The organism is Xanthomonas sp. LF07-6, from assembly GCF_034105445.1.
Taxonomy (GTDB): domain Bacteria; phylum Pseudomonadota; class Gammaproteobacteria; order Xanthomonadales; family Xanthomonadaceae; genus Xanthomonas_A; species Xanthomonas_A sontii.
In genome coordinates this window covers 911,428-967,149 of record NZ_JAXGGI010000001.1, presented here as the reverse complement: position 1 = coordinate 967,149, position 55,722 = coordinate 911,428, and the positions used below count along the sequence as shown (strand labels likewise).

The 55,722-nt window shown below is 69.1% G+C and carries 55 protein-coding genes and 5 tRNA genes (2 of these 60 cut by a window edge); 37 read left to right on the top strand and 23 right to left on the bottom strand.

Annotated elements, in window-relative coordinates; genetic code table 11:
• Positions 1–1,044: the 5' portion of an alkyl hydroperoxide reductase subunit F gene (ahpF, locus tag SLW56_RS04175; protein ID WP_320694372.1), read on the bottom strand. 549 nt of this gene lie to the left of the window's left edge; only the first 1,044 of its 1,593 coding nucleotides appear in the window; it begins with the start codon at positions 1,042–1,044; its stop codon lies off the left edge, out of view.
• Between the two features lie 162 nt (positions 1,045–1,206).
• The gene (gene ahpC, locus SLW56_RS04170; protein ID WP_010341941.1) at positions 1,207–1,773 is read right to left on the bottom strand and encodes an alkyl hydroperoxide reductase subunit C; all 567 of its coding nucleotides are present in this window, start codon (positions 1,771–1,773) and stop codon (positions 1,207–1,209) included.
• Between the two features lie 240 nt (positions 1,774–2,013).
• Here ahpC and prmC point away from each other — a divergent pair, with 240 nt between their 5' ends.
• From prmC to pip, 5 genes are all read left to right on the top strand, one after another.
• Positions 2,014–2,847 (top strand): peptide chain release factor N(5)-glutamine methyltransferase, encoded by an 834-nt coding sequence (gene prmC / locus SLW56_RS04165; protein WP_267085620.1) that lies wholly within the window; start codon positions 2,014–2,016, stop codon positions 2,845–2,847.
• 43 nt (positions 2,848–2,890) lie between these two features.
• Entirely contained in the window at positions 2,891–3,634 is a 744-nt protein-coding gene (locus tag SLW56_RS04160; RefSeq protein ID WP_267123525.1) for a hypothetical protein, read from the top strand.
• Between the two features lie 344 nt (positions 3,635–3,978).
• A complete protein-coding gene (locus SLW56_RS04155) occupies positions 3,979–4,824 on the top strand; it encodes a hypothetical protein (protein ID WP_193312711.1) in 846 nt (281 codons plus the stop codon).
• Positions 4,821–7,181: a hypothetical protein gene (locus tag SLW56_RS04150; RefSeq protein ID WP_267085622.1), complete on the top strand. Its 2,361-nt coding sequence runs from the start codon at positions 4,821–4,823 to the stop codon at positions 7,179–7,181. Before SLW56_RS04155 ends, SLW56_RS04150 begins: the two co-directional genes overlap by 4 nt.
• A gap of 119 nt (positions 7,182–7,300) precedes the next feature.
• Positions 7,301–8,242, top strand: coding sequence for a prolyl aminopeptidase (gene pip, locus SLW56_RS04145; RefSeq protein WP_017909227.1), 942 nt, complete (start codon positions 7,301–7,303; stop codon positions 8,240–8,242).
• Positions 8,243–8,315: 73 nt separating this feature from the next.
• Here the strand turns inward: pip and SLW56_RS04140 are convergent, their stop codons facing one another.
• Complete coding sequence (locus SLW56_RS04140; RefSeq protein WP_320694371.1) at positions 8,316–9,206, bottom strand: transglutaminase family protein; 891 nt, start codon at positions 9,204–9,206, stop codon at positions 8,316–8,318.
• Between the two features lie 123 nt (positions 9,207–9,329).
• Between SLW56_RS04140 and SLW56_RS04135 the strand changes: the two genes are divergently transcribed.
• A complete protein-coding gene (locus SLW56_RS04135; RefSeq protein WP_320694370.1) occupies positions 9,330–10,277 on the top strand; it encodes a hypothetical protein in 948 nt (315 codons plus the stop codon).
• Positions 10,278–10,307: 30 nt separating this feature from the next.
• Here SLW56_RS04135 and SLW56_RS04130 read toward each other — a convergent pair whose 3' ends face one another.
• The 4 genes from SLW56_RS04130 to SLW56_RS04115 form a co-directional block, all read right to left on the bottom strand.
• On the bottom strand, positions 10,308–11,105 hold the full coding sequence (locus SLW56_RS04130; RefSeq protein WP_267121308.1) for an N-formylglutamate amidohydrolase: 798 nt from the start codon (positions 11,103–11,105) through the stop codon (positions 10,308–10,310).
• Positions 11,098–11,649, bottom strand: coding sequence for an NUDIX hydrolase (locus SLW56_RS04125; RefSeq protein WP_148829884.1), 552 nt, complete (start codon positions 11,647–11,649; stop codon positions 11,098–11,100). Before SLW56_RS04125 ends, SLW56_RS04130 begins: the two co-directional genes overlap by 8 nt.
• Before the next feature lie 239 nt (positions 11,650–11,888).
• Entirely contained in the window at positions 11,889–12,812 is a 924-nt protein-coding gene (locus SLW56_RS04120) for a 5'-3' exonuclease H3TH domain-containing protein (RefSeq protein ID WP_152237898.1), read from the bottom strand.
• Positions 12,809–13,384 (bottom strand): nitroreductase, encoded by a 576-nt coding sequence (locus SLW56_RS04115; protein ID WP_017911349.1) that lies wholly within the window; start codon positions 13,382–13,384, stop codon positions 12,809–12,811. Before SLW56_RS04115 ends, SLW56_RS04120 begins: the two co-directional genes overlap by 4 nt.
• A 155-nt stretch (positions 13,385–13,539) precedes the next feature.
• Between SLW56_RS04115 and SLW56_RS04110 the strand changes: the two genes are divergently transcribed.
• The 3 genes from SLW56_RS04110 to SLW56_RS04100 all read left to right on the top strand — a co-directional run bounded on the left by SLW56_RS04110 (position 13,540) and on the right by SLW56_RS04100 (position 19,932).
• Positions 13,540–15,771: a DUF1631 family protein gene (locus SLW56_RS04110; RefSeq protein ID WP_295841865.1), complete on the top strand. Its 2,232-nt coding sequence runs from the start codon at positions 13,540–13,542 to the stop codon at positions 15,769–15,771.
• A 223-nt stretch (positions 15,772–15,994) separates the two neighbouring features.
• A complete protein-coding gene (locus tag SLW56_RS04105) occupies positions 15,995–18,310 on the top strand; it encodes a DUF1631 domain-containing protein (RefSeq protein WP_267100038.1) in 2,316 nt (771 codons plus the stop codon).
• A 542-nt stretch (positions 18,311–18,852) separates the two neighbouring features.
• Positions 18,853–19,932, top strand: coding sequence for an NAD(P) transhydrogenase subunit alpha (locus SLW56_RS04100; RefSeq protein ID WP_320694369.1), 1,080 nt, complete (start codon positions 18,853–18,855; stop codon positions 19,930–19,932).
• A gap of 226 nt (positions 19,933–20,158) precedes the next feature.
• On the opposite strand, the gene SLW56_RS04095 is transcribed toward SLW56_RS04100, so the two are convergent.
• From SLW56_RS04095 to SLW56_RS04085, 3 genes are read right to left on the bottom strand one after another with little or no spacing between them, the layout of a single operon-like run.
• Complete coding sequence (locus tag SLW56_RS04095) at positions 20,159–20,659, bottom strand: DUF3106 domain-containing protein (RefSeq protein ID WP_026143493.1); 501 nt, start codon at positions 20,657–20,659, stop codon at positions 20,159–20,161.
• A 5-nt stretch (positions 20,660–20,664) separates the two neighbouring features.
• Positions 20,665–21,087: a hypothetical protein gene (locus tag SLW56_RS04090; RefSeq protein ID WP_284467730.1), complete on the bottom strand. Its 423-nt coding sequence runs from the start codon at positions 21,085–21,087 to the stop codon at positions 20,665–20,667.
• Positions 21,084–21,659 (bottom strand): RNA polymerase sigma factor, encoded by a 576-nt coding sequence (locus SLW56_RS04085; RefSeq protein WP_017909518.1) that lies wholly within the window; start codon positions 21,657–21,659, stop codon positions 21,084–21,086. Before SLW56_RS04085 ends, SLW56_RS04090 begins: the two co-directional genes overlap by 4 nt.
• A 164-nt stretch (positions 21,660–21,823) precedes the next feature.
• On the opposite strand from SLW56_RS04085, the gene SLW56_RS04080 reads away from it, so the two are divergent.
• Entirely contained in the window at positions 21,824–22,135 is a 312-nt protein-coding gene (locus SLW56_RS04080) for an NAD(P) transhydrogenase subunit alpha (protein ID WP_017909519.1), read from the top strand.
• Between the two features lie 131 nt (positions 22,136–22,266).
• A complete protein-coding gene (locus SLW56_RS04075) occupies positions 22,267–23,709 on the top strand; it encodes an NAD(P)(+) transhydrogenase (Re/Si-specific) subunit beta (RefSeq protein ID WP_087963684.1) in 1,443 nt (480 codons plus the stop codon).
• Positions 23,710–23,885: 176 nt separating this feature from the next.
• Here SLW56_RS04075 and SLW56_RS04070 read toward each other — a convergent pair whose 3' ends face one another.
• A complete protein-coding gene (locus SLW56_RS04070) occupies positions 23,886–24,305 on the bottom strand; it encodes a hypothetical protein (RefSeq protein ID WP_267121303.1) in 420 nt (139 codons plus the stop codon).
• 105 nt (positions 24,306–24,410) lie between these two features.
• Between SLW56_RS04070 and sufT the strand changes: the two genes are divergently transcribed.
• The 4 genes from sufT to SLW56_RS04050 all read left to right on the top strand — a co-directional run bounded on the left by sufT (position 24,411) and on the right by SLW56_RS04050 (position 30,595).
• Positions 24,411–24,962 carry a putative Fe-S cluster assembly protein SufT gene (sufT, locus tag SLW56_RS04065; protein WP_017909071.1) on the top strand — a complete coding sequence of 184 codons (552 nt, stop codon included), beginning with the start codon at positions 24,411–24,413 and terminating at the stop codon, positions 24,960–24,962.
• Between the two features lie 109 nt (positions 24,963–25,071).
• Entirely contained in the window at positions 25,072–26,172 is a 1,101-nt protein-coding gene (locus SLW56_RS04060) for a branched-chain amino acid aminotransferase (RefSeq protein ID WP_010341242.1), read from the top strand.
• Positions 26,173–26,750: 578 nt separating this feature from the next.
• Complete coding sequence (locus SLW56_RS04055; RefSeq protein ID WP_295860202.1) at positions 26,751–28,526, top strand: S8 family peptidase; 1,776 nt, start codon at positions 26,751–26,753, stop codon at positions 28,524–28,526.
• 377 nt (positions 28,527–28,903) lie between these two features.
• Entirely contained in the window at positions 28,904–30,595 is a 1,692-nt protein-coding gene (locus SLW56_RS04050) for a S8 family peptidase (RefSeq protein ID WP_295860178.1), read from the top strand.
• Positions 30,596–30,601: 6 nt separating this feature from the next.
• Here SLW56_RS04050 and ybaK read toward each other — a convergent pair whose 3' ends face one another.
• The 4 genes from ybaK to wrbA form a co-directional block, all read right to left on the bottom strand.
• Positions 30,602–31,075, bottom strand: coding sequence for a Cys-tRNA(Pro) deacylase (gene ybaK, locus SLW56_RS04045; RefSeq protein ID WP_295860175.1), 474 nt, complete (start codon positions 31,073–31,075; stop codon positions 30,602–30,604).
• A gap of 9 nt (positions 31,076–31,084) precedes the next feature.
• Positions 31,085–31,570, bottom strand: a complete 486-nt coding sequence (locus SLW56_RS04040) for an asparaginase domain-containing protein (RefSeq protein WP_017909075.1) — start codon at positions 31,568–31,570, stop codon at positions 31,085–31,087.
• A 79-nt stretch (positions 31,571–31,649) separates the two neighbouring features.
• Entirely contained in the window at positions 31,650–32,006 is a 357-nt protein-coding gene (locus SLW56_RS04035; RefSeq protein WP_043093047.1) for a DUF2069 domain-containing protein, read from the bottom strand.
• Complete coding sequence (gene wrbA, locus SLW56_RS04030; RefSeq protein ID WP_267086207.1) at positions 32,003–32,599, bottom strand: NAD(P)H:quinone oxidoreductase; 597 nt, start codon at positions 32,597–32,599, stop codon at positions 32,003–32,005. The genes SLW56_RS04035 and wrbA overlap by 4 nt, the downstream gene beginning before the upstream one ends.
• A 76-nt stretch (positions 32,600–32,675) precedes the next feature.
• Between wrbA and SLW56_RS04025 the strand changes: the two genes are divergently transcribed.
• Together SLW56_RS04025 and SLW56_RS04020 are read left to right on the top strand one after the other, a co-directional pair.
• A complete protein-coding gene (locus SLW56_RS04025) occupies positions 32,676–33,950 on the top strand; it encodes a YihY family inner membrane protein (RefSeq protein ID WP_043093046.1) in 1,275 nt (424 codons plus the stop codon).
• 44 nt (positions 33,951–33,994) lie between these two features.
• Complete coding sequence (locus SLW56_RS04020) at positions 33,995–34,594, top strand: TlpA disulfide reductase family protein (protein WP_320694404.1); 600 nt, start codon at positions 33,995–33,997, stop codon at positions 34,592–34,594.
• A gap of 316 nt (positions 34,595–34,910) precedes the next feature.
• Here the strand turns inward: SLW56_RS04020 and ppk2 are convergent, their stop codons facing one another.
• From ppk2 to hemA, 8 genes are all read right to left on the bottom strand, one after another.
• On the bottom strand, positions 34,911–35,699 hold the full coding sequence (gene ppk2, locus SLW56_RS04015) for a polyphosphate kinase 2 (RefSeq protein WP_152182232.1): 789 nt from the start codon (positions 35,697–35,699) through the stop codon (positions 34,911–34,913).
• On the bottom strand, positions 35,696–36,040 hold the full coding sequence (locus SLW56_RS04010) for a helix-turn-helix domain-containing protein (RefSeq protein ID WP_017911650.1): 345 nt from the start codon (positions 36,038–36,040) through the stop codon (positions 35,696–35,698). Before SLW56_RS04010 ends, ppk2 begins: the two co-directional genes overlap by 4 nt.
• 13 nt (positions 36,041–36,053) lie before the next feature.
• Entirely contained in the window at positions 36,054–36,572 is a 519-nt protein-coding gene (moaB, locus tag SLW56_RS04005) for a molybdenum cofactor biosynthesis protein B (protein WP_148828339.1), read from the bottom strand.
• Positions 36,573–36,787: 215 nt separating this feature from the next.
• Positions 36,788–37,420: a hypothetical protein gene (locus SLW56_RS04000; protein WP_320694368.1), complete on the bottom strand. Its 633-nt coding sequence runs from the start codon at positions 37,418–37,420 to the stop codon at positions 36,788–36,790.
• A 319-nt stretch (positions 37,421–37,739) separates the two neighbouring features.
• Positions 37,740–39,455 (bottom strand): tetratricopeptide repeat protein, encoded by a 1,716-nt coding sequence (locus SLW56_RS03995; protein WP_320694367.1) that lies wholly within the window; start codon positions 39,453–39,455, stop codon positions 37,740–37,742.
• Positions 39,456–39,495: 40 nt separating this feature from the next.
• Positions 39,496–39,948 (bottom strand): GNAT family N-acetyltransferase, encoded by a 453-nt coding sequence (locus SLW56_RS03990; RefSeq protein ID WP_320694366.1) that lies wholly within the window; start codon positions 39,946–39,948, stop codon positions 39,496–39,498.
• Entirely contained in the window at positions 39,945–41,030 is a 1,086-nt protein-coding gene (gene prfA / locus SLW56_RS03985) for a peptide chain release factor 1 (RefSeq protein ID WP_010341257.1), read from the bottom strand. Before prfA ends, SLW56_RS03990 begins: the two co-directional genes overlap by 4 nt.
• Entirely contained in the window at positions 41,008–42,291 is a 1,284-nt protein-coding gene (gene hemA, locus SLW56_RS03980) for a glutamyl-tRNA reductase (protein ID WP_152182229.1), read from the bottom strand. The genes prfA and hemA overlap by 23 nt, the downstream gene beginning before the upstream one ends.
• Positions 42,292–42,357: 66 nt before the next feature.
• On the opposite strand from hemA, the gene SLW56_RS03975 reads away from it, so the two are divergent.
• The 20 genes from SLW56_RS03975 to rpoB all read left to right on the top strand — a co-directional run.
• Positions 42,358–44,028: a tetratricopeptide repeat protein gene (locus tag SLW56_RS03975; RefSeq protein ID WP_320694365.1), complete on the top strand. Its 1,671-nt coding sequence runs from the start codon at positions 42,358–42,360 to the stop codon at positions 44,026–44,028.
• Positions 44,025–44,678 carry a lipoprotein insertase outer membrane protein LolB gene (lolB, locus tag SLW56_RS03970; protein WP_150411156.1) on the top strand — a complete coding sequence of 218 codons (654 nt, stop codon included), beginning with the start codon at positions 44,025–44,027 and terminating at the stop codon, positions 44,676–44,678. Before SLW56_RS03975 ends, lolB begins: the two co-directional genes overlap by 4 nt.
• Positions 44,675–45,538, top strand: a complete 864-nt coding sequence (ispE, locus tag SLW56_RS03965; RefSeq protein ID WP_267102486.1) for a 4-(cytidine 5'-diphospho)-2-C-methyl-D-erythritol kinase — start codon at positions 44,675–44,677, stop codon at positions 45,536–45,538. Before lolB ends, ispE begins: the two co-directional genes overlap by 4 nt.
• 13 nt (positions 45,539–45,551) lie before the next feature.
• Positions 45,552–45,628: transfer RNA gene (locus SLW56_RS03960), tRNA-Gln, on the top strand.
• 140 nt (positions 45,629–45,768) lie between these two features.
• Positions 45,769–46,728, top strand: a complete 960-nt coding sequence (locus SLW56_RS03955) for a ribose-phosphate diphosphokinase (protein WP_017911658.1) — start codon at positions 45,769–45,771, stop codon at positions 46,726–46,728.
• A gap of 168 nt (positions 46,729–46,896) precedes the next feature.
• A complete protein-coding gene (locus tag SLW56_RS03950) occupies positions 46,897–47,544 on the top strand; it encodes a 50S ribosomal protein L25/general stress protein Ctc (RefSeq protein WP_017907366.1) in 648 nt (215 codons plus the stop codon).
• A gap of 54 nt (positions 47,545–47,598) precedes the next feature.
• The gene (gene pth, locus SLW56_RS03945) at positions 47,599–48,180 is read left to right on the top strand and encodes an aminoacyl-tRNA hydrolase (protein ID WP_017907367.1); all 582 of its coding nucleotides are present in this window, start codon (positions 47,599–47,601) and stop codon (positions 48,178–48,180) included.
• Positions 48,181–48,259: 79 nt separating this feature from the next.
• The gene (ychF, locus tag SLW56_RS03940) at positions 48,260–49,351 is read left to right on the top strand and encodes a redox-regulated ATPase YchF (RefSeq protein ID WP_010341267.1); all 1,092 of its coding nucleotides are present in this window, start codon (positions 48,260–48,262) and stop codon (positions 49,349–49,351) included.
• Positions 49,352–49,510: 159 nt separating this feature from the next.
• Positions 49,511–49,596, top strand: a tRNA-Tyr gene (locus SLW56_RS03935).
• A 32-nt stretch (positions 49,597–49,628) separates the two neighbouring features.
• Positions 49,629–49,702 (top strand) — tRNA-Gly (locus tag SLW56_RS03930).
• A gap of 30 nt (positions 49,703–49,732) precedes the next feature.
• Positions 49,733–49,808, top strand: a tRNA-Thr gene (locus SLW56_RS03925).
• A 45-nt stretch (positions 49,809–49,853) separates the two neighbouring features.
• Positions 49,854–51,044 carry an elongation factor Tu gene (gene tuf, locus SLW56_RS03920; protein ID WP_043093035.1) on the top strand — a complete coding sequence of 397 codons (1,191 nt, stop codon included), beginning with the start codon at positions 49,854–49,856 and terminating at the stop codon, positions 51,042–51,044.
• A 165-nt stretch (positions 51,045–51,209) separates the two neighbouring features.
• Positions 51,210–51,285 (top strand) — tRNA-Trp (locus SLW56_RS03915).
• A gap of 50 nt (positions 51,286–51,335) precedes the next feature.
• The gene (gene secE / locus SLW56_RS03910) at positions 51,336–51,749 is read left to right on the top strand and encodes a preprotein translocase subunit SecE (protein WP_267121297.1); all 414 of its coding nucleotides are present in this window, start codon (positions 51,336–51,338) and stop codon (positions 51,747–51,749) included.
• A 13-nt stretch (positions 51,750–51,762) separates the two neighbouring features.
• Positions 51,763–52,320 (top strand): transcription termination/antitermination protein NusG, encoded by a 558-nt coding sequence (nusG, locus tag SLW56_RS03905; protein WP_010341344.1) that lies wholly within the window; start codon positions 51,763–51,765, stop codon positions 52,318–52,320.
• Between the two features lie 200 nt (positions 52,321–52,520).
• The gene (rplK, locus tag SLW56_RS03900) at positions 52,521–52,949 is read left to right on the top strand and encodes a 50S ribosomal protein L11 (protein WP_010341342.1); all 429 of its coding nucleotides are present in this window, start codon (positions 52,521–52,523) and stop codon (positions 52,947–52,949) included.
• Positions 52,950–52,952: 3 nt separating this feature from the next.
• Positions 52,953–53,651, top strand: a complete 699-nt coding sequence (gene rplA, locus SLW56_RS03895) for a 50S ribosomal protein L1 (protein WP_048490044.1) — start codon at positions 52,953–52,955, stop codon at positions 53,649–53,651.
• Between the two features lie 481 nt (positions 53,652–54,132).
• The gene (gene rplJ / locus SLW56_RS03890; protein ID WP_010341340.1) at positions 54,133–54,675 is read left to right on the top strand and encodes a 50S ribosomal protein L10; all 543 of its coding nucleotides are present in this window, start codon (positions 54,133–54,135) and stop codon (positions 54,673–54,675) included.
• 63 nt (positions 54,676–54,738) lie between these two features.
• On the top strand, positions 54,739–55,107 hold the full coding sequence (gene rplL / locus SLW56_RS03885; RefSeq protein WP_010341338.1) for a 50S ribosomal protein L7/L12: 369 nt from the start codon (positions 54,739–54,741) through the stop codon (positions 55,105–55,107).
• A gap of 303 nt (positions 55,108–55,410) precedes the next feature.
• On the top strand, positions 55,411–55,722 hold the start of the coding sequence (gene rpoB, locus SLW56_RS03880; RefSeq protein ID WP_017908393.1) for a DNA-directed RNA polymerase subunit beta. Its footprint extends 3,840 nt past the window's final position; the window shows 312 of its 4,152 coding nt (coding positions 1–312); the start codon lies at positions 55,411–55,413; the stop codon falls past the right edge of the window.

Here is a 55,722-nt window from a genome sequence, read left to right as displayed (position 1 = left end):
GTCGCAGTGCGGGCAATAGGCCACGCCCTTGTTGCGGTACTGGTCTTCGCCGGGCACGTTCATCTGCCGCCAGCGCGCGCCGGTGGACAGGATCACCGTGCGGCTCTTCAGCGAGGCGCCGTTGGCCAGCTTGACCTCGACCAGGCCGTCGGCACCGGCCGGCACCAGCTGTTCGGCGCGCTGCAGGTTCATGATGTCCACGTCGTACTGGCGCACGTGCTGCTCCAGCGCCGCGGCCATCTTCGGGCCTTCGGTCTCCTGCACGGAGATGAAGTTCTCGATCGCCATGGTGTCCAGCACCTGGCCGCCGAAGCGCTCGGCCGCCACGCCTGTGCGGATGCCCTTGCGCGCGGCGTAGATCGCCGCCGCCGCGCCGGCCGGACCGCCGCCGACCACCAGCACGTCGAACGGCGCCTTGGCCGCGATCGCCACCGCATCGCGCTTGGCCGCGCCGGTGTCGAGCCGGGCCACGATCTGCTCCAGGGTCATGCGGCCCTGATCGAAGACTTCGCCGTTGAGGTAGACGGTGGGCACCGACATGATCTGCCGCGCCTCGACCTCGTCCTGGAACAGCGCGCCGTCGATCGCCACGTGCTGGATGTTCGGATTCAGCACCGCGGCCAGGTTCAGCGCCTGCACCACGTCCGGGCAGTTCTGGCAGGACAGCGAGAAATAGGTTTCGAAGCGGTACTCGCCGGGCAGGTTGCGCACCTGCTCGATCAGTTCGGCGGTGGCCTTGGACGGATGGCCGCCGACCTGCAGCAGCGCCAGCACCAGCGAGGTGAACTCGTGGCCCATCGGCAGGCCGGCGAAGCGCAGGTGGATGTCCTGGCCGGGGCTGTTCAGCGCGAACGAGGGCGCGCGCTCGCCGCTGTCGCGGTGCACGTCCAGGGTGATCTTGTCCGACAGCAGCACCAGGTCCTCGAGCAGGTCGAGCATCTCGCGCGACTTGGCGCCATCGTCCACCGACGCGGTGACGTGGATGGGCCGGACGACCCGCTCCAGGTAAGCCTTCAACTGGGTTTTCAGATCGGCATCCAACATGGCGGACTCCTGACGTTGGGCAAAGCGCGGGGGAGGCGTGCTGCCGGAGCAGCGCGCTGCGAAGAGGGGAGGAGGGATGAACCGCAGCCGGCGCCGGCGCGCGATGCCGGCTGCGGTTCACCCCCACCCCCGCCGCGAGGCGGAGATGGGAGCGAGGGCGGCTTAGATCTTGCCGACCAAGTCCAGCGACGGCTTCAGGGTCTTCTCGCCTTCCTTCCACTTGGCCGGGCAGACCTCGCCCGGGTGCGAGGCGACGAACTGCGCGGCCTTGAGCTTGCGCAGGGTCTCGGTGACGTCGCGGGCGATCGCGTTGTCGTGGATCTCGAGGGTCTTGATCACGCCTTCCGGGTTGATCACGAAGGTGCCGCGCAGGGCCAGGCCTTCTTCCTCGATGTGCACGCCGAAGGCGCGGGTCAGCTGGTGGGTCGGGTCGCCGACCAGCGGGAACTGAGCCTTGCCCACGGCCGGGGAGGTCTCGTGCCACACCTTGTGCGAGAAATGGGTGTCGGTGGTGACGATGTAGACCTCGGCGCCGATCTTCTGGAACTCGGCGTAATGCTCGGCGGCGTCTTCCACTTCGGTCGGGCAGTTGAAGGTGAAGGCGGCCGGCATGAAGATCAGCACCGACCACTTGCCCTTCAGGTCCGCGTCGGTGACTTCGATGAATTCGCCATTGCGGTAGGCGTTGGCCTTGAACGGCTGGACCTGGGTGTTGATCAAAGACGACATGGAGTTTCCTCGTGGTTGCAATAGGGGTCGGGGGATGGAACGAGGCTCATGATAGGGGGCGCCGATAGATCCCTCAAATCGATTGATGGAATTGAATAGATAGGTTTCCTCTATCGATTCCCAAGCCTGGCTCTTTGCTGCACTGCCGCGCGAACAGCGCGTCAGCCGCCCAGGGCGCATGGGCGTCGGTCCGTTCTACCACGTTGGCTTTTCCGCGCTCGCTGCGTCATCGTGACAGCGATGAATGCGCCCACCCCTGAATCCCTGCTGCGCGACGCCTGCACCCAGGTCGAGCGCGGCGATGCTGAAGCCTTGCTGCTGCACGCCCTGCAACGCGACCGTGCGTGGCTGTTCGCGCACGCCCGCGATCCGTTGGCGGACGAGGTGGCGGATGGGTTTCAGGCGCTGCTCGCCCGGCGTGTACAGGGCGAGCCGGTGGCCTACCTGACCGGCCGGCGCGGCTTCTGGACCCTGGACCTGGCGGTCGGACCGGCCACGTTGATCCCGCGCGCGGACACCGAGCGGCTGGTGGAACTGGCGCTGGAGCGACTGGATCCGGCGCCGGGCCGGCGCATCGCCGACCTCGGCACCGGCAGCGGCGCGATCGCCCTGGCCCTGGCCAGCGAGCGCCCGCAGGCGCAGGTGACGGCCACCGACCTCAGTACAGCCGCCCTGGCGGTCGCGCAGGCCAATGCGCACGCGCACGGCCTGGGCAACGTCGCCTTCGTCCATGGTGCCTGGCTGGCGCCGCTGGCCGGCCAGCGCTTCGATCTGATCGCCAGCAACCCGCCGTACATCGCCGCCGGCGATCCGCACCTGCAGCAGGGCGACCTGCGCTACGAACCGGCCAGCGCGCTGGCGTCCGGCCCCGATGGGCTGGACGACCTGCGCCGGATCGTCGCCGATGCGCCGGCGCATCTGCTGCCCGGCGGCTGGCTGCTGCTGGAACACGGCTGGGACCAGGGCGCGGCGGTGCGCGCGCTGCTTGAGGCGGCCGGCTTCGCGGAGGTGGCGACGTATCAGGACCTGGAGGCGCGCGATCGGGTCACGCTGGGGCGCCAGCCGCTGGCCTGACCCGCCGGCGCCGGGGTATGGTGCGTGGGTAACGATGCCGGACATGGATGACCCGCAATGTTCACCCTCAGTCGCCTTTCGAATGCGATTACCGCCCACGCCCGCCGTGGCACAGACGGGTGCGCGGCATGCCGAGGGTGCGTGGATCCCTGCCGGCGTGACCGCTCGTCGCAGGCCCCGTCTCAGAATCCTGCGCGCACTCGCTGTCGCTGCCATCCTCGTGGCTGGCGCGGGCTGCTCCAACGGCATCGACGTCGGCAACGATGGCGCAACCGGGCATCTGAATCCGCACCCGGTCAAACGCTACGAGGTCATCGCCACGTCCCATGCGCCGGGGCCGTGGGATGCGTTCGAGGGCGCCTACATCGGATACGACGTCGTCAATAAGAAGTGCGTTCCGATGATCCCCTTCATTGGTCAACAGCAAGTCCCCAATACCGGACTCGACGTTCCGATGACCCGCGTAGACGACCATACGTGGAAGGGGTATTTCTACCGCGATGCGCTGCAGGATGAGGATTACTTCAAGCTTGGGGTGTGCCATTGGGACGTCACGAGCGTGAGCGCCAGTGCGATTGCTCAGGGCCTGAGGTTTGCGTGGAGCGGCTCTATGGAGAAGATTCTGCGCGAAGGTGGAGGGACCAGGTATTTCAAGAAGGTCGCGCATGGGGATAAGTCCCTGGTCCCTTACGGGGCACAGGATTTCGATCCTGCTGATCCTGAAGTGCTACAGCATCCGGACGCATATTTCTCTGTCACCCTCGCTGTCAGGGAGGCCCAGCCGTGAAGGGGATTGATCAAGCGGTTGCCGATGCGGCCAACGACGCGTATGTGAATCGTCCTCGAAGCGATATCGCTGCAAGAAGCAGGTGCATTCAGGTGAGAGGCGCTACTGGGTTCTCGGCTTTTCCAGTGGCTCAGCTACAGGCTTCCAGTCAGTTATGTAACCAATACCTGGCGCTGCCGCATGCCGGTATCAGAGCCCGATGGCGATTCATCAGGAAAATCCGGGCCATGGATGTGGGTCAGGATCTCACTTGTACCCTTTGCGCGATGGGCAGTGGCGACATGGTTTCCAGCGAGTAAGATCGCAGTCGCAACTTGGAGTCTTGATAAAGGAGAGGTGGCGCGATGAGCGACGAAAAGAGCACGTACAGCGACAATCCCTATCGTCCACGCGCCCGCACGATGCGCGATGCGCAACTCCTGCGCGACATGGGCAGCATCAATGCGGACGTCTACGCCAGGCTCGGCGCGCTGCCGCGTGGCGGGGTGCCGATTGCGCCCTGGCGCAAGCCGAGACTGCCATTGCCACCAGACCCCACTGCCGCGCTGCCTGCGGCCTATCCCCCCGAGGACGATACGATGAAACTGCACCACCTGGCCGCTGCCGCCATCATGCCCCTGGCCGCGACCGCCGCCGGTTGTTCGAAAGGTATCGATGTTGGCAACGACGGTGCGACCGGGCATTTGAATCCGCATCCGGTCAAGCGCTACGAGGTCATCGCCACGTCAAATGCGCCGGGACCGTGGGATTCTTTCAAGGGTGCTTACATTGGATATGACGTCATCAATAAGAATTGTGTGCCGATGATGCCAGTTCTTGGCGAGCAGCATGTGCCTAACACCGGGCTCGATATTCCTATGGTCCAGGTGGATGACCACACATGGAAGGGATATTTTTATCGCGATGCCCTGCTGGATGAAGATTATTTCAATCTCGGGGTTTGCCACTGGGATGTGACAAGTGTGGGTGTTAGCGCGATTGGCAAGGGTGTGAAATTCGGTTGGGGAGGGTTGTTGGAAAAAATCTTGCGCGAGGGTGGTGGGAAAAGCTATTTCAAGAATAGTTCTTATGGGGATCCTGCTTTGGTTCCCTATGGTGCGCTAGAGTTCCAGTCTGACGATCCCGAGGTTCTTAAAGACCCTGATGCTTATTTCCCAGTGACGATCACTGTTAAGGAAGTCAAGTCATGAAAGTCATTGATCAAGCGTTAGCTGATGCAAGTAATGACTCGTATGCCAACCGATCACAGCGTGATGTGGGCGATAACAATAGATATGTTTCTCTAGATGGCCAGGATTATAAGATATTTGGCTATGCCAGTGATCCGGCTACCGGCTTTCACGCAACTGCGTATCAAAGCGTTGCGTCGCCTCACAATGTTATTGTCGCGTACCGAGGTACTGATCCTGGTCTATTTTCAGGTAAGAGTGTTTCGGAAAAAGCGGACCACGCGCTGACGACGCTGCAGGACATCGCCGTCGATGCAAAGATGGTGCGAGATACCGTCAACGCGCAGAAGTCTGCGGCCGACGCGTTTACAGCGCAGATGATCGCCAAAGCGGCTGCGCAGGGCATCCCGAAAACCCAGATATTCGCTGCCGGCCACTCCCTGGGCGGCGCATTGGCGGAACTCCAGGCCGCCAAATATGGCCTGCGCGGCGCCACCTACAACGGCTTCGGCGCGGCGGACATGATCGATGGCCCGCCGCAGCCGGGCTTCCAGCTCACCAACTACCGCATGGCCGGCGACGTGGTGAGCGCGGCCAGTCCGCATGTCGGCAAGGTGGTGTCGCTGGCCAGCGAAGAGGACATCCAGAGCCTGCGGGCCGGCCGCTACCTGGATGCGCCGCCCGGGTCGGCGCCGCCAAACGCGCTGATCGCGATGCGGCTGAGCGACCACGGCGGCCAGCAGCACTTCAGCAGCGACAGTCCGGACAATATCCTGCAACCCCAGCGCTTCCAGGAAGCGACGCAGCGCTACGCGGCGAACAAGGACGCCATCGACCGCTTCGGCAGCGATGTGTCCTTCGCACGCGCCGAACTGTCCGAGTCGCTGCGGCAGATGCGCGGGAACGACGGGCAGGGCCAACTGTCGCCGAATCTGCGGCGGCAACTCAACGAGTACCTCGTGCTCAACGCCGATCCCGCCATTCGCGACACCATCGCGCGTGGCGCGCCCGTGCGCGGGGTTGCCGACGGCCTGCAACACGGTGCCGATGCCGTGCGCGCCGGCGGTCGCTACGTGCAAGCGCTGGACGAACGTATCGCGATCGTGGCGCGGGAGGGCGGGCGCCTTACCGCGCCCTTCATCCCGGTTGCGCCGCTGGCTGGACATGTGGTGGGCGAAGCCGCCCGTCTGCACGGTCAAGGTGCGGATGCGGCGGCGCGGTGGGTGGGCGGCGGGCTGGAATCGGCCAAAGGCGCCGTGGAGCGAGGCGCGCATGCGGCTGCCGACGCCGTGGTGGAGCGGATCCATGATCCTCGCTTCCAGGCGGGCGTGGCCAACGTCGCCAATCACATCGTCGATGCCTACGATGGCGCGCGGGTCGCGGCGCAAACCGCCACGCAGACGTATCAGCTCGGCAAGCAGGCGGTCTCCGATGGGATCGACCGGGCCGAACGTGCGGTGGCGCAAACCTACGACGCAACCAAGCACGTGGTGACCGAAGGCGCCCAGCAGGTCGGTCGTGCGGCCACCCAGACCTACGACGCCGCGAAGCATGTGGTGACTGAAGGCGCGGAGCAGGTTGGGCGCGCGGCCACTCAAACCTACGGTGCGGCGAAGCACGTGGTCATAAACGGTGTGGAGCATGTCGAGCGCACTGTCACGCAGACCTACGACGCGTCCAAACACGTAGTGACCGAAGGCGTTGCGCAAGCTGGACGTGCGGCCACCAGTGCCTATGATGCGGCGAAGCAAGCGGCCGACAGCGCCGCGCGGGTTGGTACGCACGCGTACGAAGCCGCAAGACAGACCGCCACGCAGGGCATCGATGCCGCCAAGCACGCGGCGGGCAAGGCCTACGACACGCTGACCCATCCCGGGCAGTGGTTCCAGCGCAGCGCGCCGGCCGCCGCGCCCGCGCAGCCGCAGGCGCCAGCAGCGGCGCATCCGCATGGGGCGGCGGCGACGCCTGCCTCCGGAGCCCACATGGCACCGTCGGCCGCACAAACCTATGAGCGTGCGCAGACGCTGGGTGCGCTGTCTGCGTCCGATCAGGCCATGTTCGCGCGCATCCGCAAGGACGTGCCGGCGCAGATCGGCGATGCGCACGTCGCGCAGGCGATGCTCGGCGCCAAGCAGGCCGGCATCGCCGGCGCCGACAAGATCGACCGGGTGCAGATGGCCGGCGACACGCTGTGGGTGTCCGGCACCACGCCGGGCTTCCGCGCCGCCACGGACGTGGCGCAGGCCGCTGCACCGATGCACGAGACGGTGCAGCAGGCGCAGGCGTTCAACCAGCAGCGCGCGCAGCACCTGGCCATGGAAGCGCAGCAGCGGTTGCAGGACGCCCCTGGCGGCAGAGGCGCGCCGGCGATCGGTTGATCCCGACCCCGGTTGGCCGATCGGCGCTGCGCCAGGTCCGTTCGCGGCCGGCCGTTGCTGGTCAGCGCCGCTCAAGTGGCGCGCATGGGTAGAATCGCGGTTTTCCCGCAGGAGTCGCCATGCGCACGCTGTATCCCGAGATCGAGCCGTTCGACAGCGGCATGTTGCCGGTGGACGCACGGCATACCCTGTCCTACGAACAGTGCGGCAATCCGCACGGCAAGCCGGTGGTGCTGCTGCATGGCGGTCCCGGCGGCGGCTGCAACGCCAAGATGCGCCGCTTCCACGATCCGGCCAAGTACCGCATCGTGCTGTTCGACCAGCGCGGCTCCGGCCGCTCCACGCCGCATGCCGACCTCGTCGACAACACCACCTGGGACCTGGTCGCCGATATCGAGCGGCTGCGCACGCACCTGGGCATCGACCGCTGGCAGGTGTTCGGCGGCAGCTGGGGCTCGACCCTGGCGCTGGCCTACGCGCAGAGCCATCCGGAGCGCGTCACCGAACTGGTGCTGCGCGGCATCTTCATGCTGCGTCGCTGGGAACTGGAGTGGTTCTACCAGGAAGGCGCCAGCCGCCTGTTCCCGGACGCATGGGAGCACTACGTCGCGGCGATCCCGCCGGTGGAGCGCGCCGACCTGATCTCGGCCTTCCACCGGCGCCTGACCAGCGACGACGAGGCGACCCGTCTGGCCGCGGCCAAGGCCTGGAGCGTGTGGGAAGGCGCGACCAGCTTCCTGCACGTGGACGCCGATTTCGTCGACAGCCACGAGGACCCGCACTTCGCGCTGGCCTTCGCCCGCATCGAGAACCACTATTTCGTCAACGGCGGCTTCTTCGAGGTCGAGGACCAGTTGCTGCGCGACGCGCACCGCATCGCCGACATCCCGGGGGTGATCGTGCACGGCCGCTACGACGTGGTCTGCCCACTGGCCAACGCCTGGGATCTGGCCAAGGCCTGGCCGAAGGCGACGCTGCAGATCACCCCGGCCTCCGGCCATTCCGCGTTCGAGCCCGAGAACGTCGACGCGTTGGTGCGCGCCACCGACGGCTTCGCCTGAGTCCGCGCGCGGCTGCATAGCGCGTTCACGGAAGGGCGGTGCTGCGCATGGCGGCACCGTCCACTGCAATGATTCAGCAGGCCAGCGCGTTGCCGGGTTCGCATCCGGCGGCGGTGATGGCACCGGCCGCTGCGAAGGGGCGCGTGTCGAGCTGTGCCTGCTTGGTCTCGTCGGTCCACACCACGAACGATTCGAGCACGTTGTCGCCGAAGGTGGTGCTGATCGCCACGTCGGCGGCGTCGCGGCCGCGCGCGATCAGCACCCGGCCGATGCGCGGCACGTTGTGGCGTGCATCGAAGGTGTACCAGCGCCCGTCGAGGAAGGCTTCGAACCAGCCGGAAAAATCCATCGGTGCGTCCGAGACCGGGACACCGATGTCGCCCAGATAGCCGGTGCAGTAGCGCGCCGGGATGTTCATGCAGCGGCACAGCGCGATCGCCGCATGCGCGAAGTCGCGGCACACGCCGCGCCCTTCCTGCAGCGCCTGCGCGGCGCTCTTGGTGGCGCAGGCATGGGCATAGCCGAAGGTGATGCGCGTATGCACGTAGTCGCAGATCGCCTGTACCCGTGCCCAGCCGGGCGGCGTGCCGCCGAACAGCTCCCAGGCCATGCCACTGAGCAGATCGGTCTCGCAGTAGCGGCTGCCGAGCAGATACACCAGGGTGGCGTCGGGCAACTGCTCCACTGGGGTCTGCGCGGCGTCGTAGCGGTACTGGTCCGGCAGTCCGCTGTCGCGCACCACTGCATCGGCACGCAGGGTCAGCGTTCCGGCGGGCGCCTGCAGGCGCGTGCAGCGGTTGCCGAAGCCATCGCGATAACGGTGCAACGGCAGCGCCGGCACGCTGTGCAAGGCGGTGGCGGCAACGATGTCGTCGCGGCGGCTGTCGTGGATGTCCAGCATCGCCAGCATCGGCGTCGCTTGCGCGAACCGGTAGCGGATTTCGTAACCGAGGCGGATGAGCATGTGGGGTCCGGTGCGGGGCGGGGTGCCGGCGGACCGGTACAGCCCGAGCGTGCGCAGGAGACACTCAGCTTAGTGTGAAGGCGGGCGGCAGCCGCTTCAGCATGCTGAGCGGCGTCGTGGCCAGTGCATGCCGAACGGCCGCAGGGGCAACCGGGCGTTGCGGATCGCGGGCGCCGCTGCGCCAGCCGCGTACCGCTGCACTGGGGGCGCATCGCGGCGGCGCTGCCGGTCGCGGACTGCTTGGGTGCGGGCGAGCGGTCGTCGTCGAACGGGGTCGCGGATCGACACGCCAGGCGATGTCCAGCGACGTCTCGCTCCGGTCTCGCAGGCTTCATTCTCCTTCAGCGTCCGCACACCTGCCGTAGACTGCGCTGCCGCGCGCTGCCTGCCCGACGACGTATGATTCCGCTATTGACCTTGCGTGAGACGCTGGATGCCTTTGCCGCCTGCAACGACGACGGCCACGTGCACGAGGCGTTCGGCTGGGTGCATGCCACCGGCGAGGATCCGCTGCAGGCGCGCTTCTGGTTGCCGCCCGACGAAGCCACTGCAGTCGGCGACGATGACACACCGCCCGCGGCGGCGCGCGCGCTGGGCTTGGCGCCCTACCTGGAACCGGCGACGTTCGCCGACGTGCTCGACGTGCAGAAGCGGCAACGCCCGCTGTCGACGTTATACGACTACGCGCAGGCGTTGGCCTACTACGCGGAGTACGACGCGTTCCTGCAGGTCGAGGGTGTGGACGAGGCGCTCGGCGAGGCGGACGAGGACGCTTGGGAGGCGGCGCGCGCGGTTGGCGTCGGTGCAGGCGTCTTTGCCTCGTTCGATCTGGTGCTTGCGCGCTGTCCGCCCGAATGCGTCAAGCCGATAGCGCAGCAGGTCGCGCACCTGCTGGACTGGCCGATCGGCCAGGCGTTGGCCGCCTGTCGCGCCGGGTCGCTGACCGTGGGCGAGGCATTGGATGGTCTTCGTGCCGCGGCGATCGCGGCCGATTTCGCCGCACTCGGCGTTCCGCTGCAGGTGCAGGGCTACAAGGCGTTTCCGTGGATGCCAGTGCCGACGCTGGCATGAGGCGTGGTGCGGGAAGGGCGTCGGCGTTACTCAGCCCAGCGCCAGCAACTGCGGCTGCAGCCTGGTGAAGATCCGCGCCAGCCGCTGCGCCCAGGCCTGCTGGCCGGCGGCATCGGCGATCAGGTCCTGGCGGATCTCCAGTTCCACATGCGGCAGGCCGCGGCCTTCGCCGTGCACGGGCACCGCGTAGTCGCTGCTGTCGCTGACCGCGTACGGCGCGTTGTCGCCGACCAGCAGGTCGTCTTCCTCGCGCAGCGCCTGCAACAGCGCGTGGGCGAAACGGGTGTCGCGGTGGTAGAGCACGCCGGCATGCCAGGGCCGCGGCACGCCGTCCATCACCGGGGTGAAGCTGTGCATCATCACCAGCAGGGTGGGCCGGGCGGCGGCGCGGCGCGCGTCCAGTTCGGCGGCGATGCGCGCGTGGTAGGGCGCATGCACGGCGTCGATGCGCTGCTGCCGCTGCGCCGCCGTGGGCCCGGCATTGCCCGGCACCACGGTGTGGTCGCTGACCGGCGGAATCAGCGTCGGCGAGGCCAGCGGGCGATTGCAGTCGATCAGCAGCCGCGAATAGGTCTGTTCGATCGCCCAGGCGTCGAGCAGCGCGGACAGCGCGCGGGTGGTGCCGGCGATCCCGATGTCCCAGCCGATGTGCCGATCCAGTTCCGACTGCGCCAGGCCGAGGCCGTGCAACGCGCGCGGCACTGCCTGTCCCGCGTGATCCGCCAGCAGCACGAACGGCGATGTACCGTGTGGTCGGTGGATGCTGAACACCGCCGGGTCGTCCGCGCCCAGCAGCGGCGGCAATGCGTGGCTGAGACCCTCAGCCACGCGGCGTGCCGTCGAGTTCGTGTTCGATCATCCACAGCCCCGCCCACAGCTTCGCATCCAATGCGTAGCCTTCGCCCATCTTCTGCACCAGCCACGCGGCGGCGCGCGAGCGCGGCACCGAATGCACGGTGATGTCCTCGCTGGCGTCGCCGCCGCCGTTGCCGACCTTGCGCAGGCCGCTGGCGCGCACGAAGGCGATCTTCTCGTTGCTGGCGCCGGCCGAGGTCGGGCCGATCAGCAGCACCTCGGCGTGCTCGGCGGTCCAGCCGGTTTCCTCTTCCAGTTCGCGCACCGCCGACACCTCGATCGATTCGCCGGCATCGATGTCGCCGACCAGTCCGGCCGGCATCTCGATGGTGCGCGCCTGCAGCGGCACGCGGAACTGTTCGACGAACAGCACCTCGTCGTCCGGCGTGACCGCCACGATGATCGCGGCCAGGCCGCCGGCGTGGACGCGCTCGGAATACTCCCAGGTGCCGCGCACGACCATGCGCTGGTACTTGCCTTCGTAGACGACGCGGGGCGGGGAATCGTGGCGGGGCATGGGCAGCTCGCAAGATGGCGGAGGAAGAGGGCGCGGTCGCGCACGGCGCGGTCCGGCGATGCGGTGCAGTGTAGAACGTGCGTTGTGTTTTTTATGCGCGCCAGGTCGTGCCCGGGGTCGCTGGCGGCGCGCGAGTCGCTCGGCGCCGGTCGCGACGGCACGGTGCAACCGGCACAGCGCGTGCGAGGGCGTGCCTGCTTCGGGCAGCGGCATCGCCTGCCCGTGGCGAAGGCCAGCGCTCAGCCGGCCACAAACTCCAGGCCGGCCGCCTGCAGCAGGCGGCGTCGGGTCAGCGGCCCGAAGCGCAGCGCCTCGCACAGGCCGTGCAGCATGTCGGCATCGGCCGCGCCGCGGGCGAAATTAACGGTGGCCGTGTGCAGCGGCGCGTCCAGGGCGATGGTGGTCAGCTGCCGCCACAGCAGCGCGTGCTCGCGCTGCTCGCGCAGGCGTACGGCCATCTGCGCGGCGCCGCGCAGGCGCAGGAACGCCACTTCGTCGACCCGCGCCAGCAGCGTGTCCAGGTCGCCGAAATGCGCCAGCAGGATCGCCGCCGACTTGGCGCCGATGCCGGTGACGCCGGGGATGTTGTCGATCGCATCGCCGGTCAGCGCCAGATAGTCGGCAATCTGGTGCGCATGCACGCCGTGGCGCGCCTTGACCCCGGCCGCGCCCCAGCGCTGGCCGCGGCCGTAGTCCCATTGTTCGTCGAACTCCAGCAGCAGCTGCGACAGATCCTTGTCGGCGGACACGATCACGCCGTGGAAGCCGTCGCCGCGCGCACGGTGCAGGGCGCTGCCGATCAGGTCGTCGGCCTCGTAGTCGTGGTGCGCCAGCACGCCCAGGCCCAGGGCCGCGCACAGCGCCTTGCAATGCGCGAACTGGCGGCGCAGCGCGTCCGGCGCCGGCGCGCGATTGGCCTTGTAGGCGGCGTACAGACGATGCCGGAAACAGCTGTCCAGCGCTTCGTCGAAGGCGATCACGATGTGCTGCGGGCGCTCGCGCTCGAGCAGGTCGAGCAGGAAGCGGGCGAAGCCGTGCACCGCATTGGTCGGCCAGCCCTGCGCGTCCTGGAACTCGTCGGGAATCGAATGCCAGGCGCGAAACACGTAAAGGCTGGCGTCGACCAGGTACAGCGGCCGCGACAGGGGCAGGCCTGCGTTCACGGCGTCCAGTCGCTGAGCAGCGCGCGTGGGTCCGGCCGCTCACGCTCCGGCACGTCGAGGCGGGCGGTGCCGATGTGGATGAAGCCGGCGACATGCTCGTGCTCGGCCAGGCCCAGCCGCGCGGACACCGTTTCGTCATACGCCATCCAGCCGGTCAGCCATTGCGCACCGAAGCCGTAGGCCTGCGCGGCCTGCAGCAGCGCGAAGCACACCGAGCCGGCGGTCATCCACTGTTCGATCTCCGGCACCTTGTGTCCGCGCTGCAGGCAGGCGATGACCGCGATCACCACCGGCGCATGCGCGAAGCGTTCGCGATCCTTCTCCACCGCTGCCGGCGCCGCGCCGGGATCACGCTGCAGGGTGCGCGCGGCGAGGATGTCGCCCAACGCCTGACGCGCCGGGCCGGCGATGCGCAGGAAGCGGAACGGCACCAGCTTTCCGTGATCGGGGACACGCACCGCCGACTGCAGCATGGCCAGCAGCGTCTCCGCGTCCGGTCCCGGCTCGCCCAGCTGCTTGGATGGCACTGAACGGCGCGCATCCAGCGCTTGCAGCGAATGAATTGTGCGCATAGTCTCGATTCTGTGGGGCGGGCGCGGAATTATAGTCGGGCGCTCGCAGGCGGCAGCGGATGCCGCAGTTACACGGACAATCGCGTTGAGTTGCTGATCTGCCGCTAGCTTCCGAATTGACGTCGGTCTCACTGCTGCCTGCGTATCACACTGCCATGACCCTTGCTGAATACGCTGAAGAGTTGTCGCCCAGCCGCAACGCGGATCTGCTCGATCAGGTCCGGGATGTGGTGTCGGTTCCGCTCGCCGGCGCTTTCGGCGAGGTGCTGGATGTGCTGGCCGAAGCGCTGTTCCGCATGGCCGAGCGCGCCGGGCCGACCCAGAACGATTATTTCGAGGCGATCCAGTTGCTGCGCCAGCAGCGCGAGCCGATCGCCGCGCGCTTCCGCGCGCACCTGGCCCAGGCCTGGCAGGCGCTGGAAGCCGGCCGCCCGCTGTCGGTGGAGCGCAGCCTGGCGCGCGAGCGCGGCGACCTCAGCCTGGTTTCGGAACAGGAACTGGACGTGCGCCTGGCGGTGCGCAACCTGGCCGGGGCGATCCAGCACCGCTGGCGGCCGGAGCTGATGCGGCTGAACCGATTCCTCGGCTTCATCGCCGGCGGCCAGCGCATCGATGCCGACAACAACCCGTTCGGCCCCGAGCACGTGGGCGCGGCGGTGTATGCGGCGCTGCACGGGCTGGTGCTGGCGCCGCAGGTACAATTGGCGATCGTCAAGATCTGCGAGCAGGAACTGCAGGAGCGCGTCGGCGAACTGTATGCGCAACTGGAGCAGCGCCTGAACGAGGTCGCGCGCGCCCGCGCGCTGCCGAGCGGGCGCCCGCGCCGCCGCGGCATCCCGCGCCTGGGCGCGAGCGAGGACGAGGCGGCGCCGGACTGGATCAGCCGCTTCTTCGAGAACTGGGACACCGCCGCGCCGCTGTCGGCGGCGCAGCGCCGCGCCGCACGCGCCCTGGACGCGCACGCGCGCAACGAGCAGGAGGTGCTGCCGCCGGCGCTGCGCGCGCTGCTGCACGAGGCGCAGCCGGACGCGGGCCCGGGCGACGGCCGGCGCTGCCTGTCGCCGCGCGAGCTGCTGTCGGTGCTGTCTTTGCTGCAGACCATGCCGTTGGCCGGGTTCGCCGTCGTCGGCGAACACGGCGGCCCGCTGGCGCTGGGCCTGCGCCGGCAGATCGCCGGTATCGGCGCCTCGCTCGGCCTGGACCCGGCCAGCACCTGCCTGGATCCGGCCGATGCCGACACCCTGGATCTGGTCGGCCTGCTGTTCGATGTGATGCTGGAGGAATGCGTGCTGCAACCCGCGCAGCGCGAACTGCTGGGGCAGATGCTGGTGCCGATGGCCAAGGTGGCGCTGATCGACGGCCGCCTGTTCGTGCGCGACGGGCATCCGGCGCGGCGCCTGCTCAATCTGCTCGCCGACGCCTGCGACGGCAATGCCGGCAGCACCGGCCCGGAGCAGGCGCTGCTGGCGCAGGCGCAGGCGGCGGTGGAGCGGGTGGTGCGCGATTTCGACGAGCACCTGGCGGTGTTCCTGGCGCTGGAGGCCGAGTTCGGCAGCGCCTACGAGCAGTACCGGCGCCGGGTGGAGATCGCCGAGCGCCGCGCGGCCGAACTGCAACGGGCGGAGGAGCGCCGCGAGGTCGCCCGGCAGCGCGCCGCGCAGGCCCTGCACGATCTGCTGCAACAGGCCGGCGACGACCTGACCGTGCCGCTTCCCATCGAGGCCTTCCTGCGCCAGTCCTGGTGCCAGTACGTGCAGCAGTCGGCCTTGCGCGACGACGGTCAGGGCAGCGCGCTCGCCGCGGCGCTGGCGCTGGGCGATGCGGTGCTGGCGCAGTGCCGCCAAGCCCAGAACGGTGCGGTGCCGGTAGAAGGCTGGCTGCAGCCGCAACATGCCGAGCTGACCCGGCTGTGGACCAGCGTCGGCCTGGACGCCGCGGCGGCCGAAGCCGCCTGGCAGGCCCTGCACACGGCGCTGGACGACCTGGCGCACGCGCGGCCGCTGCAGGCCGCGCTGCCGGCGACGGGCGTGGACGTGCCCGAGCCGCCCGCCGCCGAGACCGTGCCGGCACTGCCGGAACCGGTCCAGGCCACCGATTTCGACCACATCACCGCCGATTACTTCCGTACCCTGCCGCTGGGGACCTGGCTGGACTTCGTCGACCGCGAAGGCCGCGTGCAGCCCGGCAAACTGACCTGGGTGAGCCCGATCTCGGCGCGCCTGCTGTTCGTCAACCGCCGCGGCGGGCGGCTGTGCGTCGCCTCGGCCGAGGCGCTGGCAGTGATGGCGCGGCTGGACCGGCTGCGCCTGCATCGCGACGACGATGCCTTCTACAGCGCCATGCAGGGCGTGGTCGACCGCCTGGAACGGGTGGCGGTGGCGGCCTGATCCTCGACGGGCGTGCCGTATTCATGCCGCATTGCCGCCGTAGTGACGCCTTCCATGCCTACGATCCTGCACGAGGTCACGTTCTGGAGCCAGAAATGCGCAGCGCATCACGGTCGCTGTTCAGACACCTTGCCTACCATGCAGGAGCGGAAACAGGGGCCGCGTCCGATCGTCTTCCACCTTCCTTCTATCTGGCGCCGTCCATGGCGCGGAGCCGTCGCGCATGAGTTTCAGCCCCAGCCCGCACGCACACCCGGCGCGTGACCCGCGCCTGTTGACGCAGGCGCGCGAGGGCATGCTGCCAGTGCTGGGCCAGGCCTTCGCCGCGGCGCTGGCGCATTTCGACGACGTGCTGTTCGATCGCGCCGAGAGTGCCGGCGCGTCGCAGTTGCTGTTCCTCGACGGCATGCGCGAACTGCGCCGTCGTCGCGACGAGATCGCCGCGCGCTTCCGCGCCCAGCTGCATACCGCCTGGGAAGCGCTGGAGGCCGGCGCGCCGCTCTCGGCCGAAGTCGCCCTGGCCGGCTACGGGCAGGGCCTGAGCCTGATCTCCGAACACGAGCTTGAATCGCGGCTGGCGGTACGCAACCTCGCCAGCGTGCTGCTGCGCGAATGGAAGCCGGTGCTGACCCGCATCGACCGGCGCCTGGGCTGGATCGCCGGCGGCCTGGAGCTGGATGCGGACACCAACCCGATCGGCCCCGAACACATCGGCGTGGCCGTGCATGCCGCGTTCTCCACCAGCGACCTGGCCCCGGAAGTGCGGCTGGTGCTGATCAAGCTGTGCGAACGCGACTTCACCGCCGGGGTCGGCAAGCTCTACCAGGACCTGGACGACAGCCTCGCCCAGGCCGGGATCATGCCGGAGATCTCGCGGCCGCGACCGCCGCCGCCGCCGCGGCGCGCACCGCCGCCGGAGCAGCGCCCGCCGCGCGAGGCAGGCGCTGCCGGGGATGGCGTCGGTGCCGAGCTGGGCGAGGACGAAGAGCACTACGCGCCGGCCTGGGCCAACCGCTTCGTCAACCGCTGGGCCGAGCGCCGCGGCAGCCTGCAGGCCGGCGAGCGCTACGACGACGGCGAGGCGCGCCTGCCCGGCGGTAGTCAGGGCGTGTTGCTGGAGGCGTTGCACGAACTGTTGCAGCAGACCCGCAACGCGCGCGAGAGCGCCACCTCCGCGGCGACCGCGGCGGTCGGCCAGCAACGCCCGCTGAGCCAGCGCGAGATGATGTCGGTGCTGTCGCTGCTGCAGGCCACGCCCAGCGCGACGCTGCGCGCGGCGATCGGCGACGACAGCGAGTCGCTTGCGCAGCGGCTCAAGAGCGAGGTGCTGTCCAACGCCACCCAGTTCGGCGTGGACCCGGCGCACGCACGGCTGGATCCGGTCGACGAGGATGCGATCGACCTGGTCGGCATGCTGTTCGACGTGATGCTCGACGAGCGCGACCTGGAGGGCCGCTCGCGCGAATTGATCGGCCGGCTGGTGGTGCCGTTCGTCAAGGTCGCATTGCTGGACCGGCGCATGTTCGTGCAGAAGACCCATCCGGCGCGACGCCTGCTCAATTCGCTGGCCGAGGCCTGCGAGGGCAACACCGGCGAGAGCCAGGCCGAGCGCGTGCTGATGGGCAAGGTCGAGGAGATCATCGACCGGCTGGTGGCCGAGTTCAACGAGAACCTGGCGATCTTCCTGACCCTGGAGGAGGAATTCCGCGATTTCCTGGTGCAGCACCGCCGCCGCATCGAGATCGCCGAGCGCCGCGCCGCCGAGACCCAGCGCGGCCAGGAGAAGCTGGAACTGGCGCGGCAGCGCGCCGAGGCCGAACTGCAGGTGCGCCTGCAGGGCCGGCAGTTGCCGCAGGCGCTGCAGGAGTTCCTGCGGCAGCCGTGGCAGCACCACCTGACCATGGCGATGCTGCGCGAAGGCGAGGGCGGCCCCGGCGTGCGCGATGCGCTGGCGCTGGCCGACGGCCTGCTCGAGGAAGCCGCCGAGGCGCAACGGCACATCGTCGGCAAGCCCTGGCTGCAGGCCTGGCAGGGCGCGCTGCAGCGGGTCTTCGCCAGCGTCGGCCTGCATGCCGAGGCGGCCACGGCCGCGATCGACGCGCTGCACGACACGCTGCAGGCGGTGGCCGAGCTGCGTCCGGAACTGGAGCGGCCGCTGCCGGAACTGCCGCAGGTGGCGCTGCCGCAGCCGCCGGTGCAGGAGGCGCAACCGGTGGACGTGGCGCCGCCGCAGACCATGGACGATTTCGACAACGCCGATGCCGACCGCTTCCGCACGATGCAGATCGGCACCTGGCTGGATTTCGTCGACCGCGACGGCAAGATGCAGGCCGGCAAGCTGTCGTGGGTGAGCCCGATCTCGTCGCGCCTGCTGTTCGTCAACCGGCGCGGCGTGCGCTTCTGCGTGGCCTCGCCGGAAGAACTGGCGGTGATGGTGCGGCTGGGCCGGCTGCGCGCGCACGTCGACGACGGCGCCTTCGACAGCGCCATGCAGGGCGTCATCGACCGTCTCGATCCGCATAGCGCGACCTTGCACTGAGAGCACCGCGGCGGCGCGGGCGATCGCCGCCGTGGCGTTGCACGTGTCGCGTGCTGCTCGGCTGTACGTATCGGCGGCGTCAGCGCATCGCCAGCGACGCGTTCCGGCGGCCGTTGGTCGCTTGCCGTCGCGACCGTAGGGGCGGCTTCAGCCGCGAGGGGCTTTACTCGGAGCACCATTCGCGGCTGACGCCGTTTCCTGTCTGTCGGCCTTGGCGGGATCAGGCGGTCTCCTCCGCCGCGACCCGGTTTCCTCGCGCGGCCGGTCGCGGCTGACGCCGCGCCTGCGCCTGACCCGCGTTGGCGATCGCTTGCCGGCGATGCCGGTGTTCCTCGCACGCCGCGTCCTTCCCGACCTGGCCATGCCCCTGGCCGCCCCGGCGGAGAACACGCCTTCGCCGAGGCGGCGTGCGCCGGGCGCCCTCGGGTCGGGGGCGCCAATGCGCCCGGTCGCCGATGTCCACTTGGCGTGCGCGACGCCTCCACCTGGCGTGCGGACGCTGTAGGATCGGCGCGGACGACAGGCAAGGCACGGGGAATCGCATGGCAGTGCAGGTGCTGGTGGTGAAGGAATCGGCGCAGGGCGAACGCCGCGTGGCGGCGACGCCGGAGACGGTCAAGAAACTGGTCGCCCTGGGCGCGCAGGTGCGGGTCGAGCCGCAGGCCGGCGTGTCGGCCGGCTTCGTCGATGCGGCCTACCTGGCCGCCGGCGCCAGCCTGGCCGATCCCGACAGCCCGGCGCAGGCGGATCTGGTGCTGTGCGTGCAGCCGCTGCCGGCGGTGGCGCTGCAGCAGCTCAAGGAGGGCGTCGGCGTGGTCGGCATCCTGCAGCCGCAGGCCGATCCGGCGCGCGCGGCGGCGCTGCAGGCGCGGCAACTGGTCGCCTTTCCGCTGGAACGGCTGCCGCGCACCACCCGCGCGCAGGCGATGGACGTGCTCAGCTCGCAGGCCGGCATGGCCGGCTACAAGGCGACCCTGATCGCCGCGCAGCTGGCGCCGCGTTTCTTCCCGATGCTTACCACCGCGGCCGGCACCATCCGCCCCTCCAAGGTGCTGATCGTCGGCGCCGGCGTGGCCGGCCTGCAGGCCATCGCCACCGCCAAGCGCCTGGGTGCGCAGGTGGAGGGCTTCGACGTGCGCCCGGAAACCCGCGAGCAGATCGAATCGCTGGGCGGCAAGTTTCTCGATCTCGGGGTCAGCGCCGCCGGCGAGGGCGGCTACGCGCGGCAACTCACCGACGACGAGCGCGCGGAGCAGCAGCGTCGCCTGGCCGAGCACCTGAAAGGCATCGACGTGGTGGTCTGCACCGCCGCGGTGCCGGGACGGCCGGCACCGAAGATCCTCAGCGCGGCGATGGTCGCCGGCATGAAGCCGGGCAGCGTGGTGGTGGATCTGGCCGCCGAGACCGGTGGCAATTGCGAGCTCACCCGACCGGGCGAGACCATCGAACACGCTGGCGTGACCATTGCCGGGCCGTTGGATCTGGCCAGCATGGGCGCGGTGCATGCGAGCGAGATGTACGCACGCAACGTCTACAACTTCGTCGCCCTGTTCCTGAAGGACGGCGCGATCGCCTACGACTGGAACGACGAACTGCTGGCGAAGACGCGCTGGACGGCGTGAGTGCGGCCGCGATGGTTGGGCGCCGGCTCGGGCGGCGCTGATCTGCGGCCAAGGTGAGCCCGTGCAAGAGCGGTTTCAGCCGCGACCGGGTTCACCGGGAACGCCGTGGGGGCTGAAGCTGCTCCTGCGAGGCGATTTCTGCGGCGCTGGACTCCATGCGCCGCACACGACGAGGCGAGGGCGCGCGCGCCATGCGCATCGGGCTTGAACCGGCGCCGCGTTTCGCCTACCTGGCAGCATCCGGCGGCGGCAGGTTGTCCGGGCCGGCATTGGCGCGGATCCAGGCGGCGCGTTGCGCCGGCGTCATCGCTTCCCAGCGGTCGCGCAGCGCCTTGCGCTGGTCCGGCGGCAGCGTGCGCATGCGCTCGAACAGCACCCGCGCCTCCTCGCGCTGCTGCGGGGTCATGTCCTCGTAGCGGCGGGCGCCCTTGCGTGCGCGGTCGCGTTGCTCGGGGGTCATCGACTGCCAGCGCTGCGCGTGCTCGAACATGCGTCGGCGTTGCTGCGGGGCATCGTTCCAGCGCTGGCGCAGGGGCGCGATCAGCAGCTCGCGCTGCTGTGGGCTCAGGTGTTCCCAGTCGGGCAGCGGCGGGCCGGAGTCGTCGTCGCGGTCGGCCGCGCTCGGCGGTGGCGGCGGCCCGGGCGGGGGCGGCGCGGCGAAGGCCGCCGGGACGGCAGTGCCGGCCAGCAGCGTCAGCGCCAGGGAGAGACGGATCAGGCGAGTCATCGGGTTCATTCCATTGCCAGCGAGGTATCGGAGCCCAGCCACAGGTACAGGTCGGGATTTTCGTCGAGCATCGCGGTCGCGGCCTGGTCGCTGTCGGCGGCCGCGCCGGCGCGCACCGAGGCGGTCGCGGCCACGGTCGTGGCAGTGGCGGTGGCGACGCTGGCGGTGGTGGTGGTGGTGGTGGTGGTCGGCATCGACGGTGCGGGGCGCAGCAGCAGATGCACGCCCAGCGCCGCGCCGAGCAGCGCCGGGACCGCCGCCAGCAGCCAGCCCCAGCGCCGGCTTGGCGCCGCGTGCGCACGGCTGGCCTGCTGGCGTGCGGCGCGCAGCCGCGCCAGGGTCGGCGCGGGCAGTGCCTGCAAGCCGGCCTGGTGGACGGCGCGCATCTGCGTGTCGAAATCCGCCGGGCGGGTGCGATCGGATGTCATCGGACGTCCTCCAGATGTTTCTGCAGCGCCTCGCGGGCGCGCGACAGGTGGGTCTTTACCGAGCCTTCCGAGCAGCCCATCGCGCGTGCGGTGGTGGCCACGTCCAGCTCTTCCAGGACGCGCAGGGTGAAGGCCTCGCGCTGCCGCGCGGGCAGCGCGCGCAGCGCCGTCACCAGCCGCGCATGGGTCTGCCGACGCTCGTGCTGCTCGGACGGATTGGGGCCGTCGTCGGCCCAGTCCGGCGGGCTGTCCGCGTCACGCTCGCTGGTCGGCGCCCAGAAGCGCAGGCGGAAGGTGCGGCGGCGCTGCAGGTCGATGATGCGCCGCCGCAGGATGCTCCAGAACAGCGGCGTCCATTCCTGCGCCGGGCGCTCGCGATAGGCCAGCAGCTTGATCATCGCGTCCTGCACCGCGTCCAGCGCGTCCTCGCGCTGGCGCAGTCCGGCTTCGGCGAAGCGGAACGCGCGCGGCCCGATCTCGGCCAGGAACGCGTCCAGCGACGCCGGCAGCGGGCGCTGTTCGGTGTCGGCATCGGTCGATGGCGGTGCGAGGGCGGGCGTGCTCACCAGCACAGCTTAGCTTCCAGCAGGGGGATGCCGTGGTTAACGCGCGGTGGCGGGCGTGGTTGACCGGCCCGGCCTGGCGGCCTTTGCGCAACCGCATGCCGGCATCGCACAGCGGTTCAGCACGCGGTTATGATGCGGCGGACGGGCGCGGCGCCCGGGAGAATGGTGCGATGAGCGACGGGTTCGTGGCCTTGTACATCTTCATGCTGGCGGCCATCGCCGGGCATGTGATCATCTCGCGGGTGCCGGTGATCCTGCACACCCCGCTGATGTCCGGTTCCAACTTCATCCACGGCATCGTCCTGATCGGCGCGATGGTGGTGCTGGGGCATGCCGACACCACCCTGGAGAAAGCCATCGGCTTCGTCGCGGTGCTGCTCGGCGCCGGCAATGCCGCCGGCGGCTATGTGGTGACCGAGCGCATGCTGGACATGTTCAAGTCCAGCAAGCCGGATGCCTCCAAGACCAAGGCGAAGGATTGAATGCGCGGCATCGGCGCACCGCCGCGGCGCTGGCCGTGGCCGTCCTGCTGGCACTGCTCGGCCTCGCGCCGGGCGTCCTCTCGTACCTTCTGCCACTCGGGCAGATGTCCTTTTTCGGAGCACGCGTGCTGATGGAACTGTTGCCGATCCTGATCAAGAGCAGCTATCTGGTCGCCGCCACCCTGTTCCTGCTCGGCCTGCAGCGCATGGCCTCGCCCAGGACCGCGCGCAGCGGCATCCGCTGGGCCGGTTTCGGCATGCTGCTGGCGACTGCCGCCACCTTCCTGCTGCCGGGTCTGCACAACCTGCCGCTGATCGTGCTGGCGATCGTGCTCGGCACCGCCGCGGCGTGGATCTCCGCCAAGAAGGTGGCGATCACCGACATGCCGCAGATGGTCGCGCTGTACAACGGCATGGGTGGCGGCTCGGCGGCGGCGATCGGCGCAGTGGAGCTGCTGCGCTTCTCGTTCCTGATGCGCCGCGATACCACGCACTGGAGCGAGGCCGCGATCGCCGCGCTGGCCGCGCGCCAGCCGGATGCGACCACGCTGGCGCTGGCGGTGATCGGCTCGGCGATCGGTGCGGTGTCGCTGTCCGGCTCGATCATCGCCTGGGCCAAGCTCGACGGGCGCCTGGACAAGCGCGTCACCTTCCCCGCGCAGCAGGCGTTCAACCTGCTGGTGTGCGTGGCGATGCTGGGCGTGGGCGCCTGGGCCGCGATCAGCCTGAGTCCGCTGGCGATCGTGCTGTTCTTCGTGCTGGCGCTGGCCCTGGGCGTGCTGATGACGCTGCCGATCGGCGGCGCCGACATGCCGGTGGTGATCTCGCTGTACAACGCCTTCACCGGCCTGGCGGTGGCCTTCGAGGGCTACGTGCTCGGCAACGAGGCGCTGATCATCGCCGGCATGATGGTCGGCGCGGCCGGCATCCTGCTGACCCGGCTGATGGCCAAGGCGATGAACCGGCCGATCCGCGGCGTGCTGTTCTCCAACTTCGGCGGCGGCGGCCAGGCGCAGGCGATCGCCGGCAGCCAGAAGCCGATCGAGGCCGGCGACGTGGCGGCGATGATGGCCTACGCCGAGCGCGTGGTGATCGTGCCCGGTTACGGCATGGCGGTCGCGCAGGCGCAGCACAAGATCTGGGAGTTGGCGCAGCGGCTGATCGAGCGCGGGGTCAAGGTCAAGTTCGCGATCCACCCGGTGGCCGGGCGCATGCCCGGACACATGAACGTGCTGCTGGCCGAGGCCGGCGTGCCCTACGACCTGATCGCCGACATGGACGACATCAACCCCGAGTTCGCCAGCACCGACGTGTCGCTGGTGATCGGCGCCAACGACGTGGTCAATCCGGTGGCCAAGACCGACCCGGCCAGCCCGATCTACGGCATGCCGATCCTGGACGTGGTCAATTCCAGGAACGTCATCGTCATCAAGCGCGGCAAGGGCACCGGCTTCGCCGGCATCGAGAACGCGCTGTTCTATGCCGACAACACCCGCATGCTGTACGGCGACGGCGCCGAGGCGGCCGGCGCCCTGGTCAGCGAACTGAAGGCGCTGGATGGCGGCGGGCATTGAGCCGTTGCGGGCGGAGTGGCGGGGCAGGAGTGACGTAGCGAGTGCAGGGCGCGCAGGAGCGGCTGAAGCCGCTCCCACAAAAACGATGCGCCTCATGGCCAAGGCGGATGATCGGGGTGTGATCAGGCCGCAACCACCATCGCCACCCAGCGGCGTCCGCCGCGCTCCGACCGTGCTCAGCGCGCGCTGAAATACGCCGTGGCCACGCCGATGCCCAGCCACAGCAGGTCGCCCGGGCTGTTGGCCAGCACGGTCAGGGTCCAGGCGTAGTGGGCGCCCATCTTCAGCGACGAATCCCAGACGTTCAGGCCCAGCCCCGCGCCCATCTGCGCGGCGGCGATGCCCCAGTTGGCGGCGACGATCACCAGCACCGTGGCGCTCATCGCCACGGCGATGCGCAGCGGGCCGCGCGGCAGGTTGCCCAAACGCAGCATCCAGACGATCTCCAGCGCCACCACCACGGCCATCCAGCCGGCCTGGCGACCCAGCGACAGCGCCACCAGCAACCAGGCGATCAGCGCGGTGAAACAGCCCATGGCGAGCAACAGGGGCCATAGCCAGTGCGAGGGCCTGGCCGGCGTGGAGGAAGGCGGCATTCGATGTTCCCGGAGAAGGCGTACAGGATACTTCCGGCGCGCGCCCCGCGCACTCGGATAAACTGCACGACTTGCACCGGCGGGGCCTGTCCCCATATCGCCCCCATGTACTCACGCAGCAGCGAACCTGTCCAATTCGAACGCGATTGCGCCGCGGTGATGGTGCCGCAGGGCGACGCGGTGACCCTGCCCGCCGGCAGCTACGGCTATATCACCCAAGCGCTGGGCGGCAGCTACACGGTGTTCGTGGAGGGCAATCTGTTCCGCATCGCCGGCAAGGACGGCGACGCCATCGGCAAGGAGCCGCCGCCGGGGCTGGAACTGCCCGAGGACGCCGGCGACGAGCAGGTCGAAGCCCTGATCTGGCAGCAGTTGCGCACCTGCTTCGACCCCGAGATCCCGTTCAACATCGTCGATCTGGGGCTGATCTACGACGTGACCATGCATGCGCGCGAGGATGGCCAGCGCACCGTCGAGGTCAAGATGACGCTGACCGCGCCCGGCTGCGGCATGGGCGAGATCCTGGTCGACGACGTGCGCAGCAAACTGGAAATGATCCCGACCATCGCCGAGGCCGACGTCGAGCTGGTGTTCGATCCGCCGTGGGGCCGGCATATGATGTCCGAGGCCGCGCGCCTGGAAACCGGCATGCTCTGACCCGCGCGCGACGCTTCGCGCGTCGCGACGGAGCCCGATCGGGCGCCGCCGCTGCCGTCGCCACGACGCTGCGGCCCTGGCCATCCCTCGACTACCACAGGAATTCCCGGTGTCCGCTACCGAGCCGTCCACGCAGTTCCGCCTGACCCCGTCCACCGCCGCGCGCAGCGCCGAGGCGCGCGCGCAGATCCTCGCCGCGCCGGGCTTCGGCAACTATTTCACCGACCACATGGTCGCCATCGAATGGAGCCGCGAGCAGGGCTGGCACGACGCCGAAGTACGCGCCTATGGCCCGCTGGCGCTGGACCCGGCCGCCTCGGTGCTGCACTACGGCCAGGAGATCTTCGAAGGCATCAAGGCCTACCGCCATGCCGACGGCTCGATCTGGACCTTCCGTCCGGAGGCCAACGGCAAGCGCCTGCAGCGCTCGGCGCAGCGCCTGGCGCTGCCGGAGCTGCCGGTGGAGCTGTTCGTGGAATCGCTGCGGCAGCTGATCGCGGTCGACGCGGCGTGGGTGCCGTCGGCGCCGGAGACCAGCCTGTATTTCCGTCCGTTCATGATCGCCAACGAGGCCTTCCTGGGCGTGCGCGCCGCGCAGAAGGCCGGCTACTACGTCATCGCCAGCCCGGCCGGCGCCTATTTCGCCAAGGGTGTGGCGCCGGTGGCGATCTGGCTGTCCACCGACTACGCGCGCGCCGCCAAGGGCGGCACCGGCGCGGCCAAGTGCGGCGGCAACTACGCCGCCTCGCTGCTGCCGCAGCAGCAGGCGCAGGCGCAGGGCTGCTCGCAGGTGCTGTTCCTCGATCCGGTCGAGGGCAAGTACATCGAGGAACTGGGCGGCATGAACGTGTTCCTGGTGATGCGCGACGGCAGCCTGGTCACCCCGGCGCTGTCGGGCAGCATCCTGGAAGGCATCACCCGCGACAGCATCCTGCAACTGGCCCGCGACCGCGGCATGCAGGTGGTGGAGCGGCAGGTGAGCATCGACGAGTGGCGCGACGGCGTGGCCTCGGGCGAGATCGCCGAGGTGTTCGCCTGCGGCACCGCCGCGGTGGTGACCCCGATCGGCCAGCTCAAGGGCAAGGACTTCGCGGTCGGCGACCTGACCGCACCCGCCGGCCCGGTGACGCTGTCGCTGCGCCAGGAACTCACCGACATCCAGTACGGCCGCGTGGCCGACCGCCACGGCTGGCTGGTGCGGCTGGGCTGAGCCGAGCGCCCAACGCTGGGGCGGCCGTTGGCTGCCCTGGCGAATGGACCTCATGCCACTTGGCGCATGGTCCGACAGCGTCGACCATCGCCGGCGACGTCCGCGCTGGTGCGCCGGGGCGTGCGATGTGTCGCCGCCCCGCCTCCGCATCGCGCCTTCCCGGGAGTCCGCTCCCCGGACATTCCGTGTCCGTCCCGATGTATGGCGCTGCCATGCAGGCGACCTCTGTCGTCTGTATCCACTGTCTCCTTTTCTTGTCCCGTGTGTCGCGCGGGAGCCAAAAATCTGCCCCTGATTTGCCGAGTCTGGCGTCTTTCCATGCTGCACTGCAGCAAAAATGAGGTGCAGTTCTCTTTGTGACATCGACATTCATTGCATTTCTTCGCTTTGTACAACGGATTTCCGTCACGCCCTGCTCCATACGCGCTTGTACTGAGCTAGCGTCGATGAATGGTCGGCAACACGCCATCCGACCGGGCTCGCAACGCACGCCAGGTTCAGGTTTCGACCGGACCGGTGCGGCGCGGAACACCGCCATCAGGCGGCTACTCAACCGAAAGGAAGTCCGAATGTCCGAAATGTCGCATCGTGGGTCGCGCCAGCGTCCGTGGCTGGTCGTGCTGGGCGCGTCCGCTCTCACCTCCCTGCTGTTGGCCACCCCAGCCTTCGCCGGTGACGTGAACCTCTCCGGCCTGTCTTCCGAGCCGACCGTGCAGCGCTTCATCGTCAAGACCCGCGATGCCGCGCCGGTCAGCATCTCCAGCGCGTCCGCCGCCGCTGCGGCGCCCTCGGCGGCGCTGCGCGCGACGCTGCAGTCGGCCGCCGCCGCGCTGCCGGCCAAGAACGGCCGCGCGCTCGGCCTGACCAGCCTGCGCCGCCTGGCGGTGGGTCCGGAAGTGGTCAAGGCCAGCCGTCCGCTGGACCGCGCCGAGGCCGAGACGCTGATGCGGCAGATCGCTGCCGACCCGAACGTCGAATACGTCGAGGTCGACCAGCGCATGACCATCGCGCTGACTCCGAACGATCCGCGCCTGGGCGACCAGTGGGCCTTCGGCACCACCAACGCCGGTATCAACGTGCGCTCGGCCTGGGACAAGGCCAGCGGCGACGGCGTGGTCGTGGCGGTGATCGACACCGGCATCACCAGCCACCCGGACCTCAACGCCAACGTCCTGCAGGGCTACGACTTCATCAGCGATGCGGATTCGGCGCGCGACGGCGACGGCCGCGACAGCAACCCGGCCGACGAAGGCGACTGGGCCGCTGCCGGCGAGTGCTACTCCGGTTCGCCCGCCTCCAATTCCAGCTGGCACGGCACCCATGTGGCCGGCACCATCGCCGCGATCACCAACAACGGCACCGGCGTGGCCGGCACCGCGTTCAAGGCCAAGATCCTGCCGGTGCGCGTGCTCGGCAAGTGCGGCGGCTACACCTCCGACATCGCCGATGCGATCACCTGGGCCTCCGGCGGCACCGTCAGCGGCGTGCCGACCAACCAGAACCCGGCCGAAGTCATCAACATGTCGCTGGGCGGCAGCGGCACCTGCTCGAGCACCTACCAGAACGCCATCAACGGCGCGGTCAGCCGCGGCACCACGGTGGTGGTGGCGGCGGGTAACAGCTCGACCAACGTGTCCAGCTCGGTGCCGGCCAACTGCAACAACGTGATCGCGGTGGCGGCGACCACCTCGTCGCGGGCCAAGGCCAGCTACTCGAACTACGGCGCGGGCATCGACATCTCCGCGCCGGGCTCGAACATCCTGTCCACGCTCAACGACGGCACCACCACTCCGGGCAACCCGAGCTACGCCTCGTACAACGGCACCTCGATGGCGACCCCGCACGTGGCCGGCGTGGTCGCGCTGATGCAGTCGGTGGCGCCGACCGCGCTGACCCCGGCGCAGGTGGAAAGCACCATCAAGAACACCGCGGCCAGCTTCTCCTGCTCGCAGGGTTGCGGCGCCGGCCTGCTCGACGCCAACGCGGCGGTCACCGCAGCGTTGAACGGCGGCAGCAGCGGTGGTGGTGGTGGTGGCGGTGGCAGCAGCAACGAACTACAGGATGGCGTGGCGGTCACCAACCTCAGCGCCAACAGCGGTTCCTCGCTGAACTACACGGTCAAGGTGCCGTCCGGCGCCAGCAGCCTGGTGGTCACCACCTCCGGCGGCAGCGGCGATGCCGACCTGTACGTGCGCTTCGGCAGCGCGCCGACCGACTCGGCCTACGACTGCCGTCCGTACAAGAACGGCAACAACGAGAGCTGCACCTTCAACTCCCCGCAGGCCGGCACCTACTACGTGCGGGTGAAGGCGTACAGCACGTTCTCCGGTGTCAGCCTGAAGGCCGACTACTGAGGCACTCCGTCGCGGCGGCCGCGCCATGGCCGCCGCGCACCTCCCGGTGCCGGATCGCAGCGGTCGGCCAGGACGCCGCCGCCGCCACTCTCGGTCGCCCCGCGCTTCGGCGCGGGGCTTTTTTGTTTGTGCCGCGTCCGCGTCCGGCCGCCCTGGTCCGGTCGTCTTGATGCATTCCACAGACGGGCTCGTCGCCGATCACAGGTCTGCACATTGCGCCGCTTGCGCCCTCTACCCGATCCGCGCCTTGCCGCTATCCGCGGTGCAGGACCGTTCTGCGGCTGTCGCGTACGCGGTGGCCGCGGCCTGCACCGCCACGTTCGAACCTGCGCGGTGGACGGCCGATTGCGCCACGTGTACAGCCCGGGGGGAGTCTCATGTTCAAGTACAGCGTGCTTCGGCGCCGCAGCGCCGCGTGCCTTTTGCTGCTGGCAGCCGCCGGCACCGCCGCTGCCGGCGAGATCGGATTGCAGGCGCTGGCGACGACGCCGAATCCACAGCGTTTCATCGTCACCTATCGCGATGGCGCCGCGCCTGCGCTGGCCTCGCGCGCGGCACCGCTGGCGGAGGCCGCGCGCATGTTGCCGGCCCGGCGCGGCCGTGCCCTCGGCCTGGCATCGTTGCGGCGCCTGGCGACCGGTGCCGACGTCATCGCCGCCGATCGCAGCCTGGATCGCGTCGAGGCGGAGACGCTGATGCGGCGCCTGGCCGCCGATCCGGCCGTCGCGCGCGTGGAGGTCGATGTGCTGTTGCGCCCCTCGCTGGTCCCGAACGATCCTGGCCTGTCCCAACAATGGGCGTTCGGAACCGGTACGGCGACGATCAATGTGCGCCCGGCCTGGGATCTGGCGACGGGCAAGGGTGTGGTGGTCGCAGTGCTCGATACCGGCATCACCGCACATCCGGATCTGGCTGCGAACGTGTTGCCGGGCTACGACTTCATCAGCGATCCCCTGGTGGCCGGCGATGGCGGCGGCCGCGACCGTGACGCCGCCGATCCGGGCGATGGCTATCCCGCCAATACCTGCGGTGCCGGTACGCCGGCGGCGAGTTCGAGTTGGCACGGCACGCATGTGGCCGGCACCATCGCCGCGGTCACCAATAACGCCGCCGGTGTCGCCGGCGTCGCCTTCAACGCGAAGCTCCTGCCGGTGCGTGTGCTGGGTAAATGCGGTGGTTATCTCTCCGATGTCGCCGACGCCATCGTCTGGGCGTCCGGCGGCACCATCGCCGGCGTTCCCGCCAACCCGACGCCGGCGCAGGTCATCAACCTGTCGCTGGGTGCCGCCGGAAGCTGTTCGCCGACGATGGCAGGGGCGATCGCGAGTGCGGTTGCGCGCGGGACCAGCGTCGTCGTCGCTGCGGGCAACAGCAACAGCGATGTCGCCGGCAGCGTGCCCGCCAACTGTCCGAACGTGATCGCGGTGGCCGCGACCACCTCCGCCGGCGCCCGTGCCAGTTTTTCCAACTATGGGGCGGGCGTGGACATTGCCGCTCCCGGACAGGGCATCCTGTCCACGCTCAATACCGGCACGCTGGGGCCGGGGGCGCCGGCGTATGCGTCCTACAGCGGCACCTCGATGGCGGCGCCGCACGTGGCCGGCGTCGCCGCGCTGGTGCTGTCGGCAGCGCTGAATCCGCTGACGCCGGCGGAACTGGAGGCCCGGCTGAAGGCCACCGCCAGCCCGCTGCCGGTGGCGTGCACTGCCGGCTGCGGTGCAGGGCTGGTCAATGCGGGGGCGGCGGTGGCGGCGACAGTGAAGGCGCAGACGCTGGTGCGTGGCGTGCCGATGGGGAATCTGTCGCTCAAGGCGGGAACGTCGCTGTACTACCAGATCACCGTGCCCGCCGGCACGTCGGCGCTGACGCTGGCCCTGAGCGGCGGCAGCGGCAATGCCGATCTGTACCTGCGCGCGGGCGCCCTGCCGACCGATACCGCATACGGTTGCCGGTCGGTCGCCGCCGGTACCACCGAGCGCTGCACGCTGACCTTGCCGGCCGGGGTCTATTACGTGCGGATCAAGGCGGTCACCGCGGTGGCGGGCGTGAGTGCGACCGCGAGTTACTGACGCGCCTCACTCGCACAGGTCGCAGGCACGTGCCTGCAGTGCGTCGAGCACCTGCCCGGCCTCCATTTCCAGCAGCAGGCCGCGCTGCCCGGCGTTGAACCAGACGCTGCCTGCGCCCAGTGCCGTTTGCTCGATCAGCACCGGCGCCGGCCGCTGCTGGCCCAGCGGACTGATGCCGCCGACCTTGTAGCCGGTGCGGCGCTCGGCCTCGGCGGCCTCCATCATCCGCGCCGCCTTGCCGCCCGCGGCGGCGGCCAGTTTCTTCAACTGCACGCGGCGGTCGGACGGGACCACCACGCAGACCGCGCGCGTGTCGACCCAGGCCATCAGACTCTTCAGCACCCGCTCCGGCGGCAGGCCCAGCGCCTGCGCGGCCTGCAGGCCCTTGGCGCCGGCTTCGGCTTCGTAGTCGTAGGGATGCAGCCGGTAGACGACGCCGGCCGCATCCAGTGCCTTGGTTGCGCGCGTGGCCTTGGACATCGTCGCCGCTCAGGCCGCTTCGAAACGGTTCGCCGCCACGTTCTTGCGCACCTTCTGCGGGTCCCAGATGCGCCCGTTCATGGCGATGTAGACGCCGGCCGGCAGCGACTGCACCGCGCCGACCGCGCAGCCGATGTTGAACTCGGCGTCGGAGCCGCGGAAGCGCGCCGGGTTCAGCGCGCCGGTCATCACGATGGTCTTGCCCTCGATCGCCTGCAGCACCTTGCCGGTCTGCACCATCGAGTCGGTGCCGTGGGTGATCAGCACATGCCGCGCGGACTGCGCGGCGATGGTGGCGCGGATCAGCTCGCGGTCTTCGTCGGTGATGTGCAGCGAATCCTTGCGGATGATCGGGATCACCGTGAAGCGGAAGGTCACGCCCAGTTCCTTGAGGATCTGGCCGATCTGCGGGTCGCCGATCTGGTAGTCGGACTTGTCGTCGAAGTAGATCTTGTCGATCGTGCCGCCGGTGGTGACGATCAGGAGTTCTTCCATTGCCGTTCCTAGAAGCATGTCGGGGCGCGGCCGTGGCCGCGCAGGCCGTCCATGATACCGGGCGCGGCGGTACGGCCGCTCAGTCGCGCCCGGCCGCGCCGCGGCGGCGGGCGAAGCGTGCGCGGATGCCCGGCGCGCTGGACAGGCCCACCACCAGCAGCGCCAGCAGCAGTTCCGCCCAGCCGTAGCCACGCTGTGGCGGGTGGCTCCAGGCGGTCATCACCCCGTGGCTGAACCACAGCAGCGCGCCGACGCCGCTCCAGAATCGTGCCACTGCCGAGCCGCGCAGCACGCCCACGGCCAGCAACAGCGGCGGCAGCGCGAACACCAGCAGGGCGGCGAGACGGTGGCGATCGTCGTGGAACCAGGTCGCGAACAGTGCCGCCAACGCCAGCAGCGTCGCCCCCAGCGCCACCCGCAGGCGCCCGCCGCTCATGGCGCCGCCAGTCGCTGCGCGATGTCGGCCAGGCGCCGGCCGAGCGCGCGCGCCAGCTGCGCTTCTTCCTCGCTGGGTTGCGGATCGTCGTCGGCGCCGGCGACGTGACTGGCGCCGTACGGCGTGCCGCCGCTGCGGGTGCTGCTGAGCAGCGGTTCGGTGTAGGGAATGCCGACGATCAGGCAGCCGTGGTGCAGCAGCGGCAGGTGCATCGACAGCAGGGTGGCTTCCTGGCCGCCGTGCAGCGACGCGGTCGAGGTGAATACCGCCGCCGGCTTGCCGGCCAGCGTGCCGCTGGCCCAGTCGGCGCCGAGCCCGTCGATGAAGTGCTTGACCGGCGCGGCCATGTTGCCGAAGCGGGTCGGGCTGCCCAGCGCCAGGCCCACGCACTCGCGCAGGTCGCTGGCGTCCACGTACGGCGCGCCGCTGTCGGGCACCGGCGGTGCGCTGGTCTGGGTGACCGCCGCCACCGGCGGCACGGTGCGCAGGCGCGCGGCCATGCCCGGCACCTCGCCGACGCCGCGCGCGATCTGCCGCGCCAGGCGCGCCACCGAGCCGCCACGGCTGTAGTACAGGACCAGAATCTCGGCCATGCGGCCCTCTCGTGGATCGGAACGACCGCCAGTATCGACGATGCCGGCGTCCATGCGCATCGGGTACCCTTGCCCGATGCAGCCGCTGGACACCGTCAATCTCTGGGCCGATCGCCTGCGCGACCGCGCGCGCATGCGCAGCTTCGCCGGCTTCCTGTGGCGGCGCTTCCTCGACGACCGCCTGTTCCAGGCTGCGGCCTCGCTGGCCTACACCACCATCTTCGCGCTGGTGCCGCTGGCGGTGGTGGTGTTCGGGGTGCTGTCGGCGTTCCCGGTGTTCGACAAGTGGAGCGACCAGCTCAGCGACTACATCTTTTCCAACTTCGTGCCGGCCGCGGCGCGTTCGGTGGAGTCCTACCTGCGGCAGTTCTCGGCCAGCGCCGGGCAACTGACCACCGCCGGCGTGATCGCGCTGGTGGTCTCGCTGCTGATCACCCTCAACAGCGTCGAGCAGACCTTCAACCAGATCTGGCGGGTGGTGTCGGCGCGGCCGCAGCTGACCCGCTTCCTGGTGTACTGGACCGTGCTGACCCTCGGCGCGCTGCTGGCCGCGGCCTCGCTGGCGGTGTCGGCGCGGTTCTTCGCGCTGCCGCTGTTCAAGACCAGCGAGGGCCGGCTGCTGGCGCAGGTGGTGCTGAGCGTGGCGCCGGTGCTGATCGAATTCGTCTGCATCACCCTGGTGTACCGGGTGGTGCCGCATCACACGGTCAAGCTGCGCCATGCGGTGCCGGGTGCACTGCTGGCGGTGCTGCTGCTGGAACTGGTGAAATGGGGCCTGAGCCTGTACCTGGGCAGCTTCCAGTCGTACCAGCGCATCTATGGCACGGTCGCGTTCGTGCCGATCTTCCTGCTGTGGATCTACCTGAGCTGGATCGCGATCCTGCTCGGTGCCTCGGTGTCCTCTTCGATCGCCGCCTTCCGCTACCAGCCGGCCTCGATGCGCCTGCCGGCCGGCTACGAGATCTACGGCCTGCTGCGCCTGCTCGGGCGTTTCGCGCAGGCACGCAGGCAGGGCAGGGGGCTGCAGGAGGACCAACTCCTGGAACTGGAGCCGATGCTGACCGATTCGCTGGTGCAGGAACTGCTGTGCGAACTGGAGCGCATCCGTCTGCTCAGTCGCACCGAGCAGGGCGACTGGATGCTCGCCCGCGACCTGAGCGACGTGCCGGTGGCCGAGCTGTACGAGAATTGCCAACTGCGCATCCCTGTCGTCGAGACCTATCTGCCGTGCCGCGACGACGCCCTGGGCCAGGCGGCGTGCCGCGCGCTGGACGAACTGCGCCTGCCGTTGCGCGACGTGCTCAAGCGTCGCGTCGGCGACCTCTACACCGAGATTGGAGACCTTGCATGACCGCCATGCGCCTGCTGTTCCCGCTGTTCGCCGCTGCCGCCTTGCTGGCCGGGTGCGACCGCCAGCCCACGCCCAAGCCGGCCGACGGCGCCGCGACCACCGCGGCGTCCACCGCGCCCAAGGCGCCGCCCGCCCCGGCAGCGCCGGAGGCGCCCGCCGCGCCGGCGTCCGGGCCGTCCGTGGTGCAGGAGACCCGCCCCGAGCCGAGCCTGAAGATGAAGGCGGTGGACGGCAGCGAGTACGACCTGGCCGCGCACCGCGGGCAGTGGGTGGTGGTGAACTTCTGGGCCACCTGGTGCGCGCCGTGCCTGAAGGAGATGCCGGAACTGTCGGCCTTGCACGTGATGCGCGACAACATCGAGGTGGTGGGCCTGGCCTACGAGGACATCGAGCCGGCGGAGATGCAGGCGTTCCTGAAGCAGCACCCGGTCGCCTATCCGATCGTCATCGTCGACACCTATGCGCCGCCGGCCGACTTCGCCACCCCGCGCGGCCTGCCGATGACCTACCTGATCGCGCCCGACGGCAAGCTCGCCAAGCAATTCCTGGGGCCGGTCACCGCCCACGACATCGAAACCGCGATCGCCGCCGCTGGTGGCCCGGCGCCCGGGCAGGGCAAGGGGAAGGGAAAGGCGGCGGGGTGAGGGGGCGGTGGCCTAGGTGACTGCGGCCGCCGCCGGGATTGGGGATGCGCGCGTCGGAAGCGAAAAGTCTTCCTTGTGGGAGGGACTTCAGTCCCGACGCCTTGCGCGGCCAGAGGATGGGATGGCTTCGCTCGCCGCGGCTGAAGCCGCTCCTGCGGGGACAGCCGCCTCTTTAGTGGTGCGCGAGCCGAAACGACCGTAGAGGCGGCTTCAACCGCGACGCGCTGTTCCCGGAATGGCTGTGAGTGGCGCGCCCGGTGACGCGCGGTCGCAAAGCGACGACTGCGCGCCGCAGGCTTCAACCAATCCCCACTCCCTAATCCCCACTCCCCGCCTCATACGACGGAATCGGTTGCAGCAATCCGAACTTTTCCTTGTGCAGCTTCTGCTTCAGCGGCGGCAGATCCAGGTCCGGTTCGTGCAGGCGGGTTTCCGGCAGTTGGTCGAGCAGGTGCCGGATCAGGGTCAGGCGGCCGCGTTTCTGGTCGTTGAAGTCGACCAGGGTCCATGGCGCGTAGTCGCGGTGGGTGGCTTCCAGCATCGCCTCACGGGCGCGGGTGTAGTCGGCGTACTGGCTGCGCGACTTCAGGTCCACCGGCGACAGCTTCCAGCCCTTCAACGGGTCGTGCAGGCGCTCGGCGAAGCGTTTTTCCTGCTGCGCCTGGTCCACGCACAGCCAGTACTTGAACAGGCGGATGCCATCGTCCACCAGCAACTGCTCGAACAGCGGGGTCTGGCGCAGGAAGGCGTGGTATTCGGCATCGCTGCAGTAGCCCATGACCCGCTCCACGCCGGCGCGGTTGTACCAGCTGCGGTCCATCAGCACGATTTCGCCGGCGGCCGGCAGATGCGCGATGTGGCGCTGGAAATACCACTGCGTGGCTTCGCGGTCGGTCGGCTTGGGCAGGGCGACCACGCGGCACTGGCGCGGGTTCAGGTGTTCGGCGATGGCCTGGATCGCGCCGCCCTTGCCGGCGGTGTCGCGGCCTTCGAACAGCACCAGCACGCGCTCGCCGCTGTGCTGCACCGCCTGCGCCATCGCGGTCAGTTCCAGTTGCAGCGGCTGCATCAGGGCCTTGTACTGTTTGCGCTTGAGATGGCTCATTTGCTGCTCCGCTTGCGGGTGCCGGTGCCGGCCATGCTGCGCGCCACTTCCAGCAGCGCGCCCTGCTGGCGGGTGTCGAGGGCGCGGTAGGCCTGCAGCAGATCGTGCTCGCCGCGGGTGCGTGCCGGGTCCAGTTGGCTGGCCAGTTCGCCGAGCAGCGCACCGGCGGGCACGCCGAAGGTGCGTGCCAGGGCGGTGAGTTGGGCGCGTCCGGGTAGCTTTTCGCCCGCCATCCAGGCCTTGACCGTGGCCGCGCCGGCGCGCGGGATGGCCGCGGCGATGTCTGCGGCGCTCATGCCGCTGGCCTTGGCCAGCAGGCGCAACGTGGTGTCCAGGGGCATGCGGGAGTCCAGGTCATTCCTTCAGCCGCGGGCGCAGCGTGGCCAGATTGCAGGGGCGGGTGCGAGCATCCAGTTGCGCGGCGATGATCCGCTCCCAGGCCGTGCGGCAGGCCGAGGTGGAGCCGGGCAGGCAGAACAGGAAGGTGGCGTTGGCCAGGCCGGCGAAGGCGCGCGACTGCAGCGAGGAGGTGCCGATCTCCTCGACGCTGATCGCGCGGAACAGCTCGCCGAAGCCTGGCATCTCCTTGTCCAGCAGCGGCAGCAGCGCCTCGGGCGTGGAATCGCGGCCGGTGAAGCCGGTGCCGCCGGTGACCAGGATGCCGTCCACCTGCGGGTCGGCGATCCAGGCCGAGACCGTGGCGCGCATCCGGTAGCGGTCGTCCGGCAGCAGTTCCCGTGCGTGCAGGCGATGGCCGACGCCGCCGAGAGCGGCGACCAGATAGTCGCCGGAGCTGTCCTGGTCGAGGCTGCGCGTGTCCGAGACGGTCAGCACGCACAGGTTCAATGCGATGAAGTCGGCGTTGGCGGTCATGCCGGCAGCCTAGCGGCTCGCCCGGCCGGCGTACAGCCTGGGCGCGTTGGCGCTTCAGCCGCGGCTACGGCGGGGTTGGCGGGTTGTCGTGGACGACGGCAATGGGGGCGCTTCGGGCCGCCGAAATGTGCGCCTGGGCGTGGTGATCGCGCGCCGGGATCGCCGCCCGGGCGGGGAGCCGCATCCGCGCACGTTGCTGGCGCGCGCCCGCCGAATCAGGCGTGGAGGTGGACCGGGGTCGTGCCGTCGCATGGCAGGACCAGGGTGCGTGGCCGGAAGCGACGGACGCTGGCGGCACGATCGGCGGCCAGCGGCAAGCGCTCGGGTTCGCGCTGCAGGGCACGTCGCTGTGCCTCCGCACTGTGCCACTCGGTGCATTCGAGCAGGGTGCGGCCGTCGTCCGACAGGTACAGGTGCGCGGCGATCAGGCCGCGCAGCGCATGTGCGCCATCCTGCAGGGCGGCGAAGGCGGCATCGGCGCGGCCCTGCGCCTGCGCTGCATTGCGGGTCGGGACGCGGGTCATCACCACGCAGGACGCTGCCCGGTGCGGATCGGATACGCCGCTGCGGATGCGCCGGTAGCGCCGCAGCGTCCGCCGCAGCGCCGGCAGGCGTGCACGCAGCAGTCCATGCAGTTCCGGGGCCGCGTCGCAGCAGCAGCGTGCGTACAGCAGGTCGGGGGCATCGCCCAGCGATTCCATCCAGATCAGGGCATGCAGCCGGTGGTCGCACAGGCCGCGCATGCAGTCGAGCAGCGCGGCGCGATCCGGAATGGGGGCTTCGGCGAGCAGCATGCTGCGCAAGGATGCGGAAGGAGCGGGCGTCGGAATCGGGAGCGGCAGCGACATTGCGGGATCTGCACGAGGAGCGTACGCGCAGTGTCGGACCTCAAGTTCGCTTGAGGTCAAGCGCTTCGGTAGCTCGACTTGCACGCTGGCGACTGCGCCCGTGCGCCTCACGGGCTGCCGTTGGCTGGTCGCCGCGACCTGCAGCGACGCTCGTCCACACCACCCGTGCGCTGTGACGCAAGCGCGCTCGGCGATGGGAGACGGCGATGCGGATGTACCGGCGGTGATGTCGATCGCGACGTTGACTGGCGATACGTCGCTACGCCGTCCGTTGCTGGATGTGCCGCCGCGGCCTTGTGGCGCATCCGTGAGCGATTGATCAGGTCGAGCCTGCGCCTTCCCAGCCATGGCGCGAAGCCGTGTCGCGCAGCAGCGCGGCGAAGTCGTCGGCGAAGCCCCGCATGTCGAACAGGCCGCTGTCCGCGCGCCGCGCCTGCAGCCGCTCGCGCAGCGCCCGCAGTGCCGCGGGATCGCGCCCCAGGCGCACCGCGGTGGCGACGAACGCTGCGTCGTCGTCGGCATTCATGTCGTCCAGGCCGAAATGATGATTGAGGCTGCCGGCCACGCGTGCGGCGAAGGTGCTGCCGGGGCAGGTCAGCACCGGGCAGCCGGCCCACAAGGCATCGGAGGCGGTGGTGTGGGCGTTGTACGGATCCGTGTCCAGGAACAGGTCGGCGTGCCGGTAGCGCGCCAGATAGTCCGGATGCGCCAGCTTGGGCATGAAGCGCAGGCGTGTCGGGTCCACGCCGGCCGCCGCGGCGGCGGCGCGCAGTCGGTCATCGGCCTGGCCCGGGCCGGACAGCAGCCACAGCACGCTGTCCGGTACCTGGCGCAGCACCTCCAGCATCCGCGCCATGCTGCGCGGGCCGAGCTTGTAGCTGTTGTTGAAGCAGCAGAACACGGTGCCGTGCTCGGGCAGGCCGCAGTCGCGGCGCGCGGGCGGGGTGCCGACATGGCGGGTGTCGTCGGACGGCTGGAACGCGCGCGGCAGCCGCAGCACCCGCTCGCTGTAGTGCACGGCCAGCGCCGGCGGCAACGCGTAGGCGTCGCCGACCACGTAGTCGATCCAGGGTGCGCCGGAGGTGCCGGGGTAGGCCAGCCAGTTCAATTGCACCGGCGCCGGACGCAGCGCCAGCACTTCCGGCGTGCCGCCGCCGCCCCAGCCGCGCAGATCGAACAGCAGGTCGATGCCGGTATCGCGGATGCGCTGGGCGATCTGCCGATGCGGCTGTCCGGCCACGTCGTGCCAGGCATGTGCAGCCGCCTGCAGCCGCGCACGGAGCGCGCTGCGGTCGTCGCCGTTGAGCGCGAACAGGTGCACCTGCAGGTCGGCATGCGCGCGCAAGCGCTCGAACAGGGCAACGGTCAGCAGGCCGGTGGGATGCGCGCCGAAGCCGTTGGACAGGAAGCCGATGCGCAGCGGGCCATCGCCGCGCACCTGCGCAGCGGGCAGCGGCGCGAGAGAGCGCGCCAGCGCCTGGGCGCGGTTGCGCGCGCAGCGCAGTTGTTCGTCCGCGCCCGCGTCCTCGTTGAGGAAGGCGAACGGTTCGATCGCCGGGTGGCCTTGCCGTACCGCGCCGCGCACCTGCTGCGATAGCGCGTCCAGTCCGCGCCAGTCGCACAGCTTGCGCCGCCAGTTCAGCAGGTAGGCGGCGATCGACGGTTCCTGCGGCAACAGTGCATGCGCGTGGGCATAGGCCTGTGCCGCGGCTTCCGCCTCGCCATTGTCTTCCAGGGCGTGGCCGAGCCATACCGCGATGCCGGGGTGCTGGGGCGCCTGCCGCAGTGCCTCGCGCAATGCCTGCGCTGCGTCGGCATGACGACCCTGGGTCCAGCGCACCCGGCCCAGCCGCGCCAGCGCCTCCGGATGCCCCGGGCGCAACTGCAGCGCGCGCACGGTGGCCTGTTCGCCGGCCGCCACTGCGCCGGCGCCGAGTTCGGCGTCGGCGAGCATCACCCAGGCCAGGAAGTCCTGCGGATCGCGCCGCACCGCGGCCTGCAGTTGCAGGCGTTCGTCGACGCCGCCGCCGCTCATGCGGCCGTGGCGGCCGCGACCGATCGCGGACGGCGCACGCTCACGGCACCAGCGCCTTGACGTAGTGCTGCGCGCTCAGCTCCTGCTGCCAGCCGCGGGCGCGGTACAGGGCCTGCGCGGACAGATTGTCCTGCGCCGTCTCCAGCACGATGCGCACTGCGCCGTCGTCCGCGGCGTGGCGTTCGGCGGCATGCAGCAGCGCCTGCCCCACGCCGTGGCGGCGGTGCGCGGGCGCCACGTACAGATCGTTGAGGATCCACAGCCGTGCCGCCCGCACCGAGGAGAAGGACGGATACAACTGCACGAAGCCGGCGGCCTGCGCATCGCGTTCGGCCAGCAGCACGACCGACTCGGCCTTGGCCATGCGCGCGGCCAGGAACGCGTGCGCGGTCGCCGCATCCGGCGCCTGCCCATAGAACTGCCGGTAGGCATCGAACAGCGCTGCCAGCGCCGGCAGGTCGTGCGCATCGGCCTGGCGCACGCGCACGCTCATGGGCTGTCGCTCAGGCGCGCCAGTTCGTCGACCTGGTGCTCGTGGCTCAGGCGTCCGATCAGTGCATCGAGGTCGCCCTCGATCACGTTCGGCAGGTCGTACAGGGTCAGGCCCTCGACGCGGTGGTCGGTGATGCGGCCCTGCGGGAAGTTGTAGGTGCGGATGCGCTGGCTGCGGTCGCCGCTGCCGACCTGCAGCTTGCGGTCCTGCGCCTCGGCCGCGGCCTGCTTGCTGCGCTCGGCCTCCAGCAGCTGCGCCTTGAGCCGCTTCAGCGCCTTGTCGCGGTTGGCGTGCTGGCTGCGCTCGGTCTGGCACTCCACCACCACGCCGCTGGGCACGTGGGTGATGCGGATCGCCGACTCGGTCTTGTTGACGTGCTGGCCGCCGGCGCCGGAGGAGCGGAAGGTGTCGATCTTCAGGTCGGCCGGATTGATCGCGATCTCCTCCACGTCGTCGGCCTCGGGAATGATCGCCACCGTCGCCGCGGAGGTGTGGATGCGGCCCTGCGACTCGGTCGCCGGCACGCGTTGCACGCGGTGCGTGCCGGATTCGAACTTCAGCTTGGAGTAGGCGCCGCGGCCGACGATGCGCGCCACGACTTCCTTGTAGCCGCCGTGCTCGCCGGGGCTGTCCGATTCCACTTCCACCTTCCAGCCCTGGCGTTCGGCGTAGCGGGCGTACATGCGGAACAGGTCGCCGGCGAAGATCGCCGCCTCGTCGCCGCCGGTGCCGGCACGCACTTCCAGGAACAGGTTGCCGTCGTCGCGCGGGTCGCGCGGCACCAGCAGCAGCGCCAGCTCCGCGTCGAGTTCGGCCAGGCGCGCCTGCGCGGCGGCGATTTCCTCCTCGGCCAGTTCGCGCAGTTCCGGATCGGCGCGCATCGCCTCGGCCGAGGCCAGGTCGGCCTTGGCCGCCGCCTCGGCGGCCAGCGCGGCGGCGACCGGCTCCAGTTGCGCGAATTCGCGCGAGTAGTCGCGGAAGCGCGTGTTGTCGCTCACCACCTCGGGGTCGGACAGCAGGCGTTCGAGTTCTTCGCGACGCTCGGCCAGCGCCTCCAGCTTACGGCGCAGGGTCGGTGTCATCGGTCTTCAGAATGGGGTGGAAATAGCCCGGCTTCTCCGGGAACAGGCGCTCGGCGGCGCGCGCCAGCTCGGCGTCGCCGCGCAGCGCCGCCTCGCGCAGCGCCGCGGTGGGCGGATGCAGCAGGCGGTTGGTCAGGGTGTTGGCGAGAAATTCCAGCACCTCGTCGGCAGGCTTGCCGTGCGCCAGTTGCTGCCGCGCCTTGGCCAGCACGTCGTCGCGGGTGCTGTCGCCGTGCGCGCGCAGGCGCTTGAGCGGCGCCTGGCGGGTGCTGGCCTGCAGCGCCTCCATGTAGCGCACGACCTGCAGGTCGATGATCGCCTCGGCCGCCTCGGCGGCCTCGCGGCGGCCGCGGCGGTTGTCCTCGACCGCGCGCTCCAGGTCGTCGACGGTGTACAGGTAGGCGTCGGCGAGGTCGGCCACGCCGGCCTCGATGTCGCGCGGCACCGCCAGGTCGAACAGCAGCATCGGCTTGTGCTTGCGCGCGCGCAGCGCCTGTTCGACCTGTGCCCGCGTCACCACCGGCTCGCGCGCGGCGGTGGCCGAGAACACCACGTCGGCCTCGTGCAGGTGGCGCTCCAGCTCGCTCAGCGGCAGCGCCACGCCGCCGTGGCGGCTGGCCAGTTCCTGCGCATGGGTGAGGGTGCGGTTGGCGATCAGCAGGCGCCGCACGCGGCCCTCGCTGAGATGCTTGGCGGCCAGCTCGATGGTCTCGCCGGCGCCGACCAGCAGCACGGTGGATTCGCTGAGCCGGGCGAAGGAGCTCTGCGCCAGGCGCACCGCGGTGGAGGCGACCGAGACCGGATTGGCGCCGACCCGGGTGTCGGTGCGCGCGCGCTTGGCCACCGAGAAGGTCTGCTGGAACAGGCGGTCCAGGCGGCTGCCCATCGCCCCGTGCTCGCGCGCCAGCGACCAGGCGTCCTTCACTTGGCCGAGGATCTGCGGTTCGCCCAGCACCATCGAGTCCAGCCCGGTGGCGACCCGGAACAGGTGCCGCACCGCGTCCGCGTCCTGATGCTGGTACAGATAGCCGTGCAGGCCGGCGGCATGCGAGTCCAGCCAGTCGGCCAGGTGCTGCGCATCGCCGGCGATGGCGTACAGCTCGGTGCGGTTGCAGGTGGACAGCAGCGCCGCCTCGGCGACGTCGGGCAGCCCGCGCAGCGATTGCAGCGCGCGCGGCAATGCGTCGCCGGCGAATGCCACCCGTTCGCGCAGGTCGACCGGCGCGGTCTGGTGGTTCAATCCGAGCACCCACAACGTCATCTGTTCAGTTGCTTGCGATAAGCTGCTGGCCATTCAGGGCCCCATTTTACGGCCCGGCCGCTTCCGATGCCCGCATTGATTCGCATCCGTACCATTCTGCTGCTGTCCGCAATCGCCGCTGTGGCCGCACCGGCCGCGGCCAAGGCACCGAGTCCCGCCCAGGACGTGATGACCCCGGTGCTGGCCGGCGAGTTCGCCCTGCAGGCCGGGCAACTGGCCGACGCCTCGCGCTGGTACCTGCAGGCCGCCAACGACAGCCCCGGCGATGCCGGCCTGGCCGAGCGCGCCACCCGCATCGCCATGCTCGCCAACGACAGCGCGGCCGCCGCCCAGGCGCTGGCGCTGTGGCGGCAGCGCGCGCCCGAGTCGCTGGCCATGCGCAGCGCCGAGGCCTCGCTGGCCCTGCGCAACGGCAACCTGCGCCAGGCGCGCAGCTTGCTGGTGGCCCTGCTGCGCGACAAGGACCCACGCGGCTGGCGCTTCGCGCTGATCGCCCTGGTCAGCGGCAATCGCGATCCGGAGGTGGCGGCCAAGGCACTGGACCAGTTGCTCGACGCCAATGCCATCCCCGACCAGCTCGAGGCCTGGCAGGAATTCGGACGCCTGGCGCTGCGCCTGGACCAGCCCAAGCTGGCCGAGCGTATCGTCGATCAACTGGTCAAGCGCTTCCCACAGGAGCCGCGGGTGGCGCTGCTGCATGCCACCCAGTTGCAGCAGGCGGGCAAGACCGAACAGGCGCGCGCGCTGCTGCAGGGCGTGGAGCCCAAGGTGTCCGGCGACCCGGAACTGCGCACGGCGCTGGCCTATGCCTACGACGCCATCGGCGACACCGCTGCCGCGGCGCGGGTGCTGGCGCTGGGGCCGCAGACCACCCAGAACTACGGCCTGCGCGCCTCGATGCTGGCCAAGCTGCAGGACAATGCGGCCCTGACCACGCTGTACGACGAGCTGCGCAAGGGTGCCGACCGGCCCGATCCGGAGCGGCGCCTGCTGCTCGGCAAGATCGCCGAGTTCCTCAAGCGCAACCAGGAGGCGGTGGACTGGTACCGCGGCGTGCCGGGTGGTCCGCTGCGCAGCGAGGCGCGGCTGCGCGCCGCCGGCGCGTTGTACGCGCTCGGCCAGAAGGACGCGGCCTTTGCCGAGGCGCGCGCGCTGCAGGACGACGCCGAGGCCGACGATGCCGCGCGCCGCGACGCCTACGTGCTGGAGGCGGAACTGCGCCAGCGCAGCGGCGACGACGCCGGCGAACTGCAGGTGTTCGAGCGCGGCCTGGCTGCGTATCCGGACGACAACGCGCTGCTGTACGCGCGCGGGCTGTCCTGGGAGCGTCGCGACCGCATCGACCGCGCCGAGGCCGACCTGCGCAAGATCCTGGTCACCGACCCGGAGAACGTGGCGGCGCTGAACGCGCTCGGCTACACCCTGGCCGACCGCACCAAGCGCTATCGCGAGGCGCTGCAGTTGATCGACCGCGCCCGCACCGCCGATCCCGACAATGCCGCGATCATCGACAGCTATGGCTGGGTGCTGTACCGGCTCGGCAAGACCCAGGAGGCGCTGGTGCAACTGCGCCGCGCCTGGAGCCTGGTGAAGGATCCGGAGATCGCCGCGCACATCGGCCAGGTGTTGTGGGAGCAGGGCAAGCACGAGGAGGCCGACAAGTACTTCGACGAGGCGCGCAAGCTCGATCCGGACAATCGCGCGCTGCGCCGCGCCCTGGACAAGGTGGCGCCGTGACCGCCGGCCTGCGCACCGCCTGGGCGCTGGCCGCCGGGCTGCTGCTGGCCGGTTGCAGTGCGCTGCCGACCCGCACCCCGTCGCCGGTCGCCGTCGCCGCCCCCGACGCCGCTGCGCAGCAGGCCGAGGCCGCGCGTGCGCAGTGGCTGCGGGCGCATCCGGACTGGTCGTTCCAGGGGCGGGTGGCGATCACCAAGGGGCGCAACGGCGGCAGCGGCCGCATCGACTGGACCCAGCGGCAGCGCCAGTACGAGGTGCAACTCAGCGCGCCGGTGACCCGGCAGAGCTGGCGCCTGACCGGCGACAGCCACTCCGAGGCCGGGCGCCTGGAGGGACTGGAGGGCGGTCCGCGCGACGGCGAGAACGCCGAACAGCTGCTGCTGGAGGCGACCGGCTGGGAGATCCCGGTCAACCTGCTGCCCGATTGGGTGCGCGGGTTGGTGGCGACCGACGCGCAGGCGCCGGAGCGGGTCGACTACGACGCGCAGGGCCGGCCGCATACGCTGCGGCAGATGGGTTGGGAGATCGAATTCCAGGACTGGTATCCGCCCAGCGACGGCCGTCCGGCGCTGCCGCGGCGCATCGAGGCGCGCAACGGCGACGCCAAGGTGCGCCTGCTGGTCGACGCCTGGACCGTGCCTGCGCCATGAGCGGGGGCACCGACGGGGGCTGGTCGTCCTGGCCGGCCCCGGCGAAGCTGAACCTGTTTCTGCAGATCACCGGCCGCCGGCCGGACGGCTACCACCAGTTGCAGACCGTGTTCCGCCTGCTGGACTGGGGCGATACGGTGCATCTGCGGCCGCGTGCGGACGGGGTGGTGGCGCGGATCGGCGCCTCCGTGGCCGGCGTCGCCGAGGCCGACGACCTGCTGGTGCGTGCCGCGCGGCTGCTGCAAAAATCGGCAAATATCGCCCAAGGTGTGGATATCCGCGTCGAAAAGCGCATTCCGGCCGGCGGTGGCTTCGGTGGCGGTTCGTCCGATGCGGCGACCGCGCTGGTGGCGCTGAATGCCCTGTGGGGCGCCGGGCTGGACGAGGACGCCCTGGCTGGCCTCGGCCTGTCGCTGGGCGCGGACGTGCCGGTGTTCGTGCGCGGACGCGACGCCTGGGCCGAGGGCGTGGGTGAGCGATTGACCGCGCTGGCGCTGCCGCCGGCCTGGTATGTGCTGGCCGATCCGGGGGTGCACGTGCCCACCGCGGCCCTGTTCCAGTCCCCGGATTTGACGCGGGATGCTGCGCCCGCGAAAATAGCGGACTTCGTTTCAGGTTTCCTGCTCGGCAATGCGTTCGAGCCGGTCCTGCTTCGCCGCGAACCGGCCGTCCAGGCCACGTTCCAGGCGCTGGCGCGGATCGGTACGCCACGCCTGACCGGGTCGGGGAGCGGTTGTTTCGTCGAGTTCGCCGATCGCGCTGCCGCCGTGCGCGCGCTGGCGGACTTGCCGGACGGGATGCGCGCCTGGGTGGCAGGCGGCGTCCCGCGTTCGCCGCTGCTCGACGCGCTGGAGGCTTGACACAGGTTTACGCAGGGGCGTCGCCAAGAGGCCCAAGGCACCAGGTTTTGATCCTGGCATTCGTAGGTTCGAATCCTACCGCCCCTGCCATTTAGGTATGCAGATCCCTCTGCAAGAGCCCGCACATCCATGTGCGGGGATTCAACGGGAAAGGCATCGCTTCTCCTCGCGTTCCGATTCACCCTCTTTTCGCCGCCACACGCTCTTTGCAGCCACCCGAGAGACCCCTCATGCAAGACCAACGCAACCTGCTGGTGTTCTCCGGCAACGCCAACAAGCCCCTGGCCAAAAGCATCTGCCGCGAGCTGGGCGTGCGTCCGGGCAAGGCGATGGTCTCCAGCTTCTCCGACGGCGAAGTGCAGGTGGAGATCGAGGAGAACGTGCGCCGGCAGGAAGTGTTCGTGATCCAGCCGACCTGCGCGCCCAGCGCAGAGAACCTGATGGAGCTGCTGGTGATCATCGACGCGCTCAAGCGCGCCAGCGCCGCCAGCGTCACCGCGGTGGTGCCGTACTTCGGCTACTCGCGGCAGGACCGGCGCATGCGCTCCTCGCGCGTGCCGATCACCGCCAAGGTCGCGGCGAAGATGTTCAGCGCGGTCAACGCCGACCGCGTGCTGACCGTCGACCTGCACGCCGACCAGATCCAGGGCTTCTTCGACATCCCGGTCGACAACGTCTACGCCTCGCCGCTGCTGCTGGCCGACATCTGGCGCGCCTACGGCACCGACAACCTGATCGTGGTCTCGCCGGACGTGGGTGGCGTGGTCCGTGCCCGCGCGGTGGCCAAGCGCCTGGACGATGCGGACCTGGCGATCATCGACAAGCGCCGTCCGCGCGCCAACGTGTCCACGGTGATGAACATCATCGGCGACGTCGAGGGCAAGACCTGCGTGCTGGTCGACGACATCGTCGACACCGCCGGCACCCTGTGCGCCGCCGCGGCCGCGCTGAAGGAGCGCGGCGCCCTGAAGGTCGCCGCGTACTGCACGCATCCGGTGCTGTCCGGCCCGGCGGTGAGCAACATCAGCAATTCGCAACTGGACGAACTGGTGGTCACCGACACGATTCCGCTGTCGGAGGCCGCCCGCGCCTGCGGCAAGATCCGCCAGCTCAGCGTCGCCGAGCTGCTGGCCGAAACCATCCGCCGCATCGCCTTCGGCGAGTCGGTGAGCTCGTTGTACGTGGATTAAAGGCTGGGAATGGGGGATCGGGAATAGGGAATGGGCGGAGCGCGGTATTGCGCTGTTGCGATTCCCCACTCCCGATTCCCCACTCCCGGCTTCACAGACTCTTCTGGTCGCGGAAGAGTCCTTCAAACCGCCGCGAGGCGGTTCATTCAACCAAGGTAGTAAACGCAAATGGCAACCACGCATGAAATCAAGGTTCAGCGCCGCGAAGTCGAGGGCAAGGGTGCGAGCCGCCGCCTCCGTCGCGACGGCCTGATCCCGGCGATCGTCTACGGTGGCGATCTGAAGCCGGTCAACATCCAGCTCGACCACAACGAAGTCTGGCTGGCCAGCCAGAACGACTGGTTCTATTCGTCCATCCTCAGCCTGAGCCTGAACGGCGACGTGCAGAAGGTGCTGCTGCGCGATATGCAGCGTCACCCGTTCAAGCAGCTGATCATGCACATCGACTTCCAGCGCGTGAACGACAACGAGGCTCTGCATGCCTCGGTGCCGCTGCACTTCATCAACGAGGACGTGTCCCCGGCCGGCAAGTCGGCCGAAGTGGTCGTCACCCACGAGCTGAACGAAATCCAGGTCGTGTGCCTGCCGAAGGACCTGCCGGAGTTCGTCGAAGTCGACCTGGCCGCGCTGTCGGTCGGCGACGTGATCCACCTGTCCGACCTGAAGCTGCCGGCTGGCGTCGAGCTGCCGGAGCTGAAGCTGGGCAAGGAGCACGACGTGGCGGTGGTCATCGCCAAGCACGGCCGTGTCGAGGAAGAGCCGGAAGCCACCGACGCGGCGGCTGCCGCCGAGCCGGCCAAGAAGGACGGCAAGTAATCGCCTGCGCGGCGTCCGGGCCATCGGTCCGGACGCCGCGGCGATGCATTGCGCATGACTGGTCTGCGTCTGATCGTCGGCCTGGGCAATCCCGGCGCCGAACACGCGAACACCCGGCACAACGCCGGGTTTCGTTTTGTCGACGCGTTGGCCGAGCGGGCTGGCGCGCGCTGGAGCGTGGACGCCAAGCTGTTCGGCGAGACCGCCAAGGTCGAGGTCGCGGGGCAGTCGGTGTGGCTGCTGAAGCCGGCCACCTTCATGAACCTCAGCGGCAAGTCGGTCACGGCCGCCTTGCGCTTCTGGAAGATCGAACCGGCGCAGGCGCTGCTGGCGCATGACGAGCTGGACCTGGCGCCAGGCACGGCGCGGCTCAAGTTCGACGGTGGCCACGGCGGCCAGAACGGACTGCGCGATACCATCCGCCTGCTCGGGCACGCCGGCTTCCACCGCCTGCGCATCGGCATCGGCCATCCCGGCCACAAGGACAAGGTGGTGCCGTGGGTGCTGGGGCGCGCCGGCAAGGACGACCAGGTGCTCATCGATCGCGCCATCGACGACGCCATCGACGTGCTGCCGCTGGCCGTGCAGGGCGACTTCAACGAGGCGATGAAGCGGTTGCATACGCAGGGGAAATAGGGAATGGGGAATGGGGAATGGAAAGGCGGCTATGCTTTCCGATTCCCTATTCCCGATTCTCCATTCCCGGATTACACACATGGGCATCAAATGCGGCATCGTCGGCCTGCCCAACGTCGGCAAGTCGACCCTGTTCAATGCGCTGACCAAGGCGGGCATCGCCGCGGCCAATTTTCCGTTCTGCACCATCGAGCCGAACGTGGGCGTGGTGCCGGTGCCGGATCCGCGCCTGAACGCGCTGGCGGCGATCATCAATCCGCAGAAGGTCGTGCCGACCGCGGTCGAGTTCGTCGACATCGCCGGCCTGGTCGCCGGTGCGGCCAGCGGTGAGGGCCTGGGCAACAAGTTCCTGGCGCACATCCGCGAGGTCGATGCGATCACCCACGTGGTGCGCTGCTTCGAGCATGGCGACATCATCCACGTGAACAACAAGGTCGACCCGGTTTCCGACATCGAGACCATCGACACCGAACTGGCCCTGGCCGACCTGGACAGCGTCGAGAAGGCGCTCAACCGCGCCGAGCGTTCGGCCAAGGGTGGCGACAAGGACGCGGCGGCGCGCAAGCCGGTGCTGGCCAAGCTGCAGGCCGCGCTGGCCGAGGGCAAGGCCGGGCGCAACGCCGGGCTGGACGAGGAAGAGAAGGCGCTGGTGCGCGACCTGTTCCTGCTCACCCTCAAGCCGGTGATGTACATCGCCAACGTGCTGGAAGACGGCTTCGAGAACAATCCGCACCTGGATGCGGTGCGCGCGCATGCCGCCGCCGAGGGCGCCGAGGTGGTCCCGGTGTCGGCGGCGATCGAGGAAGAGCTGTCGCAGTTGGACGACGCCGACCGCGATGCGTTCCTGGCCGATCTGGGTCTGAGCGAGCCGGGCCTGAACCGGGTGATCCGCGCCGGCTACACCCTGCTGGGGCTGCAGACCTACTTCACCGCTGGCGTGAAGGAAGTGCGCGCCTGGACGGTCAAGGCCGGGTCGACCGCACCGCAGGCCGCGGCGGTGATCCACACCGACTTCGAGAAGGGCTTCATCCGCGCCGAAACCATCGCCTACGACGACTTCATCAAGTACAAGGGCGAGGCCGGCGCCAAGGAAGCCGGGCGCCTGCGTCTGGAAGGCAAGGAGTACCGCGTGCAGGAAGGCGATATCCTGCATTTCCGCTTCAACGTCTGATGCGTGCGCGTGTCCTGGCCGGGCGCGCGCGGGCAACGACGATTTCCTGCGACATCGCGTCAAAATACTGTTGACAAGGCGGGGATGTCAGGGAAGAATAGCGGGCTGTTTCACCCCTCTCTGATTTCGGCCTCGCAGCCGGGTTCGAGTGGGTAAGTTGGAGGGATACCCAAGCGGCCAACGGGGGCAGACTGTAAATCTGCTGGCTTACGCCTTCGGTGGTTCGAATCCACCTCCCTCCACCAGTTATTTTGTTGTGGCAGTGCGGCATCCCGTAGCGGGAGTAGTTCAACGGTAGAACCTCAGCCTTCCAAGCTGATGGTGCGGGTTCGATTCCCGTCTCCCGCTCCATTGAACGCGCTTGTGTCACAATAGAACAACGCTCACGTAGCTCAGTCGGTAGAGCACCTCCTTGGTAAGGAGGAGGTCGAAGGTTCGATTCCTTTCGTGAGCACCATATTCAGTCGTCAAATCTTTCTACGATCACCGAGAAGAAGCAGCCATGGCCAAGGGTAAGTTCGAGCGCACCAAGCCGCACGTCAACGTCGGCACCATCGGTCACGTCGACCACGGCAAGACCACGCTGACCGCGGCGCTGACCAAGATCGGCGCAGAGCGCTTCGGCGGCGAGTTCAAGGCGTACGACGCGATCGACGCGGCGCCGGAAGAGAAGGCGCGCGGCATCACGATCTCGACCGCCCACGTGGAATACGAATCCCCGACGCGCCACTACGCGCACGTGGATTGCCCGGGTCACGCGGACTACGTCAAGAACATGATCACCGGTGCGGCGCAGATGGACGGCGCGATCCTGGTGTGCTCGGCCGCTGACGGCCCGATGCCGCAGACCCGCGAGCACATCCTGCTGTCGCGCCAGGTCGGCGTGCCGCACATCGTGGTGTTCCTGAACAAGGCCGACATGGTCGACGACGCCGAGCTGCTTGAGCTGGTCGAGATGGAAGTGCGCGAGCTGCTGAGCAAGTACGACTTCCCGGGCGACGACACCCCGATCATCCACGGTTCGGCCCGTCTGGCGCTGGAAGGCGACCAGAGCGAGATCGGCGTGCCGGCGATCCTGAAGCTGGTGGACGCGCTGGACTCGTTCATCCCGGAGCCGCAGCGCGACGTGGACAAGCCGTTCCTGATGCCGGTAGAAGACGTGTTCTCGATCTCGGGCCGCGGCACCGTGGTGACCGGTCGTATCGAGCGCGGCATCATCAAGGTGGGCGACGAAATCGAAATCGTCGGCATCCGTGCGACGCAGAAGACCACCGTGACCGGCGTGGAAATGTTCCGCAAGCTGCTGGACCAGGGCCAGGCGGGCGACAACGCGGGCCTGCTGCTGCGCGGCACCAAGCGTGACGACGTGGAGCGCGGCCAGGTGCTGTGCAAGCCGGGTTCGATCAAGCCGCACACCGAGTTCGAAGCCGAGGTGTACGTGCTGTCGAAGGACGAGGGCGGCCGTCACACCCCGTTCTTCAAGGGCTACCGTCCGCAGTTCTACTTCCGCACCACCGACATCACCGGTGCGGTGCAGCTGCCGGAAGGCGTGGAGATGGTGATGCCGGGCGACAACGTCAAGATGGTGGTGACGCTGATCAACCCGGTGGCGATGGACGAAGGCCTGCGCTTCGCGATCCGCGAAGGCGGCCGTACCGTCGGCGCCGGCGTGGTGGCCAAGATCATCAAGTAATGCCCTCCGGCGGCGCAGGCCGCCGGGCTCGACGGCAGGATGGCGGTCTCGGCCGCCGGAATCCGACGAGGTGCAGGCGGCTACGGCCGTCGGGTTCAGCGAAGGGCGGGCCGGAACCTTCGGTCCGCCTTCGCCGTCTCAGGGAAGTGCAGTCGTTCTTACTACACGCCAGTAGCTCAATTGGCAGAGCAGCGGTCTCCAAAACCGCAGGTTGGGGGTTCGAGTCCCTCCTGGCGTGCCAATCTGCCGCTCCCTATCCAGTGACCTCGGTCGCATAGCAGCAAGAGTCGGATGAACAGCAAGATCGAGCATTCCAAAGGCCCCGCCGCCTCTGTCGGTGGCGATATCGTCAAGTACGTCATCGCTGCGTTGCTGGTGGTCGCCGGCCTGTTTGTCTGGTTCTGGTTCGGCGATGCGAGCCGTGCTGCACAGCTGGGGAGTTGGTCCGGTCCGCTGCGCGGACTGGCGGTGATCGCCGGCCTGGTCGCCGGTGTCGCGGTGTTCCTGCTGACCGCCAAAGGTCGCGAAGGCCGCGAGTTCCTGTCCGAATCCCGTTTCGAACTGCGCAAGGTGGTGTGGCCGACCCGCCAGGAAGCCATCCGCACCACCTGGGTGGTGATCGTGGTGGTGATCATTCTGAGTCTGTTGCTGGGCGGGTTCGATTTCCTGATCCAGAAGCTGATGCAGTGGTTCGTGAGCCGTTGAGGAGAGTGCAGCAGTGAAGCGTTGGTATGTCGTTCACGCCTATTCAGGCTTCGAGAAGTCCGTGGCCCAAGCGCTGCGCGACCGTATTGCGCGTGACGAGATGCAGGAGCGCTTCGGTGACGTGCTGGTGCCCACCGAGGAAGTGATCGAGATGCGCTCCGGCCAGAAGCGCCGTTCCGAGCGCAAGTTCTTCCCGGGTTACGTGCTGGTCCAGATCGAAACCCACGACGAAGGCGGCATTCCGCGCATCGACAACGAAAGCTGGCACCTGGTCAAGGAAACGCCGAAGGTGATGGGCTTCATCGGCGGTACCGCCGATCGTCCGCTGCCGATCCGCGACGAAGAGGCCGATGCGATCCTGCAGCGCGTTCAGGATGGCGTGGAGAAGCCGCGTCCGAAGGTGCTGTTCGAGCCGGGCCAGATGGTCCGCGTCACCGATGGTCCGTTCAACGACTTCAACGGCGTGGTCGAGGAAGTCAACTACGAGAAGAGCCGCCTGCGCGTGGCGGTGCTGATCTTCGGCCGTTCCACCCCGGTGGAACTGGAATTCGGTCAGGTCGAGAAGGCCTGAGCCCGCCCCGGCGCGGCTGCGCCGGGCGCCAAAATCTCTGCTATACTGCGCGGCTCCCTGTCCAGGCAAGCCGCCGGGCAGAACGGAAGCCGCCGCGAGGCGGCTTTCTGCGCACTTCAAAAACGTGATGGCGGGACACGTGATTTTCCCGTCGCGATGGGGAGCCTGCGGTTTAGGCGCTAGCACCCGGAGACACTAAAATGGCAAAGAAAGTCGTCGGTTACATCAAGCTGCAGGTGAAGGCCGGTCAGGCCAACCCCTCGCCGCCGGTCGGTCCTGCGCTGGGTCAGCGTGGCCTGAACATCATGGAATTCTGCAAGGCGTTCAATGCCGCCACGCAGAAGCTGGAGCCGGGCCTGCCGACTCCGGTCATCATCACGGCCTATTCGGACCGTACCTTCACCTTCGTCACCAAGAGCACCCCGGCCAGCGTGCTGCTGAAGAAGGCCGCGGGCGTCAGCTCCGGCTCCAAGCGCCCGAACACCGAGAAGGTGGGCAAGGTGACCCGCAAGCAGCTCGAAGAGATCGCCAAGGCGAAGGAAGCCGACCTGACGGCGGCGGAGCTGGAAGCGGCGGTACGCACGATTGCGGGTTCCGCCCGCAGCATGGGCCTGACGGTGGAGGGTTAAGCAATGGCACAGACCAAGCGACAGAAAGCGATCCGTGCTGCCGTGCAGCCGGGCAAGGCGTATTCGATCGACGAAGCGCTGAAGATCGTCAAGACCACCAGCAAGGCCAAGTTCGTCGAAGCCGTCGACGTGGCCGTGCGCCTGGGCGTGGACGCGAAGAAGTCCGACCAGCAGGTGCGCGGTTCCACCGTGCTGCCGGCCGGTACCGGCAAGAGCGTGCGCGTGGCCGTGTTCGCTCCCGCCGGCGCCAAGGCCGATGAGGCGCTGGCCGCCGGTGCCGAAGCCGTCGGCATGGACGACCTGGCCGAGAAGATGCAGGGCGGCGACCTGAACTACGACGTGGTCATCGCCACCCCGGACGCGATGCGCGTCGTCGGCAAGCTGGGCACCCTGCTGGGCCCGCGCGGCCTGATGCCGAACCCCAAGGTCGGCACCGTGTCCGCCAACCCGGCCGAAGCGGTCAAGAACGCCAAGTCGGGCCAGGTGCGCTACCGCACCGACAAGGCCGGCATCATCCACTGCACCATCGGCAAGGCCAGCTTCGAAGACGACGCGCTGAAGAGCAACCTGCAAGCGCTGCTGCTGGACCTGGTCAAGGCCAAGCCGGCGACCTCGAAGGGCACCTACCTGCAGAAGATCTCGGTGAGCTCGACCATGGGTCCGGGCGTCACCATCGATCAGGCGTCGCTGTCCCTGAAGTAATCGCAACACGGCGCCGCCCGACAGGTGCGGCGCCGGTGTCACCCTTTTGAAGGCGTCGCCCGGGGCAACCCGACGCGAAGCCGTCAAAGACCGCAGGCGCGGTCTGCGCACACCGACGACGGGCACGGAAGCTCGACACGGCAAGGAGTCGCCGTCGGTACAGCGGGATCGCTTAATCAGCCCCTCGGGGCCAGCCGGCGTAGATGGTGCCGCCTTTCTGGAGTTTTTCTGGTGCAGGCCAGCCCGGTGTTCCGGGCGCGCTCACTCCAGGTCTGGAACGGCCACCAACTGGGATGCCATGCGGCATCCCCGGCATCCAGGAAGGAGGCCGCCCAGGACCGCAAGCGGCAGGAGCCGCGAGCGGAGTAAGTTTGAAGCAGGGATTCGGGATTCGGGATTGGGGATTGGCAAGAGCGGCGGTATCGCTCCTGACGCATCCCAGGTCGCGCATTTCAACTCCCGGCTTTAACGGAGGAGTGCAATGGCTCTCAATCTGTCCCAGAAGCAAGAAGTCGTCGCCGAACTGGCCGACGTCGCCGCGAAGGCCCACTCCTTGGTTGCTGCCGAGTACGCCGGCATCACGGTCTCGCAAATGACCGCGATGCGCAAGAAGGCGCGCGAAACCGGTGTGTACTTGCGTGTTGTCAAGAACACCCTGGCCGCGCGTGCCGTTGCCGGTACCGAATACGAGTGCGTCCAGGACGCGCTGGTCGGTCCGCTGCTGTATGCGTTCTCGACGGAAGAACCCGGCGCTGCCGGTCGTCTGATCAAGGAATTCGCCAAGGGTAACGACAAGCTGCAGGCCAAGGTCGTGTCGCTGGGTGGTCAGCTGTATCCGGCCGCTCATCTCGAGGTGTTGGCGTCGCTGCCGACCCGCGAGCAGGCGCTGGCCATGCTGGCACGCGTCCTGGCCGAGCCGGCGAGCATGTTCGCCCGTGCGGTCAAGGCCGTGGGCGACAAGCAGGGTGGCGGCGACGCCGCGCCTGCCGACGCCGAAGCGGAAGCCCCGGCCGAAACGGCTTAAGTTCGCGACACCTGAAACGGTTCACTAGAACCTCATCCAGAAAAAATTCCAAAGGTAATCACAATGTCCCTGTCTAACGAGCAGATCGTCGACGCAATCGCCGAAAAGACCCTCATGGAAGTGATGGAGCTGGTCAAGGCCATCGAAGACAAGTTCGGCGTCTCCGCCGCCGCCCCGGTCGCCGCTGCCGGTCCGGCCGTGGCCGCCGCGCCGGTCGAAGAGCAGACCGAGTTCAACGTCATCCTGATCGACGCCGGTGCCAAGAAGGTCGACGTCATCAAGGCCGTCCGCGCCATCACCGGCCTGGGCCTGAAGGAAGCCAAGGACCTCACCGAGGCCGGCGGCGTCCTGAAGGAAGCCGTGTCGAAGGAAGACGCCGACAAGTTCAAGAAGGACCTGGAAGCCGCTGGCGCGAAGGTCGAAGTCAAGTAAGCAGTCCCTTGCATCGCCAGCCGTTCAAGGCGATGCACTGAAGGCTGGGGGCGAAAGCCCCCGGCCTTTGGCCGTTTCAGGCGGGAACCGGGAATCGGGAAGGGAGAATCGGAACAGCCACGCTACGTGCGCTCCACGATTCCCCTTTGTCCATTCCCCAGTCCCCGCTTCACCACCGAGTTGGTAGTTGGAAGTAGCGGGAGAAGGCGTGCTGGTGCCGGCAATACCAGCGACTTCCAACTGACAATTTATGTTCACTCAGGGCCGCGGACGCGTGGCCCGCATCAGCCAAGGTGATACCTCATGACGTCTTATTCGTTCACCGAAAAGAAGCGTATCCGCAAGGACTTCGGCAAGCAGCGCTCGATCCTCGAAGTGCCGTTCCTGCTCGCCATCCAGGTGGATTCCTACCGCGAATTCCTGCAGGAGAACACCGACCCGAACAAGCGTTCGGACCACGGCCTGCACGCGGCCCTGAAATCGGTGTTCCCGATCTCCAGCTACAGCGGCAACGCGGCGCTGGAGTACGTCGGCTACAAGCTCGGCGAACCGGTGTTCGACGAGCGTGAATGCCGCCAGCGCGGCATGAGCTACGGCGCGCCGCTGCGCGTGACC

Coding starts and splice junctions, on each gene's coding strand:
- ahpC (WP_010341941.1), bottom strand. CDS start 1,773: ATGTCGTCTTTGATCAACACCCAGGTCCAGCCGTTCAAGGCCAACGCC.
- prmC (WP_267085620.1), top strand. CDS start 2,014: ATGAATGCGCCCACCCCTGAATCCCTGCTGCGCGACGCCTGCACCCAG.
- SLW56_RS04160 (WP_267123525.1), top strand. CDS start 2,891: ATGGATGACCCGCAATGTTCACCCTCAGTCGCCTTTCGAATGCGATTA.
- SLW56_RS04155 (WP_193312711.1), top strand. CDS start 3,979: ATGAGCGACGAAAAGAGCACGTACAGCGACAATCCCTATCGTCCACGC.
- SLW56_RS04150 (WP_267085622.1), top strand. CDS start 4,821: ATGAAAGTCATTGATCAAGCGTTAGCTGATGCAAGTAATGACTCGTAT.
- pip (WP_017909227.1), top strand. CDS start 7,301: ATGCGCACGCTGTATCCCGAGATCGAGCCGTTCGACAGCGGCATGTTG.
- SLW56_RS04140 (WP_320694371.1), bottom strand. CDS start 9,206: ATGCTCATCCGCCTCGGTTACGAAATCCGCTACCGGTTCGCGCAAGCG.
- SLW56_RS04125 (WP_148829884.1), bottom strand. CDS start 11,649: ATGCCCCGCCACGATTCCCCGCCCCGCGTCGTCTACGAAGGCAAGTAC.
- SLW56_RS04115 (WP_017911349.1), bottom strand. CDS start 13,384: ATGCGCACAATTCATTCGCTGCAAGCGCTGGATGCGCGCCGTTCAGTG.
- SLW56_RS04110 (WP_295841865.1), top strand. CDS start 13,540: ATGACCCTTGCTGAATACGCTGAAGAGTTGTCGCCCAGCCGCAACGCG.
- SLW56_RS04105 (WP_267100038.1), top strand. CDS start 15,995: ATGAGTTTCAGCCCCAGCCCGCACGCACACCCGGCGCGTGACCCGCGC.
- SLW56_RS04100 (WP_320694369.1), top strand. CDS start 18,853: ATGGCAGTGCAGGTGCTGGTGGTGAAGGAATCGGCGCAGGGCGAACGC.
- SLW56_RS04095 (WP_026143493.1), bottom strand. CDS start 20,659: ATGACTCGCCTGATCCGTCTCTCCCTGGCGCTGACGCTGCTGGCCGGC.
- SLW56_RS04090 (WP_284467730.1), bottom strand. CDS start 21,087: ATGACATCCGATCGCACCCGCCCGGCGGATTTCGACACGCAGATGCGC.
- SLW56_RS04080 (WP_017909519.1), top strand. CDS start 21,824: ATGAGCGACGGGTTCGTGGCCTTGTACATCTTCATGCTGGCGGCCATC.
- SLW56_RS04075 (WP_087963684.1), top strand. CDS start 22,267: ATGGAACTGTTGCCGATCCTGATCAAGAGCAGCTATCTGGTCGCCGCC.
- SLW56_RS04070 (WP_267121303.1), bottom strand. CDS start 24,305: ATGCCGCCTTCCTCCACGCCGGCCAGGCCCTCGCACTGGCTATGGCCC.
- sufT (WP_017909071.1), top strand. CDS start 24,411: ATGTACTCACGCAGCAGCGAACCTGTCCAATTCGAACGCGATTGCGCC.
- SLW56_RS04055 (WP_295860202.1), top strand. CDS start 26,751: ATGTCGCATCGTGGGTCGCGCCAGCGTCCGTGGCTGGTCGTGCTGGGC.
- SLW56_RS04050 (WP_295860178.1), top strand. CDS start 28,904: ATGTTCAAGTACAGCGTGCTTCGGCGCCGCAGCGCCGCGTGCCTTTTG.
- ybaK (WP_295860175.1), bottom strand. CDS start 31,075: ATGTCCAAGGCCACGCGCGCAACCAAGGCACTGGATGCGGCCGGCGTC.
- SLW56_RS04040 (WP_017909075.1), bottom strand. CDS start 31,570: ATGGAAGAACTCCTGATCGTCACCACCGGCGGCACGATCGACAAGATC.
- SLW56_RS04035 (WP_043093047.1), bottom strand. CDS start 32,006: ATGAGCGGCGGGCGCCTGCGGGTGGCGCTGGGGGCGACGCTGCTGGCG.
- wrbA (WP_267086207.1), bottom strand. CDS start 32,599: ATGGCCGAGATTCTGGTCCTGTACTACAGCCGTGGCGGCTCGGTGGCG.
- SLW56_RS04025 (WP_043093046.1), top strand. CDS start 32,676: ATGCAGCCGCTGGACACCGTCAATCTCTGGGCCGATCGCCTGCGCGAC.
- ppk2 (WP_152182232.1), bottom strand. CDS start 35,699: ATGAGCCATCTCAAGCGCAAACAGTACAAGGCCCTGATGCAGCCGCTG.
- SLW56_RS04010 (WP_017911650.1), bottom strand. CDS start 36,040: ATGCCCCTGGACACCACGTTGCGCCTGCTGGCCAAGGCCAGCGGCATG.
- moaB (WP_148828339.1), bottom strand. CDS start 36,572: ATGACCGCCAACGCCGACTTCATCGCATTGAACCTGTGCGTGCTGACC.
- SLW56_RS04000 (WP_320694368.1), bottom strand. CDS start 37,420: ATGTCGCTGCCGCTCCCGATTCCGACGCCCGCTCCTTCCGCATCCTTG.
- SLW56_RS03995 (WP_320694367.1), bottom strand. CDS start 39,455: ATGAGCGGCGGCGGCGTCGACGAACGCCTGCAACTGCAGGCCGCGGTG.
- SLW56_RS03990 (WP_320694366.1), bottom strand. CDS start 39,948: ATGAGCGTGCGCGTGCGCCAGGCCGATGCGCACGACCTGCCGGCGCTG.
- prfA (WP_010341257.1), bottom strand. CDS start 41,030: ATGACACCGACCCTGCGCCGTAAGCTGGAGGCGCTGGCCGAGCGTCGC.
- hemA (WP_152182229.1), bottom strand. CDS start 42,291: ATGACGTTGTGGGTGCTCGGATTGAACCACCAGACCGCGCCGGTCGAC.
- SLW56_RS03975 (WP_320694365.1), top strand. CDS start 42,358: ATGCCCGCATTGATTCGCATCCGTACCATTCTGCTGCTGTCCGCAATC.
- ispE (WP_267102486.1), top strand. CDS start 44,675: ATGAGCGGGGGCACCGACGGGGGCTGGTCGTCCTGGCCGGCCCCGGCG.
- SLW56_RS03955 (WP_017911658.1), top strand. CDS start 45,769: ATGCAAGACCAACGCAACCTGCTGGTGTTCTCCGGCAACGCCAACAAG.
- SLW56_RS03950 (WP_017907366.1), top strand. CDS start 46,897: ATGGCAACCACGCATGAAATCAAGGTTCAGCGCCGCGAAGTCGAGGGC.
- pth (WP_017907367.1), top strand. CDS start 47,599: ATGACTGGTCTGCGTCTGATCGTCGGCCTGGGCAATCCCGGCGCCGAA.
- ychF (WP_010341267.1), top strand. CDS start 48,260: ATGGGCATCAAATGCGGCATCGTCGGCCTGCCCAACGTCGGCAAGTCG.
- tuf (WP_043093035.1), top strand. CDS start 49,854: ATGGCCAAGGGTAAGTTCGAGCGCACCAAGCCGCACGTCAACGTCGGC.
- secE (WP_267121297.1), top strand. CDS start 51,336: ATGAACAGCAAGATCGAGCATTCCAAAGGCCCCGCCGCCTCTGTCGGT.
- rplK (WP_010341342.1), top strand. CDS start 52,521: ATGGCAAAGAAAGTCGTCGGTTACATCAAGCTGCAGGTGAAGGCCGGT.
- rplA (WP_048490044.1), top strand. CDS start 52,953: ATGGCACAGACCAAGCGACAGAAAGCGATCCGTGCTGCCGTGCAGCCG.
- rplJ (WP_010341340.1), top strand. CDS start 54,133: ATGGCTCTCAATCTGTCCCAGAAGCAAGAAGTCGTCGCCGAACTGGCC.
- rplL (WP_010341338.1), top strand. CDS start 54,739: ATGTCCCTGTCTAACGAGCAGATCGTCGACGCAATCGCCGAAAAGACC.